The organism is Kribbella sp. WER1 (assembly GCF_054189145.1).
The window spans coordinates 1,689,921-1,746,802 of record NZ_CM135186.1; the positions used below are offsets into that span (position 1 = coordinate 1,689,921).

General features: G+C 69.6%; 51 protein-coding genes and 1 riboswitch (1 of these 52 only partly in view). Of the genes, 22 read left to right on the forward strand and 29 right to left on the reverse strand.

The features are described 5' to 3' along the window. The 6 genes in view from ACXJJ3_RS08145 to ACXJJ3_RS08170 are tightly spaced (at most 29 nt apart) and all read left to right on the forward strand, a layout consistent with a single transcriptional unit that may run on beyond the window. Positions 1-369 carry the 3' portion of a creatininase family protein gene (locus ACXJJ3_RS08145; RefSeq protein ID WP_458169357.1) on the forward strand. Its footprint begins 363 nt before the window's first position, so the window shows 369 of its 732 coding nt (coding positions 364-732); its start codon lies beyond the left edge, outside the window; the stop codon is at positions 367-369. Further along, positions 366-1,124 (forward strand): amidohydrolase family protein, encoded by a 759-nt coding sequence (locus ACXJJ3_RS08150; RefSeq protein ID WP_458169358.1) that lies wholly within the window; start codon positions 366-368, stop codon positions 1,122-1,124. The genes ACXJJ3_RS08145 and ACXJJ3_RS08150 overlap by 4 nt, the downstream gene beginning before the upstream one ends. Continuing rightward, the gene (locus ACXJJ3_RS08155; protein ID WP_458169359.1) at positions 1,121-2,221 is read left to right on the forward strand and encodes a mandelate racemase/muconate lactonizing enzyme family protein; all 1,101 of its coding nucleotides are present in this window, start codon (positions 1,121-1,123) and stop codon (positions 2,219-2,221) included. The genes ACXJJ3_RS08150 and ACXJJ3_RS08155 overlap by 4 nt, the downstream gene beginning before the upstream one ends. Further along, positions 2,218-3,093, forward strand: coding sequence for an amidohydrolase family protein (locus ACXJJ3_RS08160; protein WP_458169360.1), 876 nt, complete (start codon positions 2,218-2,220; stop codon positions 3,091-3,093). Before ACXJJ3_RS08155 ends, ACXJJ3_RS08160 begins: the two co-directional genes overlap by 4 nt. After that, a complete protein-coding gene (locus ACXJJ3_RS08165) occupies positions 3,090-3,830 on the forward strand; it encodes an amidohydrolase family protein (RefSeq protein WP_458169361.1) in 741 nt (246 codons plus the stop codon). Before ACXJJ3_RS08160 ends, ACXJJ3_RS08165 begins: the two co-directional genes overlap by 4 nt. A gap of 29 nt (positions 3,831-3,859) precedes the next feature. After that, complete coding sequence (locus ACXJJ3_RS08170) at positions 3,860-4,819, forward strand: dihydrodipicolinate synthase family protein (RefSeq protein WP_458169362.1); 960 nt, start codon at positions 3,860-3,862, stop codon at positions 4,817-4,819. A 171-nt stretch (positions 4,820-4,990) separates the two neighbouring features. On the opposite strand, the gene hisD is transcribed toward ACXJJ3_RS08170, so the two are convergent. The 3 genes from hisD to ACXJJ3_RS08185 form a co-directional block, all read right to left on the reverse strand. After that, positions 4,991-6,247 carry a histidinol dehydrogenase gene (gene hisD, locus ACXJJ3_RS08175; protein WP_458169363.1) on the reverse strand — a complete coding sequence of 419 codons (1,257 nt, stop codon included), beginning with the start codon at positions 6,245-6,247 and terminating at the stop codon, positions 4,991-4,993. 2 nt (positions 6,248-6,249) lie between these two features. Beyond that, a complete protein-coding gene (locus tag ACXJJ3_RS08180; protein ID WP_458169364.1) occupies positions 6,250-7,635 on the reverse strand; it encodes a hypothetical protein in 1,386 nt (461 codons plus the stop codon). Positions 7,636-7,723: 88 nt separating this feature from the next. Continuing rightward, positions 7,724-8,515: an IclR family transcriptional regulator gene (locus ACXJJ3_RS08185; RefSeq protein ID WP_458169365.1), complete on the reverse strand. Its 792-nt coding sequence runs from the start codon at positions 8,513-8,515 to the stop codon at positions 7,724-7,726. Positions 8,516-8,673: 158 nt separating this feature from the next. On the opposite strand from ACXJJ3_RS08185, the gene ACXJJ3_RS08190 reads away from it, so the two are divergent. From ACXJJ3_RS08190 to ACXJJ3_RS08215, 6 genes are read left to right on the forward strand one after another with little or no spacing between them, the layout of a single operon-like run. Then, positions 8,674-10,650 carry an ABC transporter substrate-binding protein gene (locus ACXJJ3_RS08190; protein ID WP_458169366.1) on the forward strand — a complete coding sequence of 659 codons (1,977 nt, stop codon included), beginning with the start codon at positions 8,674-8,676 and terminating at the stop codon, positions 10,648-10,650. A 15-nt stretch (positions 10,651-10,665) separates the two neighbouring features. Beyond that, complete coding sequence (locus tag ACXJJ3_RS08195; RefSeq protein WP_458169367.1) at positions 10,666-11,670, forward strand: ABC transporter permease; 1,005 nt, start codon at positions 10,666-10,668, stop codon at positions 11,668-11,670. Beyond that, on the forward strand, positions 11,667-12,767 hold the full coding sequence (locus ACXJJ3_RS08200; RefSeq protein WP_458169368.1) for an ABC transporter permease: 1,101 nt from the start codon (positions 11,667-11,669) through the stop codon (positions 12,765-12,767). Before ACXJJ3_RS08195 ends, ACXJJ3_RS08200 begins: the two co-directional genes overlap by 4 nt. Positions 12,768-12,775: 8 nt before the next feature. Further along, a complete protein-coding gene (locus ACXJJ3_RS08205) occupies positions 12,776-13,828 on the forward strand; it encodes an ABC transporter ATP-binding protein (protein ID WP_458169369.1) in 1,053 nt (350 codons plus the stop codon). Continuing rightward, positions 13,818-14,822, forward strand: a complete 1,005-nt coding sequence (locus ACXJJ3_RS08210) for an ABC transporter ATP-binding protein (protein ID WP_458169370.1) — start codon at positions 13,818-13,820, stop codon at positions 14,820-14,822. Before ACXJJ3_RS08205 ends, ACXJJ3_RS08210 begins: the two co-directional genes overlap by 11 nt. Before the next feature lie 55 nt (positions 14,823-14,877). Further along, positions 14,878-16,335, forward strand: coding sequence for a peptide MFS transporter (locus tag ACXJJ3_RS08215; RefSeq protein WP_458169371.1), 1,458 nt, complete (start codon positions 14,878-14,880; stop codon positions 16,333-16,335). A gap of 142 nt (positions 16,336-16,477) precedes the next feature. Here the strand turns inward: ACXJJ3_RS08215 and ACXJJ3_RS08220 are convergent, their stop codons facing one another. Further along, positions 16,478-18,043, reverse strand: coding sequence for an FAD-dependent monooxygenase (locus tag ACXJJ3_RS08220; RefSeq protein ID WP_458169372.1), 1,566 nt, complete (start codon positions 18,041-18,043; stop codon positions 16,478-16,480). Between the two features lie 50 nt (positions 18,044-18,093). On the opposite strand from ACXJJ3_RS08220, the gene ACXJJ3_RS08225 reads away from it, so the two are divergent. Together ACXJJ3_RS08225 and ACXJJ3_RS08230 are read left to right on the forward strand one after the other, a co-directional pair. Continuing rightward, the gene (locus ACXJJ3_RS08225; protein WP_458169373.1) at positions 18,094-18,735 is read left to right on the forward strand and encodes a TetR family transcriptional regulator; all 642 of its coding nucleotides are present in this window, start codon (positions 18,094-18,096) and stop codon (positions 18,733-18,735) included. A 35-nt stretch (positions 18,736-18,770) separates the two neighbouring features. Then, positions 18,771-19,295 carry a hypothetical protein gene (locus tag ACXJJ3_RS08230; protein ID WP_458169374.1) on the forward strand — a complete coding sequence of 175 codons (525 nt, stop codon included), beginning with the start codon at positions 18,771-18,773 and terminating at the stop codon, positions 19,293-19,295. On the opposite strand, the gene ACXJJ3_RS08235 is transcribed toward ACXJJ3_RS08230, so the two are convergent. Genes ACXJJ3_RS08235 through ACXJJ3_RS08245 form a run of 3 tightly spaced genes read right to left on the reverse strand, consistent with a single transcriptional unit; the run spans position 19,270 to position 21,951 of the window. After that, positions 19,270-20,277: a pirin family protein gene (locus tag ACXJJ3_RS08235; RefSeq protein WP_458169375.1), complete on the reverse strand. Its 1,008-nt coding sequence runs from the start codon at positions 20,275-20,277 to the stop codon at positions 19,270-19,272. The two genes, ACXJJ3_RS08230 and ACXJJ3_RS08235, sit on opposite strands and share 26 nt — an antisense overlap. Positions 20,278-20,317: 40 nt before the next feature. Next, complete coding sequence (locus ACXJJ3_RS08240) at positions 20,318-20,905, reverse strand: class I SAM-dependent methyltransferase (protein ID WP_458169376.1); 588 nt, start codon at positions 20,903-20,905, stop codon at positions 20,318-20,320. Between the two features lie 2 nt (positions 20,906-20,907). After that, complete coding sequence (locus ACXJJ3_RS08245) at positions 20,908-21,951, reverse strand: PHP domain-containing protein (RefSeq protein ID WP_458169377.1); 1,044 nt, start codon at positions 21,949-21,951, stop codon at positions 20,908-20,910. Between the two features lie 183 nt (positions 21,952-22,134). Here ACXJJ3_RS08245 and ACXJJ3_RS08250 point away from each other — a divergent pair, with 183 nt between their 5' ends. From ACXJJ3_RS08250 to ACXJJ3_RS08275, 6 genes are all read left to right on the forward strand, one after another. Next, positions 22,135-23,349: a PucR family transcriptional regulator gene (locus ACXJJ3_RS08250; protein ID WP_458169378.1), complete on the forward strand. Its 1,215-nt coding sequence runs from the start codon at positions 22,135-22,137 to the stop codon at positions 23,347-23,349. A 79-nt stretch (positions 23,350-23,428) separates the two neighbouring features. Continuing rightward, a complete protein-coding gene (locus ACXJJ3_RS08255; protein WP_458169379.1) occupies positions 23,429-24,619 on the forward strand; it encodes an acyltransferase domain-containing protein in 1,191 nt (396 codons plus the stop codon). Next, positions 24,616-25,605, forward strand: coding sequence for a beta-ketoacyl-ACP synthase III (locus ACXJJ3_RS08260; protein ID WP_458169380.1), 990 nt, complete (start codon positions 24,616-24,618; stop codon positions 25,603-25,605). The genes ACXJJ3_RS08255 and ACXJJ3_RS08260 overlap by 4 nt, the downstream gene beginning before the upstream one ends. Positions 25,606-25,679: 74 nt before the next feature. Continuing rightward, positions 25,680-25,928 carry an acyl carrier protein gene (locus ACXJJ3_RS08265; RefSeq protein WP_130380551.1) on the forward strand — a complete coding sequence of 83 codons (249 nt, stop codon included), beginning with the start codon at positions 25,680-25,682 and terminating at the stop codon, positions 25,926-25,928. A 125-nt stretch (positions 25,929-26,053) separates the two neighbouring features. Beyond that, complete coding sequence (gene fabF / locus ACXJJ3_RS08270; RefSeq protein ID WP_458169381.1) at positions 26,054-27,289, forward strand: beta-ketoacyl-ACP synthase II; 1,236 nt, start codon at positions 26,054-26,056, stop codon at positions 27,287-27,289. A gap of 107 nt (positions 27,290-27,396) precedes the next feature. Next, a complete protein-coding gene (locus ACXJJ3_RS08275; RefSeq protein WP_458169382.1) occupies positions 27,397-28,824 on the forward strand; it encodes a carboxyl transferase domain-containing protein in 1,428 nt (475 codons plus the stop codon). A gap of 208 nt (positions 28,825-29,032) precedes the next feature. Here ACXJJ3_RS08275 and ACXJJ3_RS08280 read toward each other — a convergent pair whose 3' ends face one another. The 5 genes from ACXJJ3_RS08280 to ACXJJ3_RS08300 form a co-directional block, all read right to left on the reverse strand. Next, the gene (locus ACXJJ3_RS08280; RefSeq protein ID WP_325038753.1) at positions 29,033-29,530 is read right to left on the reverse strand and encodes a DUF3145 domain-containing protein; all 498 of its coding nucleotides are present in this window, start codon (positions 29,528-29,530) and stop codon (positions 29,033-29,035) included. 181 nt (positions 29,531-29,711) lie between these two features. Further along, positions 29,712-30,047 carry a hypothetical protein gene (locus ACXJJ3_RS08285; protein WP_458169383.1) on the reverse strand — a complete coding sequence of 112 codons (336 nt, stop codon included), beginning with the start codon at positions 30,045-30,047 and terminating at the stop codon, positions 29,712-29,714. Then, on the reverse strand, positions 30,047-31,000 hold the full coding sequence (locus ACXJJ3_RS08290; RefSeq protein ID WP_458169384.1) for a VWA domain-containing protein: 954 nt from the start codon (positions 30,998-31,000) through the stop codon (positions 30,047-30,049). Before ACXJJ3_RS08290 ends, ACXJJ3_RS08285 begins: the two co-directional genes overlap by 1 nt. After that, a complete protein-coding gene (locus ACXJJ3_RS08295) occupies positions 31,000-31,962 on the reverse strand; it encodes a DUF58 domain-containing protein (RefSeq protein ID WP_427895257.1) in 963 nt (320 codons plus the stop codon). Before ACXJJ3_RS08295 ends, ACXJJ3_RS08290 begins: the two co-directional genes overlap by 1 nt. 29 nt (positions 31,963-31,991) lie before the next feature. Further along, positions 31,992-33,026, reverse strand: a complete 1,035-nt coding sequence (locus ACXJJ3_RS08300; protein ID WP_458169385.1) for an AAA family ATPase — start codon at positions 33,024-33,026, stop codon at positions 31,992-31,994. Between the two features lie 253 nt (positions 33,027-33,279). Between ACXJJ3_RS08300 and ACXJJ3_RS08305 the strand changes: the two genes are divergently transcribed. Next, positions 33,280-34,110, forward strand: a complete 831-nt coding sequence (locus ACXJJ3_RS08305; RefSeq protein ID WP_458169386.1) for a hypothetical protein — start codon at positions 33,280-33,282, stop codon at positions 34,108-34,110. On the opposite strand, the gene ACXJJ3_RS08310 is transcribed toward ACXJJ3_RS08305, so the two are convergent. The 17 genes from ACXJJ3_RS08310 to ACXJJ3_RS08390 form a co-directional block, all read right to left on the reverse strand. Beyond that, entirely contained in the window at positions 34,107-34,352 is a 246-nt protein-coding gene (locus ACXJJ3_RS08310; RefSeq protein ID WP_458169387.1) for a CBU_0592 family membrane protein, read from the reverse strand. The two genes, ACXJJ3_RS08305 and ACXJJ3_RS08310, sit on opposite strands and share 4 nt — an antisense overlap. 25 nt (positions 34,353-34,377) lie before the next feature. Next, a riboswitch (guanidine-III (ykkC-III) riboswitch) is annotated at positions 34,378-34,446 on the reverse strand. After that, positions 34,444-35,235: an aldo/keto reductase gene (locus ACXJJ3_RS08315; RefSeq protein ID WP_458169388.1), complete on the reverse strand. Its 792-nt coding sequence runs from the start codon at positions 35,233-35,235 to the stop codon at positions 34,444-34,446. Its footprint overlaps the riboswitch before it by 3 nt. A gap of 86 nt (positions 35,236-35,321) precedes the next feature. Then, positions 35,322-37,772, reverse strand: a complete 2,451-nt coding sequence (locus tag ACXJJ3_RS08320) for a LamG-like jellyroll fold domain-containing protein (RefSeq protein WP_458169389.1) — start codon at positions 37,770-37,772, stop codon at positions 35,322-35,324. An 82-nt stretch (positions 37,773-37,854) separates the two neighbouring features. Then, on the reverse strand, positions 37,855-38,877 hold the full coding sequence (locus tag ACXJJ3_RS08325) for a lactonase family protein (RefSeq protein WP_458169390.1): 1,023 nt from the start codon (positions 38,875-38,877) through the stop codon (positions 37,855-37,857). Next, positions 38,874-40,448, reverse strand: a complete 1,575-nt coding sequence (locus ACXJJ3_RS08330; protein WP_458169391.1) for an alpha/beta fold hydrolase — start codon at positions 40,446-40,448, stop codon at positions 38,874-38,876. The genes ACXJJ3_RS08325 and ACXJJ3_RS08330 overlap by 4 nt, the downstream gene beginning before the upstream one ends. A gap of 57 nt (positions 40,449-40,505) precedes the next feature. Then, a complete protein-coding gene (locus ACXJJ3_RS08335; RefSeq protein ID WP_458169392.1) occupies positions 40,506-41,435 on the reverse strand; it encodes an oxidoreductase in 930 nt (309 codons plus the stop codon). A gap of 37 nt (positions 41,436-41,472) precedes the next feature. Further along, positions 41,473-42,810, reverse strand: coding sequence for a M4 family metallopeptidase (locus ACXJJ3_RS08340; RefSeq protein WP_458169393.1), 1,338 nt, complete (start codon positions 42,808-42,810; stop codon positions 41,473-41,475). 734 nt (positions 42,811-43,544) lie between these two features. Continuing rightward, on the reverse strand, positions 43,545-43,775 hold the full coding sequence (locus tag ACXJJ3_RS08345) for a hypothetical protein (RefSeq protein WP_458169394.1): 231 nt from the start codon (positions 43,773-43,775) through the stop codon (positions 43,545-43,547). Between the two features lie 270 nt (positions 43,776-44,045). Continuing rightward, a complete protein-coding gene (locus tag ACXJJ3_RS08350) occupies positions 44,046-44,450 on the reverse strand; it encodes a hypothetical protein (protein WP_458169395.1) in 405 nt (134 codons plus the stop codon). Between the two features lie 268 nt (positions 44,451-44,718). Then, positions 44,719-45,783, reverse strand: coding sequence for a M48 family metalloprotease (locus ACXJJ3_RS08355; RefSeq protein WP_458169396.1), 1,065 nt, complete (start codon positions 45,781-45,783; stop codon positions 44,719-44,721). A gap of 34 nt (positions 45,784-45,817) precedes the next feature. Then, the gene (locus tag ACXJJ3_RS08360) at positions 45,818-46,972 is read right to left on the reverse strand and encodes a hypothetical protein (protein WP_458169397.1); all 1,155 of its coding nucleotides are present in this window, start codon (positions 46,970-46,972) and stop codon (positions 45,818-45,820) included. Positions 46,973-46,987: 15 nt separating this feature from the next. Further along, positions 46,988-47,911 (reverse strand): hypothetical protein, encoded by a 924-nt coding sequence (locus ACXJJ3_RS08365; RefSeq protein ID WP_458169398.1) that lies wholly within the window; start codon positions 47,909-47,911, stop codon positions 46,988-46,990. A 6-nt stretch (positions 47,912-47,917) separates the two neighbouring features. Next, positions 47,918-49,933, reverse strand: coding sequence for a hypothetical protein (locus ACXJJ3_RS08370; protein WP_458169399.1), 2,016 nt, complete (start codon positions 49,931-49,933; stop codon positions 47,918-47,920). After that, positions 49,930-53,325 (reverse strand): ATP-binding protein, encoded by a 3,396-nt coding sequence (locus ACXJJ3_RS08375; RefSeq protein ID WP_458169400.1) that lies wholly within the window; start codon positions 53,323-53,325, stop codon positions 49,930-49,932. Before ACXJJ3_RS08375 ends, ACXJJ3_RS08370 begins: the two co-directional genes overlap by 4 nt. Beyond that, a complete protein-coding gene (locus tag ACXJJ3_RS08380; protein ID WP_458169401.1) occupies positions 53,312-53,884 on the reverse strand; it encodes a hypothetical protein in 573 nt (190 codons plus the stop codon). Before ACXJJ3_RS08380 ends, ACXJJ3_RS08375 begins: the two co-directional genes overlap by 14 nt. Beyond that, on the reverse strand, positions 53,884-54,174 hold the full coding sequence (locus ACXJJ3_RS08385) for a hypothetical protein (RefSeq protein WP_344189722.1): 291 nt from the start codon (positions 54,172-54,174) through the stop codon (positions 53,884-53,886). Before ACXJJ3_RS08385 ends, ACXJJ3_RS08380 begins: the two co-directional genes overlap by 1 nt. 49 nt (positions 54,175-54,223) lie before the next feature. Next, positions 54,224-55,264, reverse strand: a complete 1,041-nt coding sequence (locus tag ACXJJ3_RS08390; RefSeq protein ID WP_458169402.1) for a conjugal transfer protein — start codon at positions 55,262-55,264, stop codon at positions 54,224-54,226. A 679-nt stretch (positions 55,265-55,943) separates the two neighbouring features. Here ACXJJ3_RS08390 and ACXJJ3_RS08395 point away from each other — a divergent pair. Next, positions 55,944-56,819, forward strand: coding sequence for an aldo/keto reductase (locus tag ACXJJ3_RS08395; RefSeq protein ID WP_458169403.1), 876 nt, complete (start codon positions 55,944-55,946; stop codon positions 56,817-56,819). Positions 56,820-56,882: the final 63 nt, after the last annotated feature.

Consider the following 56,882-nt stretch of genomic DNA (forward strand, 5'->3'; position numbering starts at 1 on the left):
ACCGGCGTCTGCCACGCCGCAGCCGCCGCCGCATCCACCCGGCACACCGTCAACGTCGCCCACGTCGACTACTGGAATCTCCTGCCACCACAGGAGAATGTGCCGGTGCCGGGCCATGCCGGCGAGTTCGAGACCGCCCTGATGCTTGCCCAGGACAAGAGTTTTGTTGCCGAACGCAAAGAGCGCGTCGACCTGCCGGCCGGGGACGTCGTGGACGACGTCGCGCTGCACACCGCGGAGAGCTGGCAGCGCATCGACGGCTACACAGATCGACCCGAACTGGCCGACGTGGCGATCGGGCAACAGTGGTTCGACCAACTGACGGCCGCACTCGGCGACCGTCTGCTTCGACTGGCGGAGGTGCTGTGATCGACTTCCATACCCACACGCCGGCGTGGGAGACCGCGACCTGGCTGGGTGGGGCGGCTTTTGGGGCCGACGAGTTCGTCGGGTTCATGGACTCGGCGGGGATCGAGCATGCGGTCGTGCTCAGTCACGACGGGCTGTTCGATCCGACGCCGGAGTCGAACGACCGGCTGGCCGAGTTCGTGCGGGCGTATCCGGACCGGATGACCGGATTCGGGACCGTCGCCGTGCGCCGCAAGACCGCGGTGGACGAGGCCGAACGAATGGTCGGCGAGCTCGGGCTGCGGGGGCTGAAGCTGCACCCGTGGCTGCAGGGGTTCAGCATGCACGAGCGGTCCCTCGACCCGATCTGCGAGGTGATCACGTCGGTCGGCGGGGTGCTGCTCAGCCACGACGGTACGCCGCCGTACTCGACGGCCGGGCAGATCGCGGCGCTCGCCCGGCGGCATCCGAAGCTGCGGGTGGTCCTCGGCCACGGCGGGCTGCACGACCTGTGGCGGGAGGCGCTCGCGATGACGCAGGAGACCGAGAACCTCTACCTGTGCATCTGCGGTACGCCGCCGTACGCCGCGCGCCGCATCCTCGCCGAAGCCCCGCCGCACAAGGTGATCTTCGGGACCGACGCCGGCCTGTCCGACAAGGCCAGCCAGGACTACGCGGTCGCCCGGGTGAAGGAGATCGACGGCTGGGGCATCACCGACGCGCAGCGCCAGGCGATGCTGGTCGACAACCCGCGCCGCCTGCTGGAGCCCGCGTGACAGCCACCGTCGCCGCGATCCAGACCGCGCACGTCAGCCTGCGTGCCGACCCGGAGCTGCTGGTCCGCGGTGCCCGCGGCCCGCACGACCGCTCCGACTTCCTGCTCGTCCGCGTCCTGACCAGCGACGGCGTCGAGGGGTACGGCGAGGTCAGCGCGACCCCGATCTGGTCCGGCGAGGACGGTACGTCGGCGGACCACTTCATCCGCACGGTCCTCGCGCCGGCCCTGCTGAACCGGCCGCTGACCCCGGTCGGCGCGCTGGAAGACCTGATGGACAAGGCGTTGCAGGGCAATCCGTTCACGAAGGCGGGCGTCTCGATCGCGTTGTGGGACGCGTTCGCCCGGAGGCTCGACGTACCGCTGGCGGTCGCGCTGGGCGGGCCGTACCGGACCGAGATCCCGATCAAACTCTCGCTGTCCGGGAACGACGAGGAACTCGAGCGCGCGTACCACGCGGCGCGGGCGGCCGGGTTCGGAGCCTTCAAGGTGAAAGTCGGCCTCGACCTGCCCACCGACCTCCGGCGGGTCCGCCGAGCCCGCGAGCTGGCCGGCGACGCGTTCCTCGGCACAGACGCCAACGGTGGTTGGACCCGAGCCGAGGCAATCAGCGCAGTTCCCGAGCTGAAGGCACTCGGAGTCGCGTTCCTCGAGCAGCCGCTCGAGCCCCGCGACGTACAAGGTGCGAACGAGGTCCGGCAGCTCGGGCTGCCGGTGATTGCCGACGAATCGGTGTTCGATGTGCACGATCTGCTGACCGTGATCGAGGCGCGGGCGGCGGACACCGTCAGTTTGTATGTGGGCAAGAGTGCGGGGCCGGGGCGGGCTGTCCGGATGGGGCAGTTGGCGGCGGCGCACGGGATCGACGTGCTGATCGGGTCGAACGGCGAGCTGGGGATCGGTGCGGCGGCGCAGCTGCAGGTGGCGGCGGCACTGCCCCGGTTGTCGGCGTACCCGAGCGACATCATCGGCGCGCACTACTACACCGAGGACGTGCTGGCGAAGCCGCTGGACAGCGACGGGCGACACGTCCGGCTGACCGGCGGCGCCGGCCTGGGAGTGACCTTGCGAGACGACCTGTTGCGGGAGTTCCGATGATCGTCGACGTTCACGCACACACACCGACCCACCGCGACGCCGTCCCCGACGACGAGCGGCAGGTCTACACGAACTGGCGCAACGACCGCCCGGTCGAGACCGCGAACTCGTGGGCCGACTACGACCGGGCGATGGCAGCCGCCGACGTGTCGATCGTCTTCAATATCGCTGTCGACAATCCGCTCGAACTCACCGGGCTGCCGTATCCGCCGGAGCGCTGCAACGACGCGACCGCCGAGTTCGTCAAGGACAACCCGGCGAAGCGGATCGGCTTCATGTCGGTGAACCCGACCGCGCCGGACGCGCTGGAGGAGGCCGACCGCTGCCGCGACCTCGGCCTGGTCGGCGTGAAGCTCGGCCCGAACTACCAGAACTTCGACCCGCTCGGCGAGCCCGCGCTGGCGTTCTACGACTACTGCCAGCGGCACGGCCTGCCGATCCTGTTCCACTCCGGCGCCTCGCCGATGCGGCACGCGCCGCTGCGCTACACGTACCCGCTGGTCACCGACGAGATCGCGCTGCGGTACCCGGAGCTGCGCATCGTGATGGCGCACATGGGCCACCCGTGGAGCCGGGAGACGGTCGTGACGATCCGCAAGCACCCGCACGTGTACGCCGATGTGTCGTCGATCTACCTGCGCCCGTGGGTGCTCTACCAGTCGCTGATCAACGCGGTCGAATGGGGCGCGACCGGGAAGCTGCTGCTCGGGTCGGACTACCCGATCGCCAACACCGGCGAAGCGATCGCAGGATTGCAGACTGTCAACAATATGTTGGAGGGCACCAAGTTCCCGCGGGTCCCGGACGAGGTCGTCGACGGGATCGTGCACGCGGACGCGCTCGGTGCTCTCGGGCTGGAGGTGCCCGCATGATCATCGATGCCCATGTCCGGATCGGCGACAGCCGGGACGCCGGTCTGAAGCCGGCCGGCCTGCTGGCCACGATGGATGCCCTCGGCATCGATCAGGCGCTGGTCGCGCCGTCGGAGCGTTGCATCGCCTACGACAACCGCGAGGGCAACGAGGACACCGCCCAGGCCGCCGCGGAGTCGGACGGCCGGCTGCTCGCGTACGCCGTCGCGAACCCGTGGCGCGGCCGGGCCGCCCTCGACGAACTCGACCGGGCCCGCGACGCCGGTGCGGTCGCGCTCGCGGTGGACTCGGTCCTGCAGGGCTTCGACCTGCTCGACGGCCTGCTCGACCCGCTGCTCGACTTCGCCGCGTCCGCCGGCTGGTTCGTGTACGTGCGCACCGGTACGCCGGCCACCGCCCTCCCGCTGCCGCTCGCCAGCCTCGCCCGCCGGCGGCCCGGGCTGCCGGTGCTGATGGGCAAGAGCGGCGCCACGGACTTCTGGATCGACGCGATCCCGGCCCTGCTGCACGCGCCGAACCTGTACGGCGACACGTCGTACGCGCCCTGGGACACGGTGCTGAGCGGGTTCCTCGCGGAGCCCGGGATCGGCGCGGAGCGGCTGGTGTTCTCGACCGATTCGCCGTACACCGTGCCGCTTGCGGAGGTGGACCGGATCCGGGACTGGCCGGTCGATCCGGACCAGAAGGCGGCTGTTTTCGGCGGCAACATCGCCAAGCTGCTGGGGCAACACCGATGAGCACAGTGACCACACAACGGGAGGCAGACATGGTCACCACGGAGGAGATCGGGGCCGAGCGGGCAGGCGACGCGTCGCTGCTGGTGCGCGGCGTGTCGCCGGTGCTCGAGGTACCGTTCACGGCCGACGGCGAGGTGGACTACGACGGCTTCGGCCGGGTCGTGCGGTACGTGCTGGGCACCGGCGTCACCAGTGTGATGTTCCCCGGCTTCGCGTCCGAGTTCCACAAGCTGTCCGAGGACGAGCGCCGCCGGCTGACGGAGATCCTGCTGGTGCACACCCGCGACCGGGACGACGTCGCGGCGGTGGTCGCGGTCCAGGATCACGCCACGCAGCTCGCGGCGCGCCGGGCGCGGGAGTCGGTGGAGGCCGGCGCCGACCTGATCAACCTGCTGCCGCCGCACTTCCTGTCACCGTCGCGGGGGTCGCTGGAGCAGCACGTCCGGACGGTGCTGACCACGATCGACCCGGTGCCGATGGTGCTGCAGTACGCGCCGACCGAGACCGGGACCAGCCTGGACGCCGACCTGCTCCGCACGATCGCCACCGACCACCCGAACCTGCGGCTGGTCAAGGTCGAGTCGAGCCCGCCCGGCCCGCTGATCGCCGAGCTGGCCGAGGGGACGCCGCCACTCGCCTCGGTCGAGGGGTACGCCGGGGTGCAGCTGCCCGACGCGATCCGCCGCGGCGCGGTCGGCACCCAGCCGGGCTGCTCGCTGACCGAGCTGTACGTCGAGATCTGGCGCCGCCTGACCACCGGCGACGGCGAGGACGGCGTCGAGCTGCACCGCCGGCTGCTGCCGTACATCTCGTACTGGATGCTCGACACCGAGCGGATCATCGCCGCCGAGAAGCTGATCTCGGTACGCCGCGGCCTGTTCGCGAGCGCGTACTGCCGCGAGCCCGCGCACCGCCTCGACGCCGAGGAGATCCGGATGGTCGACCGCCTGCTCGCGGAGTTCGCGGACCTCCTGCCGCACCTGGGCTGACCCAACGGATCTCCAGGCCATCACAATCACGCGAACAGACGCGGGTCCCGCGGGGCGGCCCCCGGATCTCTCGATTGTGATGGCCTGGAGGTCCGCCCCCTCCCCGGCATGGCCGCGCGAGTTGCCCGTTCACCGGCAGGTGAACGGGCAACTCGCGGGTTGACCCCTCGGTTACTGGGCGCGGAGGCGGGCGGTCAGCGCGTGGCCGTACATGAGTTCCGCATCGGCAATCGCCGCCGTCGACGGTGCGATCGACCGGGCGCCGTCCGCGGTGAGGCGCTGGTACGTGACCGTCTTCAGGAACTTGCCGACCCACAGCCCGCCCGTGTACCGCCCGGCACGCCCGGTCGGCAGCACGTGGTTGGTCCCGATCGACTTGTCCGAGAACGCCACGGTCGACTCCGGCCCGACGAACAGCGACCCGTAGTTCCGCAGGTTCGCGGCATACCAGTCGTCGTCGGCAGTCTGTACTTCGAGATGCTCCGGCGAGTACGAGTCCGAGATCTCGACCGCCTCCTCGCGGGACTCACACACCACGACCGTGCCGTGCTCCCGCCAGGCCGCGCCCGCCACCTCGACAGTCGGCCAGTCCCCCGCGAGCCAGCGCTCGACCTCGGCGATGACCGCCGTACCGAAGGCCCGTGACGTGGTGACGAGCAGCGCCGGGCTGTTCGGGCCGTGTTCGGCCTGGCCGAGCAGGTCCGCCGCGACCAGCCGGGCGTCGGCGGACTCGTCCGCGATCACCGCGACCTCGGTCGGACCGGCCAGCAGGTCGATACCGACCGTACCGAACAGCTGCCGCTTGGCCTCGGCGACGTACGCGTTGCCGGCACCGACCACCAGGTCGACCGGCGGCACGTCTTCGATGCCGAAAGCAAGAGCCGCGAAGGCCTGGACGCCGCCGAGGCAGACGATCACGTCGGCGCCGGCCAGGTTCATCGTGTAGAGCTGCGGCCCGTAGATGCCGGCGGCGTCGCGGGGTGGGGCGACGGCGACGACGGTGTCCACACCGGCGACCTTCGGGACGGTCACCGTCATGATCGAGGACGCGATCAGCGGGTAGCGGCCGCCGGGTGAATACGAACCCACCTTCGCGACGGGGATGTGCCGATGCCCCAGCACCACACCGGGGAGGGTTTCCACCTCCAGGTCGGTGAGGGTGGCGCGTTGGGCTTCAGCGAAGTTCTGGACCTGCGAGCGGGCGAACTCCAGCTGAGCGGCCAGGTCGTCGTCGACCGTGGCGGCCTTGATCTCGGCGGCGGAGACGACGAACGACTCCGGTTCCCAGTGGTCCAGCCGGGCCGACCAGCGGCGGATCGCCGGGCCGCCCTCGTGCTCCACCTCGGACAGGATCCGGCTGACGGTGTCGATCACCTCCTGCTGCCGAACGACGCGTTGCGGCCAGCCGGTCTTCAGGTGTTCGGCCATGATCACTCCCCTTGGTACACGCGCGAGATGGCCGCGAAGATACGCGCCGGACGGTCCCGGAGGTAGTGGTCGTAGACCGACAGGAGTGGACCACTGCCCTGCAGCTTCCAGTCCGCGTCCTCCTCGAACCCGCCGTTGCGGATCCCGAGCCCGATCGATTCGACGTGGTCCACGCCGACGTCTATGTACTGCCCCGCGGTCTCCTGCAGCACGTGCAGCCGGAACGTCACGTCCACGAAGTTGCGTCCGGCAACGTGCTGGGTGACGTCGACCGGGCCCTCCATGCCGTCACCATTGGTCCACACGGGCCAGCGCTGCTCGTGCATGTCCATGGTCCACACGACCGTGTCGTCGATCAGCAGCTCCAGCTGATACCGCCCGGGCTCGATCCCCGGCGAGAGGAACCAGCGGTGGTACCAGAACGACACCTCGTAGCGCGGCGACCGCGGGTCGACCGGCACCCGCTGCGTCGCGGTGGCCGTGGTACCGGCGGCGGCCCGGCCGCGGGAGTTGACCAGCGCCAGCCGCCCGTCGCCGTACAGCGCCTTGTTGTCGGCCGTCGGCGCCGGCCCGTCGTCGAGCTGCGTGCCGTACGAGATCACGCCCGGGATCCGGCCGGCCGCGACGTACTCGGCCGCCGTCGTCAGCGTGTCGGTGCAGTACTGCGGGGTCGCGTGCAGCGGCGCGTCCAGGAACCGGCCGGTGTAGATCAGCGGGATGAGCTCCAGCCCGCGCGGATCGGTGAGCGCCAGGATCTCGTCCAGGCAGGCGCCGAGCGAGGCGGCGACCGTGGTGTTCTCGTGGTGCCCGTCGAGGAACGGGTAGATGATCCCGTCCACGAACTCGCCGTACTTGTCGAGGAACTCCGCGTTCGTCGCCATCCCGAAGTACGCGCAGGTGTAGAAGTGCAGGTCCGGAGCGTGGGCGAGGAACTCCCGCATGTACTCCGGCGTGAACAGCGTGGCGTTGTTCCCGACCTCGAAGTCGTCGATCGCCCACGCCTTGAAGTTCGGGTAATTCGCCCCGAGCTCGGCGAACGCCTTCGCCCAGCCGACGTAGTCCAGCCGGTACGGGCGGGAGGCGCGGCCGTAGTCCGACGTCTCGGTCGGCGGCACGATGTACGGGATCACGTCGATCCCGGCGGCCGCCGCCGCGGGCAGGAACTCCTCGCACAGGTCGTCGAAGTCGGTGGCGGAGTCCCAGATGCAGTACAGGTACGTGTTCGCGTTCAGGTCGAGCAGCCGGCGGATCAGCGCCGGGGTGTCCAGGTGCCGGTAACCGTCCGCGCGGGGCTGGCGCTCGCGGAGCGAGGCGCCGACCGTGTTGCCACCGGTCAGGGTGGCCTTGATACCGCCGGTGGGCTGGGGATACGGGCCGTGCGTGGTCATCGGAACCACTCCTCAGTATTTTCGAGATTTCGAAAACAATTCCGCTATCTCAGAAAAGCCTAAGTCGCTCGCCGGACCCCGGCAAGCCTCAGAGTTCGGTCGCGCCGAGCCGCTCGGAGATCGTGGCGGCCAGCTGGACCAGTCCGGACTGCGCGAGCTTGCGCTTGTCCCGGGTCAGATCACGCGCGAACGAGGTGACCCCGACCGCGCCGGTGACGTGCCCGCCGGCCGCGAAGAACGGCGCGGCGACGCAGGCGATGTCGGCCTGCTCCTCCTGATCCTCGACCGCGAACCCCTGCTTGGCAATCCGGGCCAGCTCGGCCCGGAAGCTCTCCTCGTCGACCGGCTTCGCCTTCGGCCCGTACCCCGGCTCGAGCCGGCCGAGCAGCGGCTTCAGGTCGTCCTCCGGCAGGTACGCCGCGATCGCCCGGCCGAGCGCGGTCAGATTGAAGTGCGAGACCTTGCCCGGATACGTGTCGAACTGGATGAACCCGGGCATCGCCGCCTTCGCGACGTACACGACCGAGGAACCGGTGAGGACGCCGATGTGCACCGGCATGCCGAGCCGGTCGGCCAGCTCGCGCATCTCCCGGGACGCGACCGAGGACAGGTCGACCTTGCGGATCAGCTGGGTGGCGAGCCCGTACAGCCGCAGCGTCGGGCGCCAGAAGTGGCTGCGGCCGACCACCCGGCGGGTGGCGTAGTCGCGCTGCTCCAGCGTGTAGACGATCGAGGCGCAGGTTGCCAGCGGGATCTTCGCCTTCTTGGCCAGCGCCGTGAGCGTGAGCTCCTCGTCGGACTCGACCAGGGTCTCGAGCACGGTCAGCGCCCGCGCGACCGCCGGCGACGGCGATCGCTCCCCCGCTGTCTCACTCACCATGCTCGGAGTGTAGCGCCCGGAACGGAAGCTGTCTTCGAGTGACGGTATATACGGGATGATGAAAATGCACCTCAGATCTTGAAGTATGCAACATTTCGTGGGACTGTCCCGGAAAGAGTGCTGATTGGCGGACTTGGTCCGCGTGGGAGGTAGCCGCCGTGTCCGATCCCCTGAGCCGCCGGACGTTCCTGCGGGTTTCCGGTCTCTCGCTCTCCGCGACCGCTGTCGCGGGGTGCTCGTTCTTCTCCACCGATGCCAAGAAGTCCACCGGTTCGGCCGCCGCCGACGCCGGCGCCAAGGAGTCACCGGTCCTGACCAAGCTGGTCAAGGACGGCAAGCTCCCGCCGCTCGAGCAGCGGCTGCCCAAGAACCCGCTGGTGGTCAAACCGCTGCAGAGCGCCGGCAAGTTCGGCGGCGTGATGCAGCGCGGCCAGATCGACCGGAACGCCACCCAGAACCAGTACGTCGAGTTCGCCGGACTGCTGGAGTGGACGCCGACGACGCCCGCGAAGCCCGGCCCCGGCCTGGCCGAGAAGTGGGAGATCGAGGAGGACGGCAAGGTCTACGTCTTCCACCTCCGCGAGGGCGTGAAGTGGTCCGACGGCAAGCCGTTCACCACCGACGACCTGATGTTCGCCTACGAGAAGGAGTTCCTGAACAAGGAGCTCAACCCGGTCTTCCCGGGCTGGCTGGCGCCGGGCGGGAAACCCGGCAAGTTCGTCAAGGTCGACGACCACACGCTGCGGATGGAGTTCGAGGTACCGCACGGTCTGCTGCTGAAGTACCTGTGCTTCATCGGGCTGACCGGGTTCGGGTCGTCGTCCGCGCTGCTGCTGCCGGCGCACTACCTGAAGCAGTTCCACAAGGACTTCGTCTCGCCGGCCCAACTGCAAGCGCTGATGAAGAAGAACCCGGCCCCGTCGTGGGCCGACTTCTTCAAGGCGAAGCGGGACATCTGGAAGAACGCCGACGTACCGATCCTCGGCCCGTGGAAGCTGGTCGCGCCGCTGCAGGGGTCGGGCGTGACAGCCCGGCTGGACCGCAACCCGTACTACTGGAAGGTCGACGAGCAGGGCCGCCAGCTGCCCTACATCGACAGCCAGCAGTACACGGTGATGCCGTCGGAGACCCTCGGGCTGCGCGCCGCGAACGGCCAGCTCGACCTGCAGGTCACCGACATCCAGGCCGAACAGCTCCCGCTGCTGATCAAGAACCAGCAGGCCAAGGGCTACAAGGTGAACCGCTGGGTCGCCGAGCCGAACACCTCGCTGCAGCTCAACCAGAGCCACCCGGACCCGGTCCTGCGGGCCCTGTTCCAGAAGCTCGACTTCCGCGCCGGTCTCTCGCACGCGATCAACCGCAAGGAGATGAACGACGCGCTGTTCGCCGGGCAGGGCTTCATCCGGCACCCCTGCGCCCAGCCCGAGGACGAGTACTGGGAGAAGGGCATGGGCCAGCGCTTCATCGAGTACGACGTTGCCGAGGCCAACAAACGCCTCGACGCCGCCGGGCTTACCAAGCGCGGGCCGGATGGTATGCGGTTGCGGCCGGACGGCAAGAAGCTGCAGCTCGTCGGCCGCTGCTTCGAGGTCGGCGTCGGCATCGACGCGATCAGCGTGCTGGAGTACGCGCAGCGGTACTGGAAGGCCGTCGGCATCGACATGGTCGCCAAGCAGATGACGCTGGAGCTCTGGTACGACGAGATCCCGCACGGCAACTACGACCTGGTCGCCTACCCGCCGGCCACGATCCTGTGGGACATCGACTCGCTCTGGTACATCCCGACCAACGGCCTGACGTACTGGGCGCCGAAGTTCGGCAACTGGTACGGCAACCACAAGGACCCGTTCGGGATGGAACCGACCGGCGACTTCTTGAAGCTGCAGCAGCTGTACGACGAACTGGTGACCACCGCCGACGACGCGAAACGGCTCGACCTCGGCCACCAGATCCTGCACCTGCACGACCAGAACGTGTGGATCATCGGCACGGTCGGTACGCCGTTCCAGCCGCTGATCGCCGCCGGCGACCTGAAGAACGTCCGCCCGGACGCGATCGCCAGCTTCCGCACCCATTACGAGAACGCCTCGTCGCCGGAGCAGATGTACTTCGACTCCCCGGAGAAGCACTCCTGACCCGAAGGGACTCAATTGGCCGGCTATCTGCTCCGTCGCCTGCTGGCGATGCTGCCTACCGTGCTGCTGATCTCGCTCGTGTCGTTCCTGATCATCCAGCTGCCGCCCGGCGACTTCCTCACCTCGGTCGTCGCCAGGCTGCAGCAGCAGGGACAGACCGTCGGGGCGGATCAGCTCGCGGCGCTGAAAGCGCAGTACGCGCTCGACAAGTCACCGATCGAGCAGTATCTGCGGTGGATGTCGAACATCGTGCTGCACGGTGACTTCGGTCAGTCGTTCGAGTACAACAGACCGGTCGCGTCGCTGATCGGCGAACGACTGCCGCTGACCATGGGCCTCGGCCTGGCGACCTGGCTGATCGGGTGGACGGTGGCGCTGCTGGCGGGGATCTACTCCGCCGCCCGGCGCTACTCGAAGCTCGACTACGTCATCACCGCGCTGACGTTCCTCGGGCTCGCGATCCCCGGGTTCCTGGTCGCGCTGACCGTCGTCTACCTGGAGTTCAAGCTGTTCGGGCAGACGTTGTCGGGGACCATGTCGCCGGAGTTCGAGGGCGCCGTGTGGAACCTCGGCAAGCTGCTCGACGTACTCAACCACCTCTGGCTGCCGGTGCTCGTGCTGGCGTCCGGCGGTGTCGCGGGCACGATCCGGGTGCTGCGGGCGAACCTGCTCGACGAGCTGCACAAGCCGTACGTGACGGCCGCCCGCGCCCGCGGACTCGACGAACGCAAACTGCTGATGCGCTACCCCACACGGGTCGCGCTCAACCCGTTCATCGCCACGATCGGCTGGACGATCCCGGCACTGTTCGACGGTGAGGTACTCGTCGCGAGCGTGCTCGGCCTGGAGACCACCGGGCCGCTGCTGCTGAACGCGTTGAAGGCCCAGGACATGTACCTGGCCGGCGGCATCATCCTGATCGCCTGCGTGCTGACCGTGATCGGCACGCTGATCTCCGACCTGCTGCTCGCGGCCGTCGACGCCCGCGTCCGGATCGGGTACGTCGGGAGCGGCAAATGACCACGATCGAGGCCGAACCGACCCTGGCGCTGGCGTCCCAGCGGACGCTGATCTGGCGCCGGTTCAAACGCAACAAGCTCGCCGTGGTGTCGCTGTGGGTCCTCGGGCTGATCTACTTCACCGCCGCGTTCTGCGAATTCCTGGCGCCGCAGGCCCAGGACACGTACGCCGCCGACCGGGCGTTCGCGCCACCGCAGGTACTGAAGGTCTCGCTGACGTCGAGCCCACACCTGTACGTCAACGGCTACAAGGGCACACCGAACCCGGAGACGCTGCTCCGCGACTACACCACCGACAAGTCCCAGCGGTACGGCGTCCGCCTGTTCGCGAAGGGCGACCACTACAAGCTGTGGGGGCTGATCCCGTCCGACCGGCACCTGTTCGGGCCGAGCCAGCACGGCGCGCCGTTCCACCTGCTCGGCACCGACGACCAGGGCCGGGACAACCTGTCGCGGGTCATCTACGGCACCCGGATCTCGATGTCGGTCGGGTTGATCGGCGTCCTGATGGCGCTCGTCCTCGGGTTGCTGCTCGGCGGCATCTCCGGGTACTTCGGCGGCCTCACCGACGGGATCGTGCAACGCGTGATCGAGTTCTTCATGTCGATCCCGACGCTGCCGCTCTGGCTCGGCCTCGCGGCCGCCGTACCGCCGGGGTGGAGTGCGCTGAAGACGTACTTCGCGATCACGCTGATCCTGTCGCTGATCGGGTGGACCGGGCTCGCGCGGGTGATCCGCAGCCGGTTCCTGCAGATCCGCGGCGAGGACTTCGTGCTGGCGGCCGAGCTGGACGGCGCGCGCTGGCACCGGGTGGTCGGGCGGCACATGCTGCCCGCGTTCACCAGCCACATCATCGCGTCACTGACCCTCGCCGTCCCCGGCATGATCCTCGGCGAGACCGCGCTGTCGTTCCTCGGGCTCGGGCTGCAGGCGCCGGTGGTCAGCTGGGGCGTGCTGCTCAGCACCGCGCAGAGCATCCGGGTGCTGACCGCGGCGCCGTGGCTGCTGGCCGCCGGCGGCGCCGTGGTGATCGCGGTGATGGCCCTCAACTTCGTCGGTGACGGACTCCGGGACGCCGCCGACCCGTACGAATCATGAGGAGGCCTGTGAGCGAGCCGCTGCTGGAGATCGAGAAGCTCAGTACGCACTTCGACACCGCCGACGGGCTGGTCAAGGCCGTCGACGACGTCACGCTGCGGGTCGAGCCGGGCAAGACGCTGTGCATCGTCGGCGAGTCCGGCTGCGGCAAGAGCGTCACCGCGCGGTCGATCCTGCGGCTGGTCGACCCGCCCGGGCAGATCGTTGCCGGCAGCATCCGGTTCCGCTCCGGCGACGAGGTGGTGGACCTGGCCGGGCTCGATCCGCGCGGGCCGGAGCTGCGGCGGATCCGCGGCAAGGAGATCGGGATGGTCTTCCAGGAGCCGATGGTCGCGCTCAGCCCGGTGCACACGATCGGGCAGCAGCTGGTCGAGGTATTGCGGTTGCACGAAGGTCTCGGCAAGAAGGAGGCCCGGGAGCGGGCGATCGCCGAACTGCGCGGCGTCGGGATCCCGCACCCCGAGCAGCGGATCGACGCGTACTCGTTCCAGCTGTCCGGCGGGATGCGCCAGCGGGCGATGATCGCGATGGCACTTGCTTGCCGTCCGCAACTACTGGTGGCGGACGAGCCGACGACCGCGCTGGACGTCACCACCCAGGCGCAGATCCTGCGGCTGCTGCGCTCACTGCAGGAGGAGCGCGGGATGGCGATCCTGTTCATCACCCACGACCTCGGCGTGGTCGCCGAGCTCGCCGACCGTGTCGCGGTGATGTACCTCGGGAACGTCGTCGAGGAGTGCGACGTCGACTCGCTGTTCCACGACCCGCGGCATCCGTACACGCGGGCGCTGCTGCGGTCGGTCCCGCGGATCGAACGGCGGGCGCGTCGTCGATTGCCGACAATCCGCGGACAGGTCCCGCATCCGCAGCAACGGCCCAGCGGCTGCCCGTACCGGACCCGCTGCGACCACGTCGTACCGGGCGAGTGCGACGCGGAGAACCCGGAACTGGTCAGCGACGGCGACCGCGAGGTCCGCTGCGTGCACTACCCGACCGCGGACAGCATCCGCGCCGGGCACGACCTGCTACCCGTCGAGGAGGTGACCGCCGATGCCGGCTGAGGAGATCCTCCGGGTCGAGGGGTTGACGATGCGTTTCAGCGGCGGCTCCGGCCTGTTCGGGCGGCGCAACCGGTCCACCGTGAACGCCGTCGACGACGTCGATCTCGTCGTCCGGCGGGGCGAGACGCTCGGCCTGGTCGGCGAGTCGGGCTGCGGCAAGACCACGCTCGGACGGTGCATCCTGCGCGCGCACAAGCCGACCGCGGGGCGGCTTGTGTACCGGCGGGCCGACGGCACCGAGGTCGATCTGGCTTCACTGTCCCGGTCCGAGCTGCGCCCGCTGCGGACCGAGATCAGGACCGTCTTCCAGGACCCGAACTCGTCGCTCAACCCGCGGATGACCGTCCAGCAGATCGTCGCCGAACCGCTGATTGTCAACAATCTGGCAACCGGCAGCGAGGTGAAGGATCGGGTCGGCGAGGCCCTGCGCCGCTGCGGGCTCCGCCCCGAGCTGATGCGCCGCTACCCGCACGCGTTCTCCGGTGGCGAGCGGCAGCGGATCGGGATCGCCCGGGCGCTCGTCACCGAGCCGCGCCTGGTGGTCGCGGACGAGGCGGTCAGCGCGCTCGACGTCTCGGTCCGCAGCCAGATCCTGAACCTGCTCGAGGACCTGCAGGACGAGCTCGGCCTGACGTACGTCTTCATCTCCCACGACCTCTCGGTCATCCAGCACCTCTGCAACCGGGTGGCCGTGATGTACCTGGGCCGGATCGTCGAGGAGGCCGAGACCGAGGACCTGTTCGAACGCCCCCGGCACCCGTACACCGAGGCGTTGCTGCGGTCGGTCCCACGCCCGGATCCGCGGCTGCGCCGGCGCGACGACGTACTGCCGGCCGGCGAGATCGCGACCCCGGACCAGACCTTCTCCGGCTGCCGCTTCCAGCCGCGCTGCCGGTACGCCGTGGACCTGTGCTCACAGGTGGAGCCGGACACCGTCCCGCGCTGCCACCGGGCCGACGAGCTGGAGTTGGACGGGGTGTACACGACGATCTGACGTTCCTGTTGCTACGGTCGGACCTGCAGTCCGATCTCACGGGGAGTAGTCGATCGTGTCCGAAACGCAACAGGCGGCTGAGGAGAAGTCCTTCTTCGGGCATCCGCGCGGGTTGATGACCCTGTTCACCACCGAACTGTGGGAGCGGTTCAGCTACTACGGGATGCGCGCGATCCTGCTGCTGTACCTGACCGACAAGGCGCACGGCCTCGGCCTCGGCCAGTCCCTCGGGCAGGCCGTGGTGTCGATCTACGGCGCCTCGGTCTACCTGCTCTCGGTGCTCGGCGGCTGGTTCGCGGACCGCGTCTTCGGCGCCCGCCGCACGGTCCTGTACGGCGGCGCCGTGATCGTCGCCGGCCACCTGTGCCTGGCGCTGCCGTCCACCGGTCCGGCGTACGCCGGGATCGCACTGGTTGCCCTCGGCACCGGTCTGCTGAAGCCGAACGTGTCGACGATGGTCGGCACGCTCTACGAGCAGGGCGACCCGCGGCGGGACTCGGCGTTCTCGATCTTCTACATGGGGATCAACATCGGGTCGTTCTCGGCGCCGTTCGTGGTCGGGTTCCTGCGCCGCGAGTTCGGGTTCCACGTCGCGTTCGCGGCGGCCGCGGTCGGGATGACGCTCGCGCTGATCGCGTACCTGCTCGGCCGCCGGACCCTGCACGGCCGCGGCGACACCCCGCCGAACCCGCTCACCGCCGCGGACCGGCCCGGGATGATCAAGGTGTCGATCGCGGTGCTCGCGCTGCTGGCGGTCGTGTTCGCGTGGTCGGCCTGGCGGTCCGGCGGCCTCGGCCCGAAACCGGTCGTGGACGCGATCTCGTACCTGTGCTTCCTGGCCCCGATCGCGTACTTCGTGATGCTGCTGCGGAGCCCGCTGGTGACACCGGTCGAGCGGCAGCGGGTCCGTGCGTACATCCCGCTGTTCGTGGCGGCGATGCTGTTCTTCATGCTGTTCGAGCAGGCGGCGACGACGCTGACGTCGTTCGCCGCGGACCGGACCCAGCTGAGGCTGTTCGGGGTCGAGATCTCGCCGGAGTTCTTCCAGTCGGTGAACCCGTTCTCGATCATCGTGCTGGCGCCGGTGTTCGCGGTGATCTGGATCAAGCTCGGCGATCGCGGCCCGTCGATCGGGCAGAAGTTCGCGACCGGCCTGCTGCTCGCCGGGGTGTCGTTCGCGGTGATGTCACTCGCCTCGTCGGTTGCCGGCAGCAACCTTGCGTCCCCGCTCTGGCTGGTCGGCGTGTACGTGATCCAGACCCTCGGCGAGCTGTTCCTCTCCCCCGTCGGCCTGGCCGCCACCACCCGGCTCGCCCCGCAGGCGTTCCTGAGCCAGATGATGGCGCTCTGGTTCCTGGCCCCCGCCGCCGGCCAGGCGATCACCGCCCAGCTGGTGCAGGCGACCCAGGGCGCCTCCGACACCGCGTACTTCGGCGGCCTCGCGGCCGTGACGATCGTGGTCGCGTTCGCCGTGTACGCGTCGGCGCCCTGGATCCGCCGGCACACCGACTAACCGCACCGGACCCTGGGCTGATCGTTGAGACGTTCACCCGTCGGATTACCCGTTGGCAGGCCGCATGCAGCGCGGTAACGGACCATCTCAGAGGTGAACCGCTCAAACGTCAGCCGTCCGGGCCTCCCCGGGAGAGGCGGAGTTACCGAGGTGTCAGCGGCACCCAGGTTCGGAGTGCGGCGTCGAGGCCGGTCGCGGTACTGTCCGCGGCGGCCCAGGCGACGTAGCCGTCCGGGCGGACGAGTACGCCGGTGAGTTCGCCGGCGTACTTCGTGGTCAGCACGCGCACCCGGTCCCCGGCGAGCTCGCGGAGGGCCGCGGAGTCGGCGAAGTCGAGCAGCAGCGGCTTGCCGTCGGACAGGTGCTCGCCGAGCCGGGTGCCGTCGGCGAACTCGAAGTCCGGCGCGCCGGAACCGACCAGCTCGTGCTCGCCCTCGATCGGGTAGCGGTGCAGGACGCCGGAGAGCTTCTTCGCCAGGTACGTCGAGCCGCTCGGGGTCTGCAGGAGATCCGTGACGACGCTGCGCAGCGCCGCGCTCCGGAAGTCCGTCCGCATCAGGGCGATCTGCGCCCGCGTCCAGTCCAGCACCCACGCGCCGACCGGGTGCCGCTCGGTGGTGTAGGTATCGAGCAGACCCTCAGGGGCCGTGCCGTTGATCGTCGCCGCGAGCTTCCACCCGAGGTTGACCGCGTCGCCGATCCCGAGGTTCAGCCCCTGGCCGCCGAACGGCGAGTGCACATGCGCGGCATCACCCGCGAGCAGCACCCGGCCATTGCGGTACGACGTCACCTGGCGCGCGTTGTCCGTGAACCGGGTCGCGCTGTGCACCTTGGTGACCGTGACGTCGACGCCCGTGACGTGGCGCAGGCTCGCCTGGATCTCCTCCGCGGTGATCGGCGCGTCCCGATCCACCGGCGGGCCGTCGAACTCGACCGTCAGCACCCGCCCGGGCACCGGGCCGTGCGCGTAGACACCGGTCGGCGTGTGGTTCCAGCTGCGCTTGAGCCCCTCTGCCCCTTCGAGATCCACGATCGCCTGCCGCCCGGTGATCTCCGGATCGGTCCCCGGGAAGTCGAACCCACCCAGCTTCCGCACCAGGCTCCGGCCGCCGTCACACCCCACCAGCCAGGCCGCCCGCACCGTCGCCTCGGCGTCATTGCCGACAATCCTCTCGTCGACAATCCGCTCGTCGACAATCCTGTCCGCCGGGTGAGCGGCGCTCAGGTGCACCGTGACCCCGTCGCCGTCGTCCTCGAAGCCGGTGACCTCGACGCCACGCCGGATCTCGACGCCCAGCTCGGCGGCGCGCTCCCCCAGCGCGGCCTCGACGGCCTGCTGGCCGACGGCGAAGATCGACATCGCCGGGCCGGCGTCGCGGAACGCCGGATCCTCGAAGTCCACGCCGGCGGAGCTGACCATGATCCCGGCGAAGTGCCCGGCCGGCGGCGGTCCGCTCGGACCCTTTCCGCCGCGGAACGCCTTCATCTGCTCGAACGCCTGCCGCTGCACCTCCTGCAGGCCGGGGAGCAGCCCGCGGCGGTAGAACGCCTCCGCGGTCGGCACGTTGATCGACCCCGCCTTGATCGTCGGGTCGATCTCGAGCAGCCGCTCGACGACCAGCACATCCAGTCCGGCCAGCCGGAGTTCACAGGCGAGCATCAGGCCGACGGGCCCGCCTCCGGAGATCACTACGTCTTTGGTGTCCATGCGAGGAATACTAGACCGAGTACAAAATTTGGTCCAGTATAATTCTCGCCATGCCCCAGCCAGGACTGCGCGAACGCAAGAAGCAGGCCACCCGCCGGATGATCGCGGACATCGCCACCGGGCTGTTCGCGGTGCGCGGGTTCGACGCGGTCACGGTCGCCGAGATCGCCGAGGCCGCCGGCGTCTCGAAGATGACCGTCTTCAACTACTTCCCGCGCAAGGAGGACCTGTTCCTGGACCGGCACGCCGACCGGCTCCGCGAGCTCGAGGCCGTCGTCCGCGACCGCCCCGCCGGCGAACCGATGCAGGCCGCCCTGCAGCGCTACCAGCACGAACTTCTCGCCGCCGGCCATCCGCTGTCCGGCGCGATCGACGGCGTCCGCGGCTTCTGGGCCGTCCTCCGGTCGAGCCCCGCGCTGATCAGCCGCAGCGTCGAACAGGAACACGAGGTCGGCGACCTGCTGGCGGCCGTCCTCACCGAGGAGACGGGCGACGAGTTCACCGCCCGCCTGACCGGGAACCTGATGGCCGCGACGCTCAGCACGATCTTCCGTACGGCGGTCGCCCGGATCGTCGCGGGCGCGGACGTCGATGTGGTACGTCGCGAGCAACTCGCCGTCATCGACCGCGCGTTCGAGGTCCTCGAGTCCGGAATCGGCCCGCAGAGGGAGCCGCTTCACTCCGGCGGGTGAGGCGGCAGGCCCGTCGTACGGCCGATGCTCGGAGCGTGAGCACAACAGAGCGACCCGTCCCCCGCTGGGCCTACGTCCTCGCCCATGCGATCCCGTTCCTCACGCTGCCGTCCGGGCTGTGGCGTCTCGGCCTGGTGTTCGGCTCGTCGATGGGCATGCTGGACGACCAGGGCCAACCGGCGTACGCCGGTGGTCTCGGCACCAAGATCTACATCGTCTCGCTGACGATCTTCTCCGAGCTGGTCGCGCTGACGGCGCTCGGCATGGTCAGCCGCTGGGGCGAGGTCGCGCCGCACTGGATCCCGTTCATCGGCGGCCGCCGGGTCCACCCGTACGCCGCGATCGCGCCGGCCACGCTCGGCGCGCTGAGCCTGATCGCGATCTGGACGTACGGCTTCCGGGACGTCTTCACCAAGGAGTTCATCCCGTTCTCCAGTACGCCGTGGGCCGCCCTGATGATCAGCTGCTACGCACCCCTGCAGCTGTGGGGCCCGTCGCTGCTGGTCCTCACCTGGGCGTACTACCGGCGCCGGGTCAGCGCGCCCGCGGTCGCGGTTTGAGAGTGGTCGCGGGCAACGGCGGCGCCGGGAGGGGTGCGCCGTCGTACCCGGGCACCATCGGGAACCGGTCGTTGCCGCCGGCATCGACCGCGGACTGCCAGGCGTTCCGGGCGGCGACGATCTCCTCGTGGCTGCGGCCGATGAAGTTCCACCACATCACCAGCTCCTCCTCGAACGGCTCGCCGCCGAGCAGCAGCAGCCGTACACCGTTGTCGGAGGCAACCAGTTCGACCGCGTCCCGGCCGGAGCCGAGGTAGGCCATCTCGCCGAAGCCCGCCGTCAGGTCCCCGACGGTGACCGAGCCGTCGACGACCAGCACGGCGTACTCGTCGGACCGGGTGAGCGGGAGGACGACGGTCCGGCCGGGCTCGATCGTGAGGTCCGCGCCGACCAGCGGGGTGTACGCCGGTGCCGGTGACGTGACGCCCGCGACGGTACCGACCATCACGATCAGGTGCGCGCCGTCCAGGTCCAGCTCCGGCAGGTCGGCGTACGCGTCGAACGCGGGCGGCGTCGTCGTCCGGACGCTGTCCGGCAGCGCGACCCACAGCTGCGCGCCGTGCAGGCGCGGTGGGGCGTCCGGCGTGGAGACCTCGGAGTGCGCGATCCCGTCCCCGGCGGTCATGATGTTGAGCTCGCCGGGACGGACCAGCGCGTGCGATCCGACGCTGTCGCGGTGCTCGATCTCGCCCTCGAACAGCCAGCTCACCGTCTGCAGGCTGGTGTGCGGGTGCGGCGGGACGTGCATCCCCGCCTCGCCGGGTACGTCGTACGGGTCGACGCGCCGGGTCAGGTCGTCCGGCCCGTAGTGGTCGACGAAGCACCACGCGCCGACCATCCGGCGGTTCTTGTTCGGCAGCAGCCGCCGGACCTTGGTGGTCCGGCCCAGCACCACCTCGCGCGCCTCGAGCATCTCCAGCGCGGGACCGTCACACTCGCCCGTGCCGACCACTTCCGCCGGGTCCTTCTCGAGATCACTCACAGCAGCCCCTTCCACCGGACGACGCAACGAGCGTACGACGCTAGACCCGGCGCGCGAGCATCAGCTGCAGCAACGGCCAGCTCTCGTCCCGCGCGACGAGCTCGAAGCCGGCCGCGGCGATCAGCTCGTCGTCGACCGGGTCGGTGTGCAGCCCGTGCCGGAACACCGTCTTGACCACGACGTTCCGCGGCCTGCGGAGATCGGCCAGCATCAACCGCCCGTCGGCGGCGAGTACCCGATGCGCCTCGGCCAGCGCCCGCGGCCGGTCGTCCGCCGCGATGTGGTGGAACGCCAGGCACGACACCACCAGCTCGAACGAGCCGTCGTCGAACGGCAGCTCCTGGGCCCGCGCGACCCGGACCTCCGCGTCGTCCGGCAGCCGCCGCCGCACGAACCGAACCATCGTGCCGCTCGGGTCGATGCCCGTCACCCGGCCACCAGGTCCGACCGCGGCGACCAGCCGGCGCGCGAGGTACGCCGTACCCGTCCCGAGGTCGAGCACTCGCTCCCCCGTCCGCGCCCGGCTGAGGCGGACGATCCGGTCGTACACCTTCGGACGTTGCCCGAGGAACACCACCCCGGCGGCGAGGTCGTACAGCCGGGCCTGGTGGATCACGACATCGCTCATGACTAGCTGTTCGTCCAGTCGAGGAGGGTCTCGGAGTCCCACGTGTTGATGACGCGCTCCGGGGCGACGTCGCAATCCTCGGCGCGTTCGCAGCCGTAGACCTGCCAGTCGAGCTGGCCGGGTGCGTGCGCGTCGGTGTCGATCGAGAACAGGCAGCCCGTCTCCACCGCCATCGACAGCAGGCGCTTCGGCGGGTCCAGGCGTTCGGGGCGGGAGTTGATCTCGACCGCGGTGCCGAACTGGCGGCAGGCCTCGAACACCACCTCGGCGTCGAACTCCGACTCCGGCCGGGTACCGCGGGCGCCGGTGATCAGCCGGCCGGTGCAGTGCCCGAGCACGTCGACGTGCGGGTTCGCGATCGCCCGGACCATCCGCTCGGTCATCGGCTCGGACGCCATCCGGAGCTTCGAGTGCACGCTCGCCACCACGACGTCCAGCCGGGCCAGGATCTCGGAGTCGCAGTCCAGCGTGCCGTCCTCGTTGATGTCCACCTCGATGCCGTTCAGGATCGTGAACCCGTCCAGCTCGTCCTGCAGCAACTTGTTGAGCTCGGCAACGACCTCGAGCTGCTGCAGCCGGCGTTCCCGGGACAGGCCGTTCGCGACCGTGAGCCGCGGCGAGTGGTCGGTGAGCGCGATGTAGGAGTGCCCGAGCCGGTGCGCGGTCCGGGCCATCTCCTCGATCGGGCTGCCGCCGTCGGACCACTCCGAGTGCAGGTGCAGGTCGGCCTTGAGGTCGGCGCGCAGCCGGTTGCCGGCCGTGGTCAGCTCGCCCGCCGCCTCCTCGAGCTTCACCAGGTACGCCGGGGTCGCGCCGTCCATCGCCTCGACGATCACGGCCTCGGTCTTCGGGCCGATCCCGGCCAGCTCGGTCAGCGTCCCGGCCCGGCGCCGCGCCCGCACCTCGGTGGCCGGCAGCGCCGCGATCGTGTCCGCGGCCCGCCGGTACGCCTTCACCCGGTGCGTCGGCTGCCGATCGCGCTCCAGGTAGTACCCGATCGCGCGCAGTGCCGCGACCGCCTGGTCCACACCCGCCTTGTCCGTCATTCCCCCATCTTCGCTGGTTGCCCGTCCAGTTGGAGGGTTGCCCACCGGGATTTTCAGTGGGCAACCCTCCAGCTCGGGAGTTGTCCCCTCGGCTGGAGGGTTCGCGGTGAGTGGCTGCGGTGCGGGCTGGGCGGTGGGGCGCGGGCTGGGCGGCGGGGTGGTTGGGCGGGCTATCGTCTGGGGGTGGTGACGAAGGCGCATCGGGCGCGCGCGGACCGGCTGCAGCTGGCCACCGGTGCGCTGGCCACCGCCGCGATGGCGGCGATGGAGGCCAAGCTGCCGTGGTTCGCGAAGCTGTCCGCGCAGGACCGGTCCTGGATCGGGCTGGTCGCGCAGTCCGGGATCTCGGCGTTCGTCGACTGGTTCCGCGATCCCGAGGCGCACTCGTCGATGCCGACCCGGATCTTCGGGTCCGCGCCGCGCGAGTTCACCCGGGTGATCTCGCTGCACCAGACCGTCGACCTGGTCCGGACCACGATCGAGACCATCGAGACCACGATCGGCACGCTGCTGCCGCCGGCCGACGTACCGGTCGTGCACGAGGCGATCCAGCGGTACGCCCGGGAGGTCGCGTTCGCCGCCGCCACCGTGTACGCGCAGGCCGCCGAGATGCGCGGCGCCTGGGACGCCCGGCTGGAGGCGCTGCTGGTCGACTCGGTGATCCGCGGCGAGACCGACGAGACGGTCCGCTCCCGCGCCTCCGCCCTCGGCTGGACCGGCGGCATCGGTACGACGGGGTCGGCCGAGGTGGCCGTGGTGGTCGGACGGGCGCCCGAGGCCGAGACGCCGCCGCCCGCCACCGGCAGCTCGTCCGTCGTGGACATGGTCCGGCACGCGGCCCGCGAGGCGGGTGCTGACGCACTGTGCGCGATCCAGGGCGACCGGCTGGTGGTGGTTCTGGGCGGGACCGGCAAACCTGTGGAGATCGTACAAAAGCTCGCCCGCTGGTTCGGCCCCGGCCCGATCGTCGTCGGGCCGGTCGTGAAGGACCTGATGGCGGCCGTCACCTCGGCCCGCGCGGCGGTCGCCGGGCTCCGCGCGGTCGCCGCCTGGCCGGGGGCGCCGCGGCCGGTGCACGCCGACGAACTGCTGCCCGAACGGTCACTCTCCGGAGACGGCCACGCCCGCCGGCAGCTCGCGAACGAGGTTTACGCCCCGCTCACCGCAGGCGACGGAGCGCTCCTCGACACGGTCTCGGCGTACCTGGACTCCGGCGGCTCGATCGAGGCGACGGCCCGGGCGCTGTTCGTGCACGCCAACACCGTCCGGTACCGGCTGAAGCGTGTGGCGGACCTCACGGGCTACAACCCGCTGAATCCCCGCGACAGTTTCACCTTGCGTGTCGCACTGACCCTGGGCCGCCTGCTCAATCCCGAGGCGGGAACGCCGGCTTTGTAGGATCTCCACAAAAGCGGGCCGGTAGAATTCGTGCTCGCCGCGCGGCTCCGAGCGAGCCAGGCTGAGGGAGAGTTGTCACGTGCTCGTCATCGTCGCACCCGGTCAGGGTGCTCAGACCCCAGGATTCCTCGAGCCGTGGCTGGCGGATCCCGTGTTCGAGAGCCGGCTGCACTGGCTCTCCGCGGTCGCCGGTCTCGACCTCGCCCACTACGGCACCGAAGCCGACGCGGACACGATCCGGGACACCGCGATCGCGCAGCCGCTGCTGGTCGCGTCCGGCATGCTGGCCGCGCTGGCCGTGTTCCCGCACCCGGGCGACGCGTTCGCCACGGTCAGCGCGGTCGCCGGGCACAGTGTCGGCGAGCTGGCCGCCGCGGCCGGGACCGGCGTACTGACCGCCGAGCAGGCGATGGTGCTGGTCCGCGAGCGTGGCAAGGCGATGGCCGCCGCGGCCGCCCTCACCCCGACCTCGATGACCGCGGTCCTCGGCGGCGACCGGGACGAGGTGCTGGCCAAGCTCGCCGAGCACGGCCTGACCCCGGCGAACGACAACGGCCCCGGCCAGATCGTTGCCGCCGGCACCGTCGACGAGCTGGCCGCGCTGGCCGCGGACCCGCCGGCGAAGGCCCGGCTGATCCCGCTGTCGGTGGCTGGCGCCTTCCACACCAAGCACATGGAGCCCGCGGTCCAGACGCTGGCGAAGTACGCGACCGCGGTCAGCACCCACGACCCGCGGACCCGGCTGATCTCGAACCGGGACGGCCACGTCGTACACGACGGCCGGGACGTCCTGCAGCGGCTGGTCACCCAGGTGAACGCGCCGGTCCGCTGGGACCTGTGCATGCAGACCATGTCCGACCTCGAGGTCACCGGCATCCTGGAGCTGCCCCCGGCGGGAACGCTCACCGGCATCGCCCGGCGGGCCCTCAAGGGCGTCGAGACGTTCGCGCTGAAGACGCCGGACCAGCTCGACGACGCCCGCGCGTTCGTCGAGAAGCACGGCAGCCCGTCCGAGATCGACAGCTCCCCCACCTGGCGGCTGCTGGTCGCCCCGATCAAGGGCACCTTCACCCGCGCCGGGCAGACCCGCCGGGAGACCGGCGACACGGTCGCGACCGGCGAGGTGGTGGCGAAGGTAGCCAGCCTGCGCGACGAGGTCGAGGTGACCGCACCGCACGGGGGCATCGTGGTCGAGTGGCTCGCCGAGGAAGGCGACCCGGTCGCCCCCGGCCAGCCCCTGCTCCGGCTGCACCCCGCGAGTTCGTCGTGATCACCCCGTCCACCGGCGCGCAGTACGCCGGCATCCTCGGGCTGGGGTCGTACCGGCCGCGGCGCGTCGTACCGAACTCCGAGATCCTGGAGCAGATCGACTCCAGCGACGAGTGGATCCAGACCCGGTCCGGGATCAAGGAACGCCGCTGGGCCGACGACGACGAGACCGTACTGGCGATGGCGGTGAGCGCGGCCAAGGACGCGCTCGCGGAGTCCGGCGTGGACCCGGCCGACATCGGCTGCGTGATCGTCGCGACCGTCACGCACCTGTACCAGACGCCGGCGATCGCGACCCAGGTCGCCGTCGGCGTCGGCGCCCCGACCGCGGCCGCGTTCGACATCTCGGCCGCCTGCGCCGGGTTCTGCTACGGCATCGCGATGGCGAACGACCTGGTCCGCGGCGGCAGCGCGAAGTACGTGCTGGCGATCGGCGTCGAGCGGCTCAGCGACATCACCGACCGCACGGACCGCAGTACGGCGTTCATCTTCGCCGACGGCGCCGGGGCCGCGGTCGTCGGACCGGCCGACGAGCCGGGGATCGGCCCGGTGGTGTGGGGCTCGGACGGGACCCAGCACCAGGTGATCAGCCAGCGGGAGTCCTGGCGGGAGGTGTACGGCACCTACAACTGGCCGCACCTGACCATGGACGGCAACCCGGTGTTCCGCTGGGCGTCGTTCGAGATGGCCAAGACCGCGCAGCAGGCGCTGGACGTGGCCGGGGTGAAGGCCGAGCAGCTCGACCTGTTCGTCCCGCACCAGGCGAACATGCGGATCACCGACGCGATGCGCCGGGCGCTCAAACTGCCCGAGCACGTGAAGGTCGCCCGCGACATCGAGCGCCAGGGCAACACGTCCGCGGCCTCGATCCCGCTCGCGATCACCGCGATGCGCGAGAACGGCGAGGCCAAGAGCGGCGACCTCGCACTGATCATCGGATTCGGGGCGGGCCTCGTCTACGCCGCCCAGGTGATCAAGCTTCCGTAGTCCATAGTTGTCCGAGGCAGCTCAGGTGGCTGCTTCGGCAGTAAGTCAGCAGAAATCCGAAAGGGAACCAAGAGATGGCCAGCACCGAAGAGATCCGTTCCAGCCTCGCCGAGATCGTGAACGAGATCGCCGGCATCCCGGTCGAGGACGTCCAGCTGGACAAGTCCTTCACCGACGACCTCGACGTCGACTCGCTCTCCATGGTGGAGGTCGTGGTGGCCGCCGAGGAGAAGTTCGACGTGAAGATCCCCGACGACGAGGTCAAGAACCTCAAGACCGTCGGCGACGCCGTCGCGTTCATCGAGCGCGCCCAGAACGGCTGACGTACGCCGTGCTGGCCGGTGCTCACCGGGCCACACTCCGGTGAGCACCACGCAGTACCCGAAGGACTTGCACGACCACCCCTCGCTCCCAACCGCAGAACGTCCATGTGAAGGATGAGGTAACCATGTCGAAGACCCGAGTCGTCATCACTGGGCTCGGAGCCACGACCCCGCTCGGGGGCGACGTGGCCAGCTCCTGGGAAGGGTTGCTGGCCGGCCGCTCCGGCGCGCGGCGGCTGACCGACGAGTGGGTGCAGAACCTGGCGGTGCAGATCGCCGCACCGGCCGCGGTCGAGCCGACCGACGTGCTCGAGCGGGTCAAGGCCCGCCGCCTCGACCGGACCGCGCAGCTCGCCGTCGTGGCCGCCCGCCAGGCCTGGGCCGATTCCGGCCTGGAGGACTCCGGCCTGGACAAGGAGCGGCTCGGCGTCGCGGTGGCCTCCGGGATCGGCGGCCTGCACACCACGCTGTCGAACTACGACGCCCTGCAGTCCAACCCGCGCCGGGTCTCGCCGCTGGCGATCCCGATGCTGATGCCGAACTCGTCGGCGGCGTACGTGTCGCTGGAGCTCGGCGCGAAGGCCGGCGTGCACACCCCCGTCTCGGCCTGCGCGTCCGGCAACGAGGCGATCTGGCTCGGCCTCGACCAGATCCGGCTCGGCCGCGCGGACGTGGTCGTCGCCGGCGGCGCCGAGGGCGCGATCATGGCGCTGCCGCTGGCCGCGTTCGGGATGATGCAGGCGCTCAGCAAGCGCAACGACGAGCCGGAGAAGGCGTCCCGTCCGTGGGACGTGGACCGCGACGGCTTCCTGCTCGGTGAAGGCGCCGGGATCCTGATCCTGGAGTCGTACGAGCACGCGAAGGCGCGCGGCGCGAAGATCTACGCCGAGCTCGCCGGCGCCGGGATCTCTGCCGACGGGCACGACATCGCGCAGCCCGACCCGACCGGATCCGGCGCCCGCCGGGCGATGGAGCGGGCACTGTCCGAGGGCGACCTGACCCCGGCCGACATCGTGCACATCAACGCGCACGCCACGTCGACGCCGCAGGGTGACATCGCCGAGTCGCTGGCGATCCGGCAGGCGCTCGGCAAGCACGCCGACCACGCGGTCGCCACCGCGCCGAAGTCGATGATCGGCCACCTGCTCGGCGGCGCCGGCGCGGTCGAGTCGGTCGCCACCGTGCTGGCCCTGTACCACCGGGTGTCGCCGCCGACCATCAACGTCGACAAGCTCGACGACCAGATCGAGCTGGACGTCGCGACCGAGCAGCGCAAGCTGCCCGACGGCGACATCGCCGCGCTGAACAACTCCTTCGGGTTCGGCGGCCACAACGCCGCCATCGCCTTCAAGTCGGTCTAGTACGCCGTCCGCCGCCCGGCCGAGACCTGGCCGGGCGGCCTCAGCTCCTTCCCGCCCGGCGGGATCCGCCGGGCGGCTCCCAGCTCCTTCACACCCCGGAGGACCGCATGACCGCGACCGCACCCGCCAGACCGGCGAAGCTCCCCCGCGAGCTCGATCCCCGGAACCCCGTCAGCCGGCTGACCAACCTGCTCGATCCCGGCAGCCTGGAGCTCATCACGCCGGACAACCTGTCCGGGATGGTCGCCGCCCGCGGCACCGTCGAGGGCGCTCCGGTCGTCGCGTTCTGCTCGGACGCCACCGTCATGGGCGGCGCGATGGGCGACGAGGGCTGCGACGTCGTCGTCCGGGCGTACGAGGTCGCGCGCGCCGAGCAGCTGCCGGTCATCGGGCTCTGGCACTCCGGCGGCGCCCGGCTCGCCGAGGGCGTCCTCAGCCTGCACGCGGTCGGCAAGATCTTCTACGCGATGACGCAGGCGTCCGGGAAGATCCCGCAGATCTCCGTCGTGCTCGGCCCAGCCGCGGGCGGCGCGGCGTACGGACCGGCGCTCACCGACATCGTCGTCCTCGGGCCCGAGGGCCGGATCTTCGTCACCGGCCCGGACGTGGTCCGCTCGGTGACCGGCGAGGACGTCGACATGCTGCGGCTCGGCGGCCCCGAACCACACGGCCGGCGCTCCGGCGTCGTCCACATCACCACCGACTCCGAGGCCGCCGCCCTCGAGCAGGCCCGCCGCCTCACCGACCTGCTCGCGAACCAGGGCACGATGTCCACGGACATCCCCGACACCGACCTGTCCGGATTTCTCCCGGAGTCGGCGAAACGCGCGTACGACGTGCACCCGCTGGTCGGCGGCGTCCTCGACGAGGACTCCCCCGTCGAACTGCACCAGCGCTGGGCGCCGAACATCGTCACCACCCTCGGCCGGCTCGGCGGCCGGACGGTCGGCGTGATCGCGAACAACCCGCTCCGGCTCGGCGGCTGCCTCGACGCGCTGTCGGCGGAGAAGGCGTCCCGGTTCGTCCGGATGTGCGACGCGTTCGGCGTACCGCTGGTGGTGCTGGTCGACGTACCCGGGTACCTGCCCGGCGTCGGCCAGGAGTGGGACGGCGTCGTACGGCGCGGCGCGAAGCTCCTGCACGCGTTCGCGGAGGCCGTCGTACCGCGGGTGACGCTGGTGACCCGGAAGACGTACGGCGGCGCGTACATCGCGATGAACGCCCGCTCGCTGGGCGCCACCCGGGTGTTCGCCTGGCCGCGCGCCGAGGTCGCCGTGATGGGCGCCGTCGCCGCCGTCCGGGTCCTGCACCGCCGCAAACTCGCCGAGGTCGACCCGGAGCTCCGCCCCCAGGTCGAGGCCGAGCTCGCCGCCGAACACGAAAAGATTGCCGGCGGCATCGACCGCGCCCGCGAACTCGGCGTCGTCGACGAGATCGTCGAACCGGACCGCACTCGTACGGCGCTGGCCGCCGCACTGGCGAAGGCCGAAGCGGACGGCCCGGTCCGCGGTGCGCACGGGAACATCCCGCTCTGAACAGCCTGAAGGGCGCGAACCCTGAGGTTCGCGCCCTTCACGTGGTGCGGCCGCTGTTGTTCCCAACCACCGGGGGTGTCCCGACACCCGGTGGCCCAGCGGCCACGGCCCCTCCCACCCTTGTGCAACGTCTGATGCTCAGTCTCATCGAAAAGTTCGCGGAAAGCTCTGCTCTTCACGGCTTTCTTCAGAAGTTCTCAGGAACCGCTTAGACGACCTGGTGCAGCCAGCGCACCGGGGCGCCGTCGCCTGCGTACCGGAACGGCTCCAGTTCGTCGTCCCACGGGCGGCCGAGCAGGCGCTCGACCTCCTCGGTCAGGTCGGCCTCGCCGGCGGCCGCCTTCAGCATCGCGGCCTTCAGCCGCTCCTCGGGGACCATGATGTCGCCGTGGACGCCGGTGGTCGCGTGGAAGATGCCGAGCTCGGGCGTGAACGAGTACCGCTCGCCCTCGGCGCCGTTGCTCGGCTCCTCGGTGACCTCGAACCGCAGCTTCTGCCAGCCGCGCAGGGCAGATGCCAGTTTGGCCGCGGTACCGGCCTCGGCCTGCCAGGACAGCTCGGCCCGGTACGTGCCCTGGGCCGCTGGTTGCGGCGTCCAATCCAGTTTCACGGGCACGCCAAGGATGCCGCCCGCTGCCCACTCGACATGCGGGCACAACGCTGACGGCACCGTGTGGACGTACAGAACGCCACGAGTCGTCGCCACCGGGACCTCCTGTGCTCGAGGGGCGCCTTCCCCAGCGTTCTCGAAGCAGCTCGTCGACCTCGGTGCTTATGCGTCTCTCAGGGCATCACAAGACGACCCGCGAAACACGTGTCCATCTTGCACCACCACCCCCGGAAACACCAGTAACCTCGCCGTGTCAACCACATCACGGTCGTGTCGCTCAGCCGACCCGGCCGGGCAGCGCCGCGGCGTACGCGTCGACGTCGCGCTGCTGGTTCTTCAGCGCCTTGCGCTGCCAGACCCGGATGATCCCGTCCGGCCGCCCGGACACGTTGCTGATCCGGTACGTCACCTCGGTGCCCTCGCCGTACGCCGCGAACGTGTACTCACCGCGGTACCAGAACTGCCCCTGCATGCCGACCGTGGCGCCGTCGAGGTCCATCGAGACGCCCGGCGGGCTGCCGAGCAGGATCTTGCAGCGCTCCTCGGTGAGGAACGGCCGCACCCGCTCGAACGGTACGTCGGCGACCGCGCGGGCCGTCCCCAGCAGCCCCATTACGGGAACCGGGAGGCGAGGGCGATGCAGGCACCGGCCGCGGCCAGCGTGAACAGCATCGCGATGCCGGCGTACCGGGCGGTGACCTCCTTGTCGACCTCGTCGTACCCGACCGAGGAGCCGATGTCCTTGTAGACGTCCTTCAGCTCGCCGGCCGACTCCGCGGTGTACGCCTCGCCGCCGCTGATCTCGGCGATGCTGCGCAGCTCCGCGCGGTCCGGTGGCACCCGCTGCCGGATGCCGTCCATCTCGATGAAGCCGGAGTCGGTGCCGAAGCAGATCGTGTAGATCGGGGTGTTCTTCGCCTTCGCGGCCTGCGCGCCCTCCTGGGCGGTCCGGCCGACGGTGCGCTTGCCGTCCGACAGCATCACGATCCGCGCCGGGGCCGGGTCGTTCGGGTGCGCCGGGTCCGGCGGGACCTGGGTGAGCGCCTGCAGCGAGGTGAAGATGCCCTCACCGGTCGCGGTCGACTCGGCCAGCTCGAGCCCGTCGATCGACCGATCTATGGTCGACCGGTCCGTGGTCGGCGGCACGATGATCGACGCCGTACCGGCGAAGTTCACCAGTGCCACGTTGAACTTCGTCGGCAGGTTGTTGACGAACTCCTTCGCCGACTCCTTCGCCGCCTCCAGCCGGTTCGGCTCGATGTCGGTGGCCATCATCGACAGCGAGACGTCGATCGCGACCACGATCGTGGCCCGCTCACGCGGCACCTTGACCTTGGTCTTCGGCTGCGCGAACGCCAGGATGCAGCTCAGCGCGGCCAGCAGCGCCAGACCGACGGCCAGGTGCCGGCGCCACTGCGGGCGGCGCGGCGCGACCCGGTCGAGCAGCGCGATGTTGGTGAAGCGCAGCGCGTACTGCGAGCGGCGGTGCTGAAGAAAGAGGTATCCCGCCAGGATCAGCGGGATCAGGATCAGGAACCACAGTCTGGCCGGAGACAGGAACTCCATCAGCGAGCCACTCCCTTCGGCGGTTGGTGCAGGCGGGGCGCCACCCGCCGGTAGGCGAGCACGAACCGCACGGTGTCGGCGACCCAGTCGCGGTCCGTCCGCAGGACGAGGTGTCCGGCACCTACCCTACGCAGGGCGGCCCGGGTTCGTTCCCGCTGCGCGAGGGCGGCGACCTCGAACGCCTCGCGGATCTTCCGCCGCCGGGTGTCGATCTCGCGGACCTCGCCGGTCTCTGGGTCACCGATCGTGACGACGCCGATGTTCGGCAACTCCAGCTCGCGCGGGTCGACGATCTCGACCGCGAGCACCTGGTGCTGGGCGGTCAGCTTGCGCATCGCCCGCTCCCAGGACGGCTCCACCTGGCTGGCCACCTCGCCGTCCTGCGGGGTGAGGAAGTCCGACACGATCACCCGCAGCCCGCGCTTGCGCTGCGTCCGGGCCATCGACTCCAGCGCCGCGGCCAGGTCGCTGCGGTGTGCCTCCTCGTCGCCGCTGAACTGCTCGGCGAGCAGCGCCCGGAGCAGGCCGTAGAGCGCCAGCCGCCCGGACCTGGCCGGCCACCGGCGGAGCGCCGAGTCGCGCAGCATCAGCCCGCCGAACCGGTCGCCGAGCCGGTGGGTCAGGAACCCGACGGTGGCGACCGCGGCCACGGCGAGCTCGCGCTTCTCGAGGCGCGACGTACCGAAGTCCATCGAGGCGGACAGGTCGACCAGTGCCCAGGTCTCCAGCTCACGGTCCGCGATCAGGTCCCGGACGTGCGGGATCGTCGTCCGCGCGGTGACCGCCCAGTCCATCCGGCGGACGTCGTCGCCGACCTGGTACTCGCGGGCCTCGGCCAGCTCGGTCCCGGGACCCGGCAGCAGGCCGAGGTGCTCACCGTGCAGGTAGCCCTCCAGCCGCCGAACGACGGTCAGCTCCAGCCGCCGCAGCGCACGCTCGGGAGCGAGCTGCGAGATCGTCATCGCAGCTCGTGGATCGGGGCGGTTCGGCACTAGACGAACTCCGGGCGGCCCGAGCCGTCGTTGCCGTCGCGCCACACCGGCTGCGGCGGCGGGACGGTGGCCAGGATCCGCTCGATCACGGCCCGCGGGTCGATGTTGTCCGCGACCGCGTCGAACGTGAGCCCGAGCCGGTGGCCCATCACGTCCAGCGCGACCGTCTGGACGTCGCTCGGCAGCAGGTAGTCGCGGCCGTGGATCAGCGCCAGCGCCCGGCCGGCCGCGATCAGGCCCAGCGTCGCCCGCGGGCTGACGCCGAGCTCGATGATCGGCTCCAGGTCGGGCAGATGGAAGTCGGTCGGCGTCCGGGTCGCCATCACCAGCCGGACGGCGTACTCCGCGACCAGGTTGTGCACGAACACCTGCTCCGCGGACCGCTGCAGCTCGAGGATCGTCTCCGGCTTCAGCACCTGCCGCGGCGCCGGCGGGTCGACACTCATCCGGCGGAGGATCTCGAACTCCTCGTGGCCGCGCGGATGCGGTACGTCGATCTTCACCAGGAACCGGTCCCGCTGCGCCTCGGGCAGCGGGTAGACGCCCTCGGACTCGATCGGGTTCTGGGTGGCGATCACGATGAACGGCTTCGGCATCGGGAACGTCTGGCCGCCGATCGACACCTGCTGCTCGGCCATCAGCTCCAGCATCGCCGACTGCACCTTGGCCGGCGCCCGGTTGATCTCGTCGGCGAGCACGAAGTTCACGAACGTCGGGCCGAGCTCGATGTCGAAGGTCTCCCGGGTCTGCCGGTAGATCCGGGTACCGACGATGTCGGAGGGGACCAGGTCAGGCGTGAACTGGATCCGGGCGAAGCTGCCGCCGACCACGCTGGAGAACGTCCGGACCGCGAGCGTCTTGGCGACACCCGGCACACCCTCGAGCAGGCAGTGGCCCTTGGCCAGCAACGACACCATCAGGGTCTCGACCATGTGCTCCTGGCCGACGATCACCCGCTTGACCTCGCCGACGGCCTCGCCGATCAGCCGGGACTGCTGGGCCACCGTTCCCGCCGGCACCGTGGTTTCGGTCATGCCTGTCCTTCCGGGGCCCGCACCCGAGCCTTGTCATTCCCCACTTCACAACATCGGCCATTCCATCAGATCACCGGGGCCAGCGCCCGCCAGGCCCACCTAATCCTCCCCCGCCCACCCAAATCCGGCGCGTCCTGCGCTCTTTGGGCCCCCACCAACCATCTGTGGGCCGGCCAGATGGTTGGTGGGGGCTCAAAGAGCTCGGTGGTGGGCGTCGCGACAGTGCTACCAGGGATGTGGTGGGATTGGGGTGATGACCGCGACCGAATCCCAGCCTGAGGTGCAGCCTGACGACCGGCCTGCGCTGGAGATTCCGGACGCCTTGCCGCTGCAGCCCGAGGACCCGCCGCGGGTCGGCGAGTACTGGCTGCGCGGGCGGCTCGGGGCGAACGCGGCCGGGTTCCTGTACACCGCCGCCACCGAGGACGGCCGGGACGCGATCGTCGCGATGATGACCGAGGGCTCCGCCGACGACGCGGCCGCCCGGGAGCGGTTCGTGCACGCCGTCGACGACCTGCCGGACGACGCCGTCCTGGCGCACAACGACACAGACGACGAGGATCTCGCGCTCTGGGCGGCGTTCGGGCCGATCCGCGCCGACGACGGGTCCAGCGCGGCGTCCGACGAGCGGCTGCTCGCCGAACGCCGCGGCGAGGACGTGCTGTCCGCGGTACTGATGGACCGGATCCCGCAGCCCGGGAAGCTCCGCGGCCCGGACTTCCGGCACTACTGGGAGAACCGGCGGCGCCCCGGCCTGTTCCGGATCTGGCCGCTGCCGTGGCCGAACGCGCTCCGCCCGGCGTCGCGGTGGGCGTTGGCGTTCGCGTTGCTGACGATGGCGCTGATCATGGCGCTCGCCGTGTTCCTGGCCTGGCTGCTGTTCCGGCACGCCGCGCCGCTGGAGCCGGAGCCCGTGATCCCGACACCGACCAACACGGCCACGGTCACGGTGACCCCGACCACACCGCCGCCGGGCACCGGCTCGCCCACCCGGAGCCCGTCACTGACGCCGACCACCGGCGTCCCGACGCCGGCGCCGACCGGAACTCCCGGCGGCTCGCCGACGCCTGGATCGAAGCTCTAGGCCTGCTGCTTCTTGCGGAGGCTGATCAGGCCGAGGAGGCTGATCACGGCCCAGCTGCCTTCGAGGAGCAGGAAGCCCCAGGAGAGCTGGACGGCCGCGATCGTTGCCAGCACCCCCGATCCGAGCAGGTTCAGCAGCTGGTACGTGACGGTGCGCTGCTGCAGGCGTCCGGCCTGGGCAGCGGCGAAGGCGATCAGAATGGTGACCGCACCAACGATTTCGAGGATATCGAGCGCGTGCATGACGACGGCCCCCTCCAGTGAGGGCTGGGCGTCGTCTTGTCAGACCGGGTACGACGCCGCTCGTCCGGGGAGCTCGCTGGACCGCGAACTCCTAGTCCGAGGATAGCAAGCGGCGCAGGTCCGGGTCCTTCCAGAGTCGCTCCGGGACCGGCTGGCGGACGAGGGCGGCGTCGGCGCGGATCTCCGCGGGGGATGCCGCGGTGATCAGGACCGAGGTGACGGCGGGATGCCGGCTCGGGAACGCGAGCGCTGCCTGCGGGAGCGAGACGCCGTACCGCTCGCAGACGGCCGAGATCCTTCTGGCCTGGACTGTTTCGGGTTGGAGGACGAGTGCTCCTGACACGATGACCGCGACGCCGCGTGCGAGGCAGCGGTCCAGGAGTGGTTTGGCCTGCTGGTCGAGCAGGGAGTAGTGGTCGGTCAGCAGTACGCAGTCCAGCTCTACCTCCCGCATGACCCGCTCAAGCTCCCCCCACTCCCCACCAACCACCCCAACCGCCCTCACCACTCCGTCCCGCCGCAGCCTCCGCGCAGTCCCGAAGGCCGCCTGACAGTCCGGCTGGACGAAGACGAGGTCGATCGCGAGGCCGAGGGCTTGGCTGCTCTTGCGGATCGACTCCTCCGGGTCGTCTCCCCCGACCCTGGTCGACACCAGGAACTCGCCCCGCGGCCGCTGCCGCAACGCCGTACCGAGCCGGTCCTCGGAGTGCGCGTACGCCGGTGACGTGTCGAAGAACCGGATGCCCGCCTGGTACGCCGCGTCGACCGTGGCGATCGCCGTCGCCTCGTCCGGCTCACCGAGATGCGACCCGCCGAGCCCGAACCGCGGCGGCCGGAACCGAACCGCCGAACGCGGAGCGAGCAACTGGCTGGGTACGGCCATCACACTCACCTCCGCTGATCGGCTACCTCAAGGATCAGGGCTCGGCGGACTCTTCGCATCTCGAATCTAGCGCCCCGTTCAGGACGCTAGCGCCCGGAGTGGTACAGCGCCTCCACTTCCGCGTCGGTGAGGGCTCGGTCGTACAGGTGGACCTGGTCGACCGTCCCGTCCAGGTAGTCGACCGGGTTGCCGCCGAACTTGGCGCGGCCGATCACGGTGTTCCCGGTCGACACCGAGTCCAGCGAGCAGGCGGACTTGGTCGCGACCAGCTGCCCGTCGACGTACAGCTTCAGCTCGCCCTTCACGACATCGCGGACGCCGGTCACGTGGTACCACTGGCCCGGATTCGGCTTCGTCGGAGCAAGTGCGCGTACGCCGGGGAAGCTCATCGCGAACCGCTGGTCCTGACCGGAGTACTGCAGGAAGAACGCGCTGTCGCGATCCCCGTCCTGGCTGACGAACGTCTGGAACGCGCCGTCCGCCTTGTTGAGCTTCACCCAGGCGCTCGCGGTGTAGTTCTTCGTGGTGTCGAGCAACGCCGCGCCGGTGTCGACGTACTGCCCGGCGCCGTTCAGCGCCACGCCCTGGCCGTTCTTGCCCTCGGCGTACGTCGCGCCCTGTTCGAGCGTCGCGTCGTTGTTGCCTACGGCATCTTCACCGGATCCGTCGAGCGGGTAGAAGTGGATCCCGTCCACGCCCGGCGTCCCAGGCCCGGGATCCGGCACGCCGGTACCGCTCCCGTCCGCATTGTCGACAATCTGCTTGTTGACTTTCCGCACCTGCGCGAAGTCCATCTTCGGCACCCGGCGGTCGTAGGTGAAGAACCCGTTCAGCTCCCCCTCGACATCGGTGATCTGCGTGTACACCGACCCGCTGATCCCGCACTGCCGCGCCGATCTGAGCACGTTCTCCTGGTTCTCGACGTACCTGTGGGTCAGCGTCGCCGAGTCCGGCTCCATCTCGTACGCCGACCCGTCGCCGAACCACATGTGGTCCGCGACCTTGAGCCCGAACCCGCCGTGCTCGCCGTCGACCGCGGCCCGGTCGGCCGTCGGCATCGTCGTCGCCGGCCCGAGGTACGCGTGGTAGTCGAGGAGGCTGCCGCGCCCGGAGTCGCCGTGCGAGTTGCAGCAGTTCACACCGCTGTGCGCGTCGACGAGCCGGGACGGGTCCTGCGCCGCGACCGCGTCCGCGACCTGGCCGGTCTCGGTCCGGTCCCACTCGCCCCAGCCCTCGTTGAACGGGACCCAGACCGTGATCGACGGGAAGCTCTTGTGCTCCTCGATCATCTCGTGCAGCTCGGACTTCCACTGGGTACGCCAGGGCTCGGGCATCGCGTCGGTCTTGGACGCCGGCATGTCCTGCCAGACCATCAGGCCGAGCTTGTCGGCCCAGTAGTACCAGCGGTCCGGCTCGACCTTGATGTGCTTGCGGACGGTGTTGAACCCGAGCCGCTTGTGCTGCTCGAGGTCGAAGCGCAGCGCGGCGTCGGTCGGGGCGGTGTTCAGCCCGTCCGGCCAGAAGCCCTGGTCGAGCGTCGACAGGTTGAACAGGATCTTCCCGTTCAGCGCCATCCGGAGCTTGCCGTCGGCCCCTTTCTGCAGCCCGACCTGGCGCATCCCGGCGTACGAGCCGACCTGGTCGACCACCTTGCCGCGGTCGAGCAGCCGGACCTTCAGGTCGTACAGGAACGGATGGTCCGGCGACCAGGTCTTCGGTTTCGGGATCCGCAGCCGGAGCTCGGTGTTCGCCCTACCTGTCGTATTGCCGACAATCCTATTGTTGTCGAACGCCGTCACCTCGACGTCGAGGCCGGCCGGGGCGGTCGCCGTCACCTTCAGGGTCTGGTTCGGCAGGTCCGGTGTGGTCTGCAGGCGGCTGATCGAGGCCGCGTACACCGGCTCCATCCAGACGGTGCGCCAGATACCGGAGCTGCCCTGGTAGAAGATGCCGTGGTCGCTGACCTCGCGCTGCTTGCCGATCGGCTGGTACGTCTCGTCGGTCAGGTCCTCGGCCCAGACGATCAGCTCCTGCGGGCCTTTCGCGTGCAGCGCGCTGGTCACGTCGACGTCGAAACCGTCGTACCCGCCGCGGTGGGTGGCGACCTGGACGCCGTTCACCCAGACTTTGGCGTCGTAGTCGACGGCGCCGAAGTGCAGCAGGAGGTGCTTGCCCTTCCAGTTGGCCGGGACGTCGAAGGTCCGCCGGTACCACATCCGGTCCTCGTGCTTCTGCAGGCCGGAGAGCGCGGACTCGATCGGGTACGGGACGAGGACCTGTTCCGGGAGCGTGCGGCCGATCGGCGGCTGCTCGTCCGGTGCGGCGGCGGACCACTGCCAGAGGCCGTTGAGGTTGCGCCACTCAGGGCGGGTCAGCTGCGGTCTCGGGTATTCCGGAAGCGCGTTCGCCGGTGAGACGTCGGCGGTCCAGGGCGTGGTGAGGGGCGGCGTACCGGCGTGCCAGTCCGGGGTTGCCTGGGTGGTGGGGACGGCGGCCGCGGAGGCGACGAGCGCGGCGGCCGCGAGGAGCTTGAGCATGGGCGAGGTCCTTTCGCGGGGCGGGGAAAGGGCACCTTTATGACAGCGCTCTCACCACAAAAGCGCAAGAGCTCGCGCATGATCAAACATTGACGCAGACCGGTGTCGGCGTACCGAAGTCCCCGGTCTGGGTCAGTGTCCCGGCTGCCTGGTCGACCGCGAACGTGGTCACGTTGTTCGACTTCTGGTTCGCGACGAACAGCAGCGTGCCGGTCGGGTCGAACGCGGCGTGCCGCGGCCAGTCGCCGCCGCAGCTCGGCGTACCGATCAGCTCGAGGCCGGCGCCGGCGGTGCGGAAGATCGCGATGCTGTTGTGGCCGCGGTTGGTCACGTAGACGAACCGGCCGTCGGGCGAGGTGAGGATCTCACCCGGGTAGTTCTGCGGGCCGGTGCCGGGCGTCATCGGCTTGGTCGCGAGCGGGGTGAGGATGCCGTCGTCGTACCCGCAGATCGTCACGGTGCTGTCGAGCTCGTCGGCGACGTACGCATAGTTGCCGGACACAACGAGGTGTCGCGGGCCGGCGCCGGCCTTGAGCTTCGCCTGGTGCTGCAGAGCGAGTTTCCCGCTGGCGAGCGTGTAGGTGTAGACCGAGTCGGTACCGAGGTCCACGGCGAGCACGTACTTCCCGGCCGGCACGACCTGGTGCGCGTGCGGCGCGGATCCCTCGTGCTTGACCAGGTCGGTTTGTTGCCCGAGGCTACCGTCCGCGGCGATCGGGTGGACGGCGATGTCGCCGGATCCGTAGTTCGCGCTGAGCAGGTGATCGCCGATCTTGGCCAAGTGGCACGGGCCGGATCCCCTGTTGGGTTGACGATTGAGCACCTTCGGCGTCGTGGAGATGTCGATCGCGGTCACGGTGCCGGCGTCCTGCTCGTCGACGGCGTACAGCAGCTTGCCTTCGCGGATCACGAACGACGGATCCGGTACGTCGGCGATCGTCCCGGTCCTGGTGATCTTGCCGTGGCCGTCGTACGTCGCGATGCCGACACCGTCGCCGTACGTGCCGAGGTACATGGTGCCGCCGGCCACCCGCGGCCGGATGGCCCGGTACGTCGGGACGGCGGCCGCGGTGAAGCCGAGGAACACCCGGCGCGTGACGGTCACGACGCCACCGGGACGCTGATCGACGACGGATCACCGGCCGGCGAGCTGAACGTCACCGTCGAGCCGATCACGCTCCGCCCGAGATACCGCGGATCCACCGTGTCGACCACGAGCACCAGGTGATGCCCGGCCGGCACCTCCCAGCTCGTCGCTTCGAGCTGTACGTCGACCGCGACCGCCTTCCCCGGCGTTGCCCCGCGCAACGTGTACGGCTTGTGCGACATCAACGATCCGACGCCGAGCGCGTCCACGTCGTACAGGTATGCGAACAGCGACGTGGACGCCGCCGACGGCCGCACGGTGACGTGCACCTTCGGCTGGCCGTTCACCACCGTCGCCCGATCGAAGGCCGGCCCCGACCACACGCCCGCGAACGACCGATCCACGAGCGGCGTCGCGACACCTGTGGGGATTGTCAACAATCCTTGCAAAGCGCCGGAGACCAGCGCGACCCCGCTGTCCGCGACCGTCGGCACCCCGGCCCCGATCGCACGGCTCCACCCGGTCGACGCCGTACCCTGCAACGCGCCGGCCTTCGTCAGGTACGACGTACGCTCCTGGCCGACCGCCGCCCAGCTCGAGTACCCGCGCCACACGCCGCGCTGCGACTTCAACTGCACCGGCGCCTCGGTGTCGGCGCCGTTGTCGGCGCCGGTCAGGTAGTGCCGCAGCCAGCCGGCGAGCTCGCTCCAGGTCTCGTTCGGCAGCCCGACCGCACCGGTCGCCTCCGGGGTCGCGTGGTCGCCGTGCGCCAGCAGCAGCCGCTTCGGCCCGGTCAGCCGGGTGAAGAAGTCCGTGTACTGCGACGGCGGGAAGATCGAGTCCTCGAACGCGTTCGCCAGGAAGATCGCCGGTTTGTTGGCATTCAGATTGTCGACCATCGTCGCCGCAGACCGTACCGGCGACAGTTGCTTGGCCTCCGCGATCGCCCCGTCGAAGTCACCGGTCACGAACTTCGACTGCAACGACGCCATCTCCGGACCGGGCCGCCCGGTGACATTGCCCAGGGCAAGCAGACCGGCGACGGCCTGCAGCGCGACCGTGTCGTTCGGGTCCAGCGACCGGATCAGGTCCGCCCAGCCGCTGAGCGCGCCGACGGCCTTGATCCGCGGATCCTTCGCGGCCGCGAGTAACGCCGTACCGGCGCCGTAGGAGATCCCCACCGCCGCCACGCGACTCGTGTCGGCGGGCGTGTGCTGACCGGCCCAGTCGATCACCTTGCTGACGTCCGCGACGGTCGGCGGCCCGGCGATGTCGATCCCGCCGCCGGTGTCCCAGAACCCGCGGCTCGAGTACGAGATCACCTGGAACCCGGCGGTCGCCAGCTTCGCGCCCTGGCCGACGTACTCGGCGTTCGGCAGGCCCCAGCTCGACGGCATCACCACGAGCGGGAACGGCCCGTTGCCCTGCCCGGTCGGCGTCAAGACGACGGCGCCGATCCCGATCCCGCCGGCGCCGGGGATCCGCTGGTACGACGTACTGAAGCCGGCTGTTGTTTCACTCGCCTGTGCACGTGGACCGATCGTGATCAGCGTCAGGACGACTGCGACGGCGGCGGCAAGTCTGCGCACGGGGACCTCCGGCATAGGGGAACTACCGGAGGGTAACTAAAAGCTGCCCCTGTGTCACTACCTCGGCACGGTGAGTACCGGATCCACGCCGGTCGCCTCGACCGACCACGCCCACAACCGCCGCGCCAGCTCCGGATCCTGCGCGGTCCGCGCCGGCAGCACGACCTTCGGCGTACCGCGGTACTCGAAGAAGCTCGGGCCGACGAACGATCCCGGCCGCAGGTCCGCGTACGTCGCGGCGTACAGGCTCGGCCAGGCGCCCGCCGCGGCCGGCTGCGCAACCAGCCGGGTCGCAGCACCCCAGAGCTGCGCCTGCAGCGCGTTGCCGGCGAGCTCCGGCCCGGCAGCCTGCAAATGCGTCGAGGCGTACCCGGGATGCGAACCCACGCTCAGCAGGTCGGCACCGGCCGCCCGGGCGCGCCGATCCAGCTCCAGCATGAAGAGCAGGTTCGCGAGCTTCGACCGGCAGTACGCGTCCCACTTCCGGTAGCTGCTTGCCGGCCGTCGCAGGTCCTCCTGGCTGACGCCACGCGCGCCCTTGTGCATGAACGAGCTGACCGTGACCACCCGGCTGCCCTTGAGCAGCACCGGCAACAGCCGACCGGTCAGCGCGAAGTGACCGAGATGATTCGTCCCCAGCTGCAGCTCGAACCCGTCGACCGTCTGCCGGTACGGCGGCGCCATCACGCCGGCGTTGTTGACCAGCACGTCCAACCGGTCGTACGTCGCCCGGACCTCGTCCGCGGCACGCTGCACGCTCGCCAGATCGGCCAGGTCCAGCTCGAGCACCGTCGGCGCCCGGCCGCCCTGCTGGGTCAGTCGTTCCGCCGCCCGGGCCGTCTTCTCCGGGTTGCGCGCGGCAACTATCACGTCGGCGCCGTGCCGGAGCAACTCCAGCGCGGTCTCGTACCCGATCCCGCTGGTGGCGCCGGTGACCAGCGCCCGTCGGCCCGTGAGGTCGGGGATGTCCGCAGTACTCCAGGTCATGCGCCCACAGTAGCCGCGGGCGCACGACCTGGTCGGATCACAGGATCTTGCGCGCCTTGAACGCGTCGGTCACCGTCTGCGCGGCAGCCTTGCCGTACAGCAGCCGGGCCGCCTGCACGGTGTCCTGCGCCGCACCCGCGAACGAGGTGTCCGGGTCGTAGAAGAACGTCGCCTCGAGGATCAGCTTGTCCGCCTTCGTCCGGCCGAGCGACTGCTGGATGTCCCAGAGCGCCCGCGACCAGATCTCGCCGTCGTCGTGGACCTCACCGTCGATGTCGTCGGTCGTCTTGGTCCCGTCCGTGCGGCGCAGGCAGTGCGGCTCGTCGGTCGTGTACGACGTCGCGTCCCAGTCCATCACGCACGGCAGGTTGAAGCCCTTGCTGACCGGGACCGAGTTCGTCACGGCCCAGTAGTCGCCGAAGCCCTCACCGATCGCGCCGGCCTGCTCCGACTCCCCGAACCCCGGCACCACGTCGTCCTGGATCGCGTGCCCGTACTCGTGCCAGATCACCTCGGCGTCCTCGGCGTCGTCGACCCCGCCCTCACCGGTGGTGATCATGTCCGTCGAGGGGTCGTAGAACGAGTTGTCCCCCGCGTACGTGTCGACGCTGAAGTCCTGCGACTCGTTGTTGACGTCGGTGAACCCGAGTTTCTGGATGTACTCCTGCGTCTGGTTGATGTGGTAGTACACCATCACCTGCTCGAACTTCTCGTTCGCCCGCTGGTACACGAACGTGTTGTTCTTACTCTGCGCGACGCCGCCCTTGGCTTCCTTGATGTTGACGTAGGTGCCGTTGAGCTTCCCGGACCCGTCCAGATTCCGCAGAATGACATTCTTCTGCGCCAGGAACAACGCGTCCTGGTTCTTGTCGTTCATGTCGGTGAGCTTCTCGTTCTGCTCACTCACCACCGGATTCGGATCGAACACCGACCCACGCCCGTCGATGTTGTCACTGATCACCTTCGACGCGACGACCTTGCCGGACTTCGCATCCACCAACGACCGCGTAACCCCCTCAGCCGACCGGCTGGTCACATTCCACACCACCCGAGCATCCGGCCCCCCGACCACCGCCAACTGCGCCGCCCCACTCGTCGCCTCCGGCTGCCGCACCAAACTCTTCTCCGGCCCCGCAACCCGCCGCGCCCGAGCACTCACCGCCGAATTAGCAGCCTGAGTCGCAGTCCCCGCAGCAACCGTCGCCCTCACATCAAGCCCCGCCGGCACCGCATCCCGCCCGTCCGCAACCTCGACGGCCCCATCCTTCCCCACATGCTTCGCGTAGTACCCGTTGACAACCGGCAACCCCTTGAACGTCTGCTGATACCAGTAATGCGTCCCCAGCAACGACGTCTTCGTCTTCACCAACTTCAACCCATCAGCATCCGCCACCGGCGCCGCCCCCGCAGCACTAGTGAACGACAACCCCAACAAAGCCGCCACCAACCCACCAGCCACGGCAAGCAACGCCTTACGACCTCTCGGCATCATCCACTCCCACCCTCTGTCGCGTAACACACCCACTACGATCCGTCGACCCTAGTTCCGCCCAGTACTCGCTGTGAAGCAGATCGTGACGACAACCACCCCCAACAAGGGAAAACCCTGCCAACCGCCAACCGCAAGTCCCCCGGCATTCCTGAGGCAAGCCTGGCCCGGGCCGCGGATGGCGTCGTCAACCTCCTGGGCGTCGGGCCGGCGGCAACACCGCGCACGCACCCTGTCGCCCAGGTCACGGACCTGACCACGTCGATGTCCGCTCAACACCCCAACCCGCGCCACTCAAGACACCGCCCAGAACCCCCACGCGGCGCAGCTCAACCTTCAAGCCGGCGTCAACCCACTCCGCCGGCGACCTCTCCGGGGTGATCGCCCGGCCGATCGAGTCCAGTCAACAATTCATCATCCAGCTCACAGACTGTCGACGACGCCGCACCCGCGATGACCACCACCCAGACACAGCCCCGCTGGTCACCCCGCGCCGACGCTCCTCCTCCACCACGCGGCCCCTGCCGGAACGCCTCCTGACGCCGTTCACGGCGACCAACCAAGGGCCACATAACGCACAGCAGCCCGACCCCAAGGGGTCGGGCTGCTGTGGCTCGCGCCTACGAACGCCGAATCTGCAGCAGCAGAGCCGACACCGCAGCTACGAGCGGCAAAAGCCCCGGAGAGAACACCGCGATCACGGCAACCACGATAAGGACAATCTGCGCGACCCGCCGAAGCAGGACAATCAGACTTCCCATCAACGAGGTCAACGCAACCAGGTTGGCATTCCAACGCTCAACTTTCTTTTCGAAAGCAGTGCGCTTACGACGGGTGTTCGCAGCAACCATCGGACCCAACTCCTGATGGACAGGTGAAAGATCGCCAGAAGTTGCTCTAACAACCACATGGCGAATCGATCACAAGTGAACGAAAGCACCATGTGGTACTTCTGTCTTTGAGCCAAAGGTAGCAAGCGTGACCGACTCACGACCAGCGACATGCGACGCGCAGCATGCATCCGGTATCGTTCATGTGTCAGTGGAGGTGCTCTAACACCGTTGATGCTGATCGGACCGCGGCGCATCAATCGGACCCAACTCCGTGCGCCGCGGTCCGCTTCATCCGCGCAGGTTGACCAGCACTGGGCCGACCCGAGCACCGTTCGATCTGGCGAGTGAAACCAGAGAATGACCTGGTGGCACGCCGGTGACGATGTCCGAGACAGTCCATCTGGCTCGCTCGATGCGCCGCGCGCTGTAGCCGGAGGTACGACTCTCGGTCCGGCCGCCGACCGATCCGTACTCGTCGTAACGGACGCCCGAGGTTGAGCTTCGGCTGATGGTCGTCTCGGTGATGTATTGGTCGCCGAACCACCGCGAGAAGATGTCTGCGTCCGCGGGATCGATGCCGCCGAAGACAGCCCTGCACCCAGTCGAGCCGAAGACTGTCGCGCGCACGTCTATCGGAAAGTCCGACATGGACCAGCATGCGATCTCAATGCGGCGGACGCTGATGCTTATCATCTCGCCCTCGAATGCGGCGCCCGGGCCGTACGACTTACCGGATCGGACGACAGACGTAGCGCTGCTGTTGAAGGTCCTTGCTGATCGCCTGGCCACCACCGCAGGAAGTGTCCACGTCGGCAGAACCAACGCCGGGCGTGTGATCTAGCCTTCTGCAGTCCGCGACCTAGCCATCAACAAATCGACCGGGCGACGCCGGACGCAGACGTAACTCGTATCAACTATTGTCCGCACACCCGGGATCGTCCGACTCCCACTCGGGTCAGACTCATCCCCATGCCTTCGGTGGGATTCCGCCGGTCCGCTCAAGAACCCGCACTCGTTCCACGAGCGGGGGCGTGTTCGACATGACCTGGGTACGACGGCTATCAGCCTGGCCACCAGGTTGCTGATGCTGCATTTGCCATCCGTACAGGACTTCCACGAGCGTGCTGCCGTACCCCAAAGCGGCCGCCTTTTGATCCGCCTGCCTCACCTGCCACCGGTTCAACCAGGCAAGGACCGGCGGGGCGATGAACGGCGTGATGAAGAGGAACGGCCAGATGTAGCCATGGCCGAGTGCGAACACCGCGACGATCAACCCGACGTACGCCATCAACAGGAACCCGCCGATGATGCAGCCGAATGCAGGCACGCGACGCATCAACTGCGCGATACCTCGCACCACGATGAGCCCGCATCGGGCGGGGATCGAGTACCAGAAGCTGAGCATATTCAGCCACCATCGGCCGCCCAGATGGTGCGCAAGTTCATGCGCCAGGACTGACTCGAGGTGCGCCGGGGGCAGGGTGTAAAGCGCCCACCGAGTCACTGCGACCACACGGCCGGGCGTTGGCGTTGCGTTGGCCTCGTCGGACTCCTGAATCCACAGTGTGTAGCGTCCAGGGGCAACATCTGCGCGCGCCAGCATTCGATGCCAGATCGGCGCGAGGCGTTGCTGCTCGATGAGCGTGGGCTCCCGGAGGCGGTACAGGTACCGCGCGAACACGGTCTCGGCCGACGGGACGAGGCTGAGCGCGCCGGACGCGATCCAGACCGCAACCACGATCCATCCCCAGCCGAAACCGATCGCTCCCGCGATCCACACGACCAGCACCAAGCTCCAGAAGAACCACGGAACAGCGGTGAGTAGCGTCGTCCAGGCAGACGGCTCAGGCAGAAGCTTCGCCCCGGCACCCGAACGCTGCGAGTCGCCTGCGTTGCTGGACGGCGGCAGTTGCTGCGGAGCAGGTCCGTTCGGAAGGGGCCCAGCGCCCGGTGGGACCGCGGCTCCGTGACCGGGCTGGCCTGGCCAGCCGTCGCCGGGTTCGTTCGGCTCGGTGGGGCCGGTCATCGGGGGTTCCTCCTGTGGGTCGGGCGGGGCTCGGTTACCACAGTGACACGTGGACGTGGTCGAAGTGGCCGCCGGTGGCGTCGGTGGGGTTGTAGACGCCGCCGCCGTTGTACGGGATCCAGGTGCCGCGGCGGGCGGACCAGATCTTGCCGTACCAGATGACGTAGTGGACGCCGGTCTGGCCGGCGGTGGTGATGGCCCAGTTGGCGATCTGGTCGCCGCGGGCGCGGGCGGGGGCCGACTTTCTGGCGTCGGCGCCGACCATGACGTCGCAGGCCTTGCCGCGGGGGTGGTCGCTGGTGGGGTTCCAGACGTGGGCGTCCCAGCAGCTCATGCTGAGGGTGCCGAGGTTTTTGCGGGCCTCCGCGACCCAGGCCGCCGTACGCGGAGTCACCAGACCGCCGGTGCCGGTCGGGTCCGTGACGGTCGCCTTCTGATCGGGCCAGACACCGTTGACCGGCTTTCCACTGGACAGGTCGCCGCCACCGGACTGGTCGCAGCTGTTGTTGTCCTGTATGCCGTCGACGACTGCCCCACCGGTCGGTGCGCCGGTGCGGCCCGCGTACGGGTTCCCGGACCGGGTCAGGTCGATTCCGGCTGCCGCAGCGATATCGCGAGCCTCCTGCTCACGTGTGGCATACCTGTCGGGGAACGCCGACTTCTGCACCTGCTGAGCCACATCACCCAGCGCCATCGACGGCCACCCGTTGATGTCGACGAGGCCTGGTGGATGTCCCGGCCCGGCCCCGCCGAAGAATGCCTCCACCGCAGTCTTCGGCTCATCTACAAGCTGCTTGGCATCGCCCCACCCTGCCGAGGGTCGTTGCTGGAAGAGCCCGACGGAGTCTCGGTCGCCGTAGGTGAGGTTCTGCAGGTCCGACTCGACGAGCGCTGTCATCAATGCGATCAAGGTCGCCTTACCCGGCAGCCCGCGCTCAACGGCGACGCTGTCGATCAGCTTCGCCCAGCTGATCTGAAGCACGCGGAGCGGACCGCTGGGGTGCGGATCGGTTCCTTGGCCGGGAGCGCCGGGGCGGCAGGCGGCTTGGGTCGTCGTACCGCCTCCGAACGGCGCGAGCATCAGCAGGCTGGCGACACCGAGCACCGCCAGCGCCGCCGCGCCTTTGGCGAACCACCCTCGGCGTGCGACCGAGAGGAACCCGCGCCCGAGATCACCCTCGTCGAACATCGGAGTCCCCCGCCGTCATGGTCCGGTACCTCCGGACACGTCGCTGATCACCCATTGGTTGTTCTGGTTGGTCAGCGTTATCAGCAGGGGGACGTCGAACCGCTGCGCGTGCTTACCGGTGACGTCGATGGTGACTTTGACGAACCGCGTGATCCGGCTTGGCGTGTCCACCGGGGCTTCGGCGTTCGCCGGCGGAGCGGTCACCGGGGCCGCGAGTACGGTCGACTTCCCGCCATCGGCCTTGAGTGCGTCGTACGTCGGGTCGCCCGCCGCAGTGAAGCTCGACGCGACCTCGTCCGTCATGTATTTGGAGCACTTCTCGACCAGAGCGGCGTACGTCTCGGCGCTGGGGTCGCGGGTGTAGAACGCCCGCGCCCAGGTACCGGTCACGTCGGTCGCCAACGCGGTGTCCTCGGAGGACGGCCGCTGGCTCACCGGCGGTGGTGTGGTGAGCGCGGAGCTGGTCGGCTCACCCGTCTGGTTGGACTGGGTCGCCGGTGCGGTCGGGAGTACGACGGAGCGGCCGGGAGTGAGCAGGCTGATCGGAGCGCCGTCGTCCTTGCTCTTGCCGCCGAACAGGCGCGGCAGTCCGCCGCCGACGCCGAGGATGATGATCGCGACGATGACGACCAGAGCCACGATCGCGATCGGGCTCGTCGGCTCCGCCTGCCGCTGGTTCCGCAGCCACGCCATCCGCTGGACGTGGTCGTCGCGCCGCCAGTTCTTCTTGGCACGACGCCGTTCGCGACCGCTGAGGTCGTCCATCTCGTCGGGGTAGTCGTAGTCGTTGCTCATCAACGACCGCCAGCCGTCCGGCGCGTCCGGGCGGCTGCGTTCGTCACGACGATCGGCGTCGGACTCCCGCGGCTCAGGGGCGCGGTGACGGGACTGACCGCCGCCCTCGCGGCGGTCGTACGGCGAGCGAGATTTCCGGGCCATCCGGCATCACCTGCGCGTCGGGACGTGCACCGTCACGCCGTCCTTGGTGACGGTCGAGTAGTCACGGTAACGGCGCCCCTGCGAAGGCACCGGCTTCCGCCGCGTCCGCTGCCCCTTGGGCGGACCTTCCCGCAGACTCGCCGAATGCGTATGCGCCCGAGGCTCGTACCGCACGTCGTTCGACGGCACCGGAATCGGACGCCGCGAATGCCGCGCCTTCTGCGCCTCACCACTCCCCCGCGATCCAGAGGTGGCCGGCGCGGCCACCCCCGCACTCGTGACGGTGATCGTACGCCGCTTGTCGGAGTCCTGAGACTGCGACCGCGCACGAGCCAGATTCAACGCGGAGCTGCTCCGGCCCGGCGACGTAGCTGCAGCAACTCGCCCGTTTACCCCGGCAGCGCCCGCACCACCCGGCTGTCCGCCGGCCCCAGTGCCGACAATACCTTGACCGCCCACAGCCCCGTCGCCGCGTCGCCGCTCAGGGCCACGCGTCAGCTCGTACTGCGAACTGGCTGCAGATCTCTGCGCCAGAGAACCGATGCTTGGCGCTTCCCGATAGATCCGTGTCGAGGAGACGCGTTGCGCCGACGACTCTGAGGTCCCGGCCCGGTCGCGAACTCGTTCCCTGGGAGTAGGTGCGGCACCGCGGCTGCTCAGTGCGCTCATGACACGCCTGACCGCGCCCATCGCGCCGCGTCGCGCGAGCCCACCCAGCATGACGCTCCCGGCGCCGGGACGCATCATCGACGTGAGGCTGTCCAACAGTCGCCGCAGGCGGAAGCCGACGATCAGTACCGCGATGGCGAGACCGGTTACCGGCAGCCATCCGAGAGGCCCAGTCAATGTGAACACCGCGGTGACGAGCGTGAGGGCCGTACCGAATACCAACATCGCCAGGAACGATTGCAGTACGAGCCCGATCAATGCCTCGAACCAGTTGAGGCCCCACTGACGAGGTCGACCCGGGATGATCCACAAACAGGCGAAGAACACGCCAACGACCAATAGCAGCAACGCGCCGACGAAGGCCATCAGTGCGGTGAATGCCAGACCGATGTTCAAGAACCCGAACAGCGTCGCGGCAATGGCAGCCAGCATCACGACTGCTGTTCGTCCGAAGGGGTTGTCTCCCTTGACCCACTTCGCAGTCGGTGAGTCCTCTCCGCCCTCGGCCGGTACGACCACGTTCTTGACGTAGTCCATCCTGTCCTTGGGATTCACTCCGACGTCGAGCATCCCCTTGCCGTACCGCTGACACGCTGCGATAGATCCGAACTCGGCGATACACCATGGTGTGACCGCGAAGCCTCGCCAACTTGCGTCGGCAGACTTCCGCAGGAGTGTGTCTTTCGGTGTGCCCGTGAAGCCAGGTTCAGGCCAGGGAATCGGCGTCTGCATTGTCGGGCCCAAAGCATCCGACGATGCAGTCATCACCGCACCGGCGCCCATCTGCCGGGCGCCGTCGACTCCACGCAGCCACGTAGCAGGCGCAACAGCGAAGCTGATGCTCAGAACGCCGGCAATCAATACCCAGATCAACTGCCCCAGCGCGCTGCCGGTCGCACGGCGTTGCATGTAGGCCGCGACGGCACCGAATGCGAGAGCGGACGGCAAGAGCCATCCGACCAACTGCGTGCTCGTCGCACCGATCGTGGCCGATGTGGCATCAGTCAATGGCTTCACATCGGTGAACGAGAAGAGCCACCAGCCAACGGAGATCGCGGCTCGCGTTATTGCCGTGATGTACATCATCACGAGGTACGCATAGCCGTTGAAGATCATGTTGAACGAGTCGGTCAGGCCCGTATCGAAGTCGAGACCGTAGGCCATCGGGCTGTACTGCTCGAAGAGGGTTCGGGTGTCGCCGTGGGTGAGGTCTGGGGTGGGGAGGAGGTCGGCGAAACCTGTGGGGTTGGTCGGGCCGGGTTTGGGGTCGGCGGCCAGGGCTAGTTGGGAGGTGATGATGAGGGAGAAGGCGAGGATGGTGGCCGCGGTTCTGAGGCGGCGTTGCCACCTCATGCGACGTGCTCCTTGTTGCCGGTGGGTGGGCGGTCGGGGGTGGGGTCTTCGCCGTAGGCCGGGTACATGGCCTCGTTGTAGGCGGCTTCGTCGGCCTCCTGGTCGTAGACCTCGTCGGGGCCTATGGGGGACTCGTAGCGAAGGGGGTGGCGGTGGTGCGGGGGGTCTTGGGGGGTGTCTTGGACGCTGGGGGTTGGGGGGTGGCCGTTTTGCTGGGCTACCGGCGGTTCTTGGTGGGTGGGTGGGTGCGACTCGGTGGGCCGGGTATCTGGAGTCGCGGAGGTCTGGGTGTTGGCGGTTGGTTGGTCAAAGTGGGGCTGCGGGGTGGACTGCTGAGGGGCGAGCGTCGCCGGCGACGGGGGGTGCGCGTACGTCGCCGGGTCGGCCGCAGCGGCGGCTGACGTGGGGTCGGCCGCGGGGGTCGCCGGCGCGCGGTCGGCCGGGTAGGCGGGTGGTTCTGGCTCACGGGCGGGCGGTGTGGCCGTCGGGGCGGAGGACGTGTCGTCGGCGGCCTGAGACGTGATGTGGGGGCTGTCGGCGGTCTGATCCGACGTGTGAGCAGCCGGGGATGGGGCGTCGGCGGCGCGGGACGGGGCATAGGCAGCCGGGAACCGGGCGGCGGTGGCTGCGGATGCGGCGTCCGGGGCCGCTGGGAACCTGGCGTCCGCGGCCGGCGATGTGGTGTACGCGGCCGCGGAAGGGGGACCGGCGTTCGGGGAGGCAGCCTGAGCCGAGGTGTAGGCGGCCGAGGGCGAGGCGTGGGCGGCGGATGCGGGGTCCGGAGCCGGGGAGTGGGCTTGGCCGGTGGGGGCGGGGGCTCGGGCCGGTTCTTGGGGTGGGGCGGGGTTGGTGGAGGACTGGTCGAGGTCGTCGTAGCGGGCCTCGTCGTCGGGGAAGGGGGTGGGGTCGTCGTCGGGTGGGGTGGGTGGGGGGACGTGTTCGGATTCGGGGGTGGTGCGGAGGAGGGTGGCCACCTGCTGGCTGGGGATGTCGATTTGGACGGTGGCTACTTCGTCCCAGCGGTCGCGCATGATGCAGTGGCCGTGGCGGATGGATTTGCCGTTGGCGGCGGTGTTGATGCCGCGGACGAGGGTTTGGTACGGGGCCGTTTGGGGGCGGCCGAGGAGTTCGAGGAGGGAGTCGACCTGTTCGCGGGAGCGGAGGCTGAAGGCGAACAGGGTGGTGATCTGCTCGACCAGACCCGGCAGTTTCAGGATCGACGCCGGGTCCTGGGTGTCGAGGACCAGGGAGGCGCCGAGGGCGCGGCCGACGCGGGCGATGTAGTCGAGGAACGAGGCGCCGTCGGGGGTCTTGGTGAGCAGGTGGACCTCGGGGACGATGACGACCTTCGAGCGGCCGCGGAACTCGCGGCGGCCGGTGGTGCGGATCATCCAGGCGAGGCAGCCGCGCAGGCAGGCCATGCCGACACGTTCGATCGGGGACCAGGACTCGGGGGCCGACTCCGGTGACGGGAGGGTCAGGCCGGGCATCTGGACGACCCAGAGGCCGGGGTTCGTGGTCAGGGACGAGAGGCCGGACGGCGGGCCGGCGACGACCGAGCCGAGGCCGGTCTCGACCAGGTCGCGGAGGGCGAAACCGACCGTACGGACGGTCTCCTCGTCGGAGTTGCACAGCCGCTGGATGACGCCCCAGGAGGACGGGTCCGGGGACTGGATCTCGGCGCGGGTAGCCGCGACCACGGGAGCTTCGGCCGCGCCGCGCAGGTGTGGCGGGAGCAGGAGCATCAGCTGGGACGGGGCCTGCAGCAGCGCGTCGTCGACCGGGAGTACGCGGAGCAGGTCCGCGGCGCCGGAGAACTGGGCGGTGATCTCGATGACAGCGGTCGGTACGCCGTACTCCGCGGCGACTGCGGATACGCCCGCCGCGTCGCCCTTCAGGTCGAGCAGCGGGACCCAGGCGCCGGCGAACGCCGAATCCAGGCCGCCCAGCATCGCGGCAGTCGTCTTGCCTCGACCGGACCGGCCGAGGAACAGCGTCGTCGTCGCGTCACCGAGGGCCGAACCGGCGGCCGCGTCGAAGCGGACCAGGCCGGGCGTGGAGCCGGTCAGGTACCCGATCGCCGGGCCGGTCGCGTCACCGATCGACGCACCGCCCCAGAACCAGGACCCGAAGAATGCGGTCGACTCGCGGACGTGGCCGAGGTCCGGCACCCGCAGCTGGTCTCCGGGCAGCGACTCCAGCCACAGGTCGCGCTGCTCGTCGGCGCCGGCGGCGACGGTGATGCCGCGATCGGCGTAGTGCGCGATGACCGCGTCGACGTACGCCTCGAGGTCCTCGCGGGTGTCCGCGCTGACCAGCAGCCGCGGGTGGTCCTCGACCAGGGTGAGGCCGCTGCGGTTGATGTCGCGCTTGACCTCGCGCATCACGCGCTCGGTCTCGACGATCTCGTCGGCGGTCTCCTCCGCCGTGCCCTTTGCGGCCGAGCGGCGCTGTTCCTTCGCGCTCTTCCGGGTCTCGTCGACCAGGTTCCGCGCGGTCTTCTTGGTGAGGACCCTGAACCGGACCGAGGCCTCGACGGTGACGTCGATCTCGTCGCCGTCGTCGTCGATCGCCTTGATCTCGGACAGCGTCCGCAGCCACTCCCCCGACCCCGGCGTCTCGAGCTCCTCCGGGAAGTCGGTCATCGCCAGCACGGTCGTGTACGCCGCGATCTGGCCGCGGGTGTCGTAGATCCGCAGGTGGTCGGTGTACGGCACCACCCGGCCGGAGGTCAGCCGGGCCAGCGAGGCGCCGGTGATCAGGCCGCGCCGGGGGGCCGCGACCGCGCCCCGGTGCATCTCGCGGCTGATCAGCCAGGAGATCACCTCGGCGGGGGCGGTGTGGGCGCGCCAGACGGTCGAGCCGAGCTGACGAGCGAGCTTGCGCACCCGCTCGTCGAGGTGCGCGAGCTCGCGCGCGCTCACCCGCCACGACGTCGTCCCGAGGGCGTCGCTGATCGAACCCCGGACCTGGGCGGTCGCCCGGGGGTCGCGGTCGCTGAGGTGCACGCCGAGTGCGACGTACCGCTCCGGCATTCGCATCTCGTCGATCCGGTCGGCCCGGGTCTGCGCCCAGGCCTCGTGGTCGCCGAGCCGGTAGTGGCCGGCCACGGAGTCGATGTAGTCCTGACCGGTCGAGCGGCCCCAGACCACCTTCAGGTGGCTGAGCCGGTCGCCGAGGATGGTCGCGGCGGCGCTGACCGCGGCGTCCAGGGCGGCGTCCTGCTCGGCCTCGGTGGCCAGGTCGGTGTTCGCCACCGAGATCAGGAACCACGCCTCGGCGCTGCGTTCGGTGACCAGCAGGCCGTCGGCGATGGCGACCAGGCGTGGCGGCGGCAGCCCCCGCTCGCGACCGACCCCCACCAGGTTCAGGAGCTTGTCAGCGATCTTCATCCAGGCCTCTTCCTGACGACGTCCTGCGACTCACCCGTTGTACGTGTTCCGAACCCAGCAGGCGGGCCCGCTGGTTGACCGTGATGTCCGCCCCCGCGCGGACCATCGGATCCACCTCCACCACCACCTCGCGCTCCCACTCGGGCGTGACCCGGGCCTTCGCCAGGTCTGCGACCTTTCGGGTCGACATGCGCTCCCGCCAGGGCAGGTACTCCGACTTGTCGGCGGCCCGGGCACCGAGGCCGATGATCGGGCGGTGCGCCCGCAGCGCGTACCGGACCGCGAGCGCCCATTCGGTCACCCGGCGGCGGCGTTCGTGGAACTTCCCCGGCCGCCAGCCGAACGCGGTGATCACGAACGGCGGCACGACGTACAGGCTGACGGTGGGCTTCTCGGGTACGCCGATGAATGGGAAGAGCAGCGCCACCCAGATCACGATGACCACGGCACCGAAGATGATCATCCGGCGGCGCGCGCCTTCGCCGAGGTCGATGCCGAGCAGGTCGTACTGCCGGGTCTCGATCTCGAAGTGGTGGGTGAGGGTACGGCCGACGCGCATCAATTGCCCCCGGAAAGCAATCCCCAGAAGCCCTTGAGCACGTTGATCGTCTGGTTGTTGGCGTAGATCAGCCCGCCGACCAGGATCCCGGCGGCGATGTGGCCGAACAGCTCGCCCCACTCCCGCTTGAAGTAGTGGCCGATCGCGCGCAGCACCAGGATCGCGATGAAGATGTTCCCCGCGATGACCAGGACCCAGTCCTTGAAGTCCGCACCGGTCGGGACATTGGGATTGCCGGCCATGGGCACGGCAAGCTGTACCACGCTCGCAGCCAGTTCGTGGGTCGTCATTGCGGTGTCTCCCTTGTTGCCTCGGTCATCCGATGGCCAGTCGCTGGATTCATCCGACGGCAGCCACTTGCCATCGCTGTGCTCCGTCCGTGGCGACAGTACGCCTCAGCGTGAGCGTGTACGTCTGGTCCAGAGTGGTATCTCCCACCCCGTTCCAGGTGACGGCTGCAGTCGCCTGCCGCTCGTCGTCGTTCCCGGCGTACACCTGCCAGTCCTTGAGTTCACCGAACTTCACCGCACCGTTCAGGCTGCGGATGGTCGAGCCGGGCGCGGTCACCGCGGACACCTTGTTGTCCGACTCGGCGTACGCCGCGAAGAAGGCCTCGGCATCCTTCTCGGTCGCCGAGGTCAGGTCGTCGTCGGGCTTGCCGGCGTCCGGCATGTTCGCGGGCAGCGGCGCGCGCTCGTCCGGTACGAACGTCGGCGGCGCGCTCACCACCACCCGGTCGGCGGTCCGCGCGACCGGCACCGACAGCCGGTTCCAGACGACCGGTCCGACCGCGAAGGCGTTGCCGCTCTGCCGGGTGAAGGTGTGCACCCGGACCCGGACGTCGACGACCGCGGTGATGCCGTTCGGGTCGGCGGTGACCTGTCCGGGGTACGCCACGTCGGCGGTCTGCTTGCCGCGCCCGTTCCAGCCGGCCCGGCTGTCCAGTCCGGCGGCGAGGTCGAGGCCGACCTGGGCCGGGCGGGCGTCGGGGTTGTTCTCGTCCCAGGTCAGATAGGCCACGGCGTACCGGGTCGCGACCGCGCGAGCCTCGTCGGACGGGAAGCTGCTCTGCCCGCTGACCACCGTCTGGGGCGTCCGGTTCGGCGCGATCCAGGAGCGGATCCCGCTGATCGCGGCCAGCAGCAGTACGACGACCACGAGGCCGCGGAAGAACCGCCGCGCCCAGGTGGAGAACGACGACTCGGGCTCGGTCGACCACGGGGTCTGCCCGGGGCCCTGCACCTCGCGCGGGGGCTGCGGCGGGGCGGCAGCGTGCGCGCCGTGCGGCGAGCGCTGCTTCAGCCGCTCCGGCGGACGCGGTCCGGGCTCCTGCGGGGCGCCGTCCGGCGTCCGTCCGCCCGGTCGCCGGGGAGGTGCCATGACGCCACCGTTCGGCGGCGGGGTCTGGTTCTGCGGAGCGGAGTACTGCGCGGCCACCCCCTGCGCCTGGCGAGGGGTAGGGGACACCGGCCCGCCGGGGTGGGCCCACCACTCCGGCGCGGTACTCTGCGGGCGGCCTTTACCGGGTTTCTTGGTCCGGCGCTGGTCCGACCAGTGCTCACCTTTTGGCGGCAGATTGAGCAACGTTCGCCACCAACTCATCCCTACCCGCCCCTCAGACAGCAGTTACGCGGACAGTAGCCGGGAGGATACGGCAAGCAACCGTCCTCCGGGAGACCCGAGCCCAGGATCCGGATGTTCCATCGCTCCCCGCAGCCATACTGTTACCCCACTCGCGGGCAGTGTCACCCTCACCTCGGCACATACCGGCCAAGCGTGACACCTTCGGTACCGTCGTCATAGCTCCTCTCTCATGCCCGCTCGGGTCGGCCGGGCAGCGCACACCATGCCACACGCCGCGGACAGGTTCGAAAATCCGTGCGAACAACATGGTAAAAGAACGCATCAACTGATCACAGATAGTAACCGATCCGGCGGCTCCACTGTGGAAAACTCTCCCGCGCCGAGAGGGTCAAAGTCGGCTGTGGACAACCGCTTGCCGACGGGGTCTTCGGGCATAAGGTCGGCAGTGTTCCCTGCTACCCCCTGGAGGACCAGGATGGAAACTCGCCGGCTGGGCAGACTCGGCCACCAGAGCTCGGTACTCATCTACGGCGCGGCCTCCCTCGGCGGCGTCGACCAGGACCGCGCCGACGCCTCGATCCAGGAAGCACTCGACGCCGGAATCAACCACTTCGACGTGGCCGCCGACTACGGCGAGGCCGAGCTCCGCCTCGGCCCCCGGATGCCGGAGATCCGGGACCGGATCTTCCTCGCCACCAAGACCGGCCGGCGGACCTTCGAAGAGGCCTGGAGCGAGATCAACCGGTCGCTGGAGCGGCTGCAGACCGATCACGTCGACCTGATCCAGATGCACGCGGTCTGCGATCTGGAGAACCTCGACCTCGTCACCGGCAAGGGCGGCTCGCTGGAGGCAGCGATCCGGGCCAAGGACGAGGGCCTGGTGCGCGCGATCGGCATCACCGGCCACACCGCGCAGGCGCCGTCGGTGCACACCGAGGGGTTGCGCCGGTTCGATTTCGACAGCGTGCTGACGCCGCTCAACTACAAGCTCTCCACGGATCCGCGGTACGCCGCCGACTACGCGGCCCTGGTCGAGGCCGTGAAGGCGTCCGACGCGGCGCTGATGACGATCAAGATGATCGCCCGGCGGAACTGGGCCGACGGCGAGCAGAAGGCGTACGACACCTGGTACCGGCCGTTCGACGAGCAGCGCTACGTGACCGCCGCGACCGCCTGGCTGCTGAACGGGCACCCGGAGATCACCGGCCTGGCGACGGCCGGCGAGACCCGGTTGCTGCGGCAGATGATCGTCGCCGAGAAGGAGCGCGCCGAGCTGACCCCGGAGGCCGCCGCGTCGATCCTCGAGGAGGTGCAGGACTACGCGTCACCCTTCGTGGACATGCCGATCTGATCAAACGGTTGACAACGTGGCTCAGCTCACATTCGAGACTCCGCATTCCGGTCAGGTCGTAGG

What these genes read in the sequence shown, in the direction of transcription:
- ACXJJ3_RS08265 (WP_130380551.1), top strand. Translation starts at nt 25,680, where the DNA reads ATGGCCAGCACCGAAGAGATCCGTTCCAGCCTCGCCGAGATCGTGAAC.
- ACXJJ3_RS08385 (WP_344189722.1), bottom strand. Translation starts at nt 54,174, where the DNA reads ATGACGACCCACGAACTGGCTGCGAGCGTGGTACAGCTTGCCGTGCCC.
- ACXJJ3_RS08185 (WP_458169365.1), bottom strand. Translation starts at nt 8,515, where the DNA reads ATGGTGAGTGAGACAGCGGGGGAGCGATCGCCGTCGCCGGCGGTCGCG.
- ACXJJ3_RS08200 (WP_458169368.1), top strand. Translation starts at nt 11,667, where the DNA reads ATGACCACGATCGAGGCCGAACCGACCCTGGCGCTGGCGTCCCAGCGG.
- ACXJJ3_RS08210 (WP_458169370.1), top strand. Translation starts at nt 13,818, where the DNA reads ATGCCGGCTGAGGAGATCCTCCGGGTCGAGGGGTTGACGATGCGTTTC.
- ACXJJ3_RS08305 (WP_458169386.1), top strand. Translation starts at nt 33,280, where the DNA reads ATGACCGCGACCGAATCCCAGCCTGAGGTGCAGCCTGACGACCGGCCT.
- ACXJJ3_RS08245 (WP_458169377.1), bottom strand. Translation starts at nt 21,951, where the DNA reads ATGACGGACAAGGCGGGTGTGGACCAGGCGGTCGCGGCACTGCGCGCG.
- ACXJJ3_RS08380 (WP_458169401.1), bottom strand. Translation starts at nt 53,884, where the DNA reads ATGCGCGTCGGCCGTACCCTCACCCACCACTTCGAGATCGAGACCCGG.
- ACXJJ3_RS08180 (WP_458169364.1), bottom strand. Translation starts at nt 7,635, where the DNA reads ATGACCACGCACGGCCCGTATCCCCAGCCCACCGGCGGTATCAAGGCC.
- ACXJJ3_RS08365 (WP_458169398.1), bottom strand. Translation starts at nt 47,911, where the DNA reads ATGGCCCGGAAATCTCGCTCGCCGTACGACCGCCGCGAGGGCGGCGGT.
- ACXJJ3_RS08320 (WP_458169389.1), bottom strand. Translation starts at nt 37,772, where the DNA reads ATGCTCAAGCTCCTCGCGGCCGCCGCGCTCGTCGCCTCCGCGGCCGCC.
- ACXJJ3_RS08300 (WP_458169385.1), bottom strand. Translation starts at nt 33,026, where the DNA reads ATGACCGAAACCACGGTGCCGGCGGGAACGGTGGCCCAGCAGTCCCGG.
- ACXJJ3_RS08220 (WP_458169372.1), bottom strand. Translation starts at nt 18,043, where the DNA reads ATGGACACCAAAGACGTAGTGATCTCCGGAGGCGGGCCCGTCGGCCTG.
- ACXJJ3_RS08295 (WP_427895257.1), bottom strand. Translation starts at nt 31,962, where the DNA reads ATGACGATCTCGCAGCTCGCTCCCGAGCGTGCGCTGCGGCGGCTGGAG.
- ACXJJ3_RS08360 (WP_458169397.1), bottom strand. Translation starts at nt 46,972, where the DNA reads ATGTTCGACGAGGGTGATCTCGGGCGCGGGTTCCTCTCGGTCGCACGC.
- ACXJJ3_RS08170 (WP_458169362.1), top strand. Translation starts at nt 3,860, where the DNA reads ATGGTCACCACGGAGGAGATCGGGGCCGAGCGGGCAGGCGACGCGTCG.
- ACXJJ3_RS08390 (WP_458169402.1), bottom strand. Translation starts at nt 55,264, where the DNA reads ATGGCACCTCCCCGGCGACCGGGCGGACGGACGCCGGACGGCGCCCCG.
- ACXJJ3_RS08275 (WP_458169382.1), top strand. Translation starts at nt 27,397, where the DNA reads ATGACCGCGACCGCACCCGCCAGACCGGCGAAGCTCCCCCGCGAGCTC.
- ACXJJ3_RS08355 (WP_458169396.1), bottom strand. Translation starts at nt 45,783, where the DNA reads ATGACCGGCCCCACCGAGCCGAACGAACCCGGCGACGGCTGGCCAGGC.
- ACXJJ3_RS08310 (WP_458169387.1), bottom strand. Translation starts at nt 34,352, where the DNA reads ATGCACGCGCTCGATATCCTCGAAATCGTTGGTGCGGTCACCATTCTG.
- ACXJJ3_RS08335 (WP_458169392.1), bottom strand. Translation starts at nt 41,435, where the DNA reads ATGACCTGGAGTACTGCGGACATCCCCGACCTCACGGGCCGACGGGCG.
- ACXJJ3_RS08375 (WP_458169400.1), bottom strand. Translation starts at nt 53,325, where the DNA reads ATGAAGATCGCTGACAAGCTCCTGAACCTGGTGGGGGTCGGTCGCGAG.
- ACXJJ3_RS08350 (WP_458169395.1), bottom strand. Translation starts at nt 44,450, where the DNA reads ATGATAAGCATCAGCGTCCGCCGCATTGAGATCGCATGCTGGTCCATG.
- ACXJJ3_RS08225 (WP_458169373.1), top strand. Translation starts at nt 18,094, where the DNA reads ATGCCCCAGCCAGGACTGCGCGAACGCAAGAAGCAGGCCACCCGCCGG.
- ACXJJ3_RS08345 (WP_458169394.1), bottom strand. Translation starts at nt 43,775, where the DNA reads ATGGTTGCTGCGAACACCCGTCGTAAGCGCACTGCTTTCGAAAAGAAA.
- ACXJJ3_RS08240 (WP_458169376.1), bottom strand. Translation starts at nt 20,905, where the DNA reads ATGAGCGATGTCGTGATCCACCAGGCCCGGCTGTACGACCTCGCCGCC.
- ACXJJ3_RS08315 (WP_458169388.1), bottom strand. Translation starts at nt 35,235, where the DNA reads ATGGCCGTACCCAGCCAGTTGCTCGCTCCGCGTTCGGCGGTTCGGTTC.
- ACXJJ3_RS08160 (WP_458169360.1), top strand. Translation starts at nt 2,218, where the DNA reads ATGATCGTCGACGTTCACGCACACACACCGACCCACCGCGACGCCGTC.
- ACXJJ3_RS08165 (WP_458169361.1), top strand. Translation starts at nt 3,090, where the DNA reads ATGATCATCGATGCCCATGTCCGGATCGGCGACAGCCGGGACGCCGGT.
- ACXJJ3_RS08370 (WP_458169399.1), bottom strand. Translation starts at nt 49,933, where the DNA reads ATGAGGTGGCAACGCCGCCTCAGAACCGCGGCCACCATCCTCGCCTTC.
- ACXJJ3_RS08290 (WP_458169384.1), bottom strand. Translation starts at nt 31,000, where the DNA reads ATGGAGTTCCTGTCTCCGGCCAGACTGTGGTTCCTGATCCTGATCCCG.
- ACXJJ3_RS08395 (WP_458169403.1), top strand. Translation starts at nt 55,944, where the DNA reads ATGGAAACTCGCCGGCTGGGCAGACTCGGCCACCAGAGCTCGGTACTC.
- hisD (WP_458169363.1), bottom strand. Translation starts at nt 6,247, where the DNA reads ATGGCCGAACACCTGAAGACCGGCTGGCCGCAACGCGTCGTTCGGCAG.
- ACXJJ3_RS08285 (WP_458169383.1), bottom strand. Translation starts at nt 30,047, where the DNA reads ATGGGGCTGCTGGGGACGGCCCGCGCGGTCGCCGACGTACCGTTCGAG.
- fabF (WP_458169381.1), top strand. Translation starts at nt 26,054, where the DNA reads ATGTCGAAGACCCGAGTCGTCATCACTGGGCTCGGAGCCACGACCCCG.